The 57,671-nt window shown below is 39.7% G+C and carries 55 protein-coding genes and 4 pseudogenes (2 of these 59 running past the window's edge); 23 read left to right on the top strand and 36 right to left on the bottom strand.

Going from position 1 to position 57,671, the window contains the following annotated elements; all coding sequences use genetic code 11:
- Together B0X70_RS24760 and fic are read left to right on the top strand one after the other, a co-directional pair.
- Positions 1-1,116: the 3' portion of an MFS transporter gene (locus tag B0X70_RS24760; RefSeq protein WP_036811157.1), read on the top strand. The gene continues 102 nt to the left of window position 1, outside the view; the window shows 1,116 of its 1,218 coding nt (coding positions 103-1,218); its start codon lies beyond the left edge, outside the window; its stop codon occupies positions 1,114-1,116.
- Positions 1,117-1,299: 183 nt separating this feature from the next.
- On the top strand, positions 1,300-2,409 hold the full coding sequence (fic, locus tag B0X70_RS24755; RefSeq protein ID WP_217470605.1) for a protein adenylyltransferase Fic: 1,110 nt from the start codon (positions 1,300-1,302) through the stop codon (positions 2,407-2,409).
- Here the strand turns inward: fic and B0X70_RS26050 are convergent.
- Positions 2,406-2,560: pseudogene (locus B0X70_RS26050) on the bottom strand (IS982 family transposase); the annotation flags it as partial. The gene fic and the pseudogene B0X70_RS26050 overlap by 4 nt on opposite strands.
- Before the next feature lie 526 nt (positions 2,561-3,086).
- Here B0X70_RS26050 and B0X70_RS25500 point away from each other — a divergent pair.
- A complete protein-coding gene (locus tag B0X70_RS25500; RefSeq protein WP_246593386.1) occupies positions 3,087-3,284 on the top strand; it encodes a hypothetical protein in 198 nt (65 codons plus the stop codon).
- Positions 3,285-3,383: 99 nt separating this feature from the next.
- On the opposite strand, the gene B0X70_RS24745 is transcribed toward B0X70_RS25500, so the two are convergent.
- The 5 genes and pseudogenes from B0X70_RS24745 to B0X70_RS24725 form a co-directional block, all read right to left on the bottom strand.
- Entirely contained in the window at positions 3,384-4,430 is a 1,047-nt protein-coding gene (locus B0X70_RS24745; RefSeq protein WP_472853266.1) for a hypothetical protein, read from the bottom strand.
- A gap of 97 nt (positions 4,431-4,527) precedes the next feature.
- On the bottom strand, positions 4,528-5,472 hold the full coding sequence (gene gapS4a, locus B0X70_RS24740) for a GapS4a family protein (RefSeq protein ID WP_217470603.1): 945 nt from the start codon (positions 5,470-5,472) through the stop codon (positions 4,528-4,530).
- Positions 5,473-5,866: 394 nt separating this feature from the next.
- Positions 5,867-6,490, bottom strand: a complete 624-nt coding sequence (locus B0X70_RS24735) for a nucleoid-associated protein (RefSeq protein WP_217470602.1) — start codon at positions 6,488-6,490, stop codon at positions 5,867-5,869.
- Positions 6,491-6,662: 172 nt separating this feature from the next.
- A pseudogene (locus tag B0X70_RS24730) lies at positions 6,663-7,472 on the bottom strand (tyrosine-type recombinase/integrase); the annotation flags it as partial.
- A 190-nt stretch (positions 7,473-7,662) separates the two neighbouring features.
- The gene (locus tag B0X70_RS24725; RefSeq protein ID WP_217470601.1) at positions 7,663-8,526 is read right to left on the bottom strand and encodes a YicC/YloC family endoribonuclease; all 864 of its coding nucleotides are present in this window, start codon (positions 8,524-8,526) and stop codon (positions 7,663-7,665) included.
- Between the two features lie 126 nt (positions 8,527-8,652).
- Between B0X70_RS24725 and rph the strand changes: the two genes are divergently transcribed.
- Positions 8,653-9,366, top strand: a complete 714-nt coding sequence (gene rph, locus B0X70_RS24720) for a ribonuclease PH (RefSeq protein WP_036811175.1) — start codon at positions 8,653-8,655, stop codon at positions 9,364-9,366.
- 86 nt (positions 9,367-9,452) lie between these two features.
- Positions 9,453-10,094 (top strand): orotate phosphoribosyltransferase, encoded by a 642-nt coding sequence (gene pyrE, locus B0X70_RS24715; RefSeq protein WP_217470600.1) that lies wholly within the window; start codon positions 9,453-9,455, stop codon positions 10,092-10,094.
- 59 nt (positions 10,095-10,153) lie between these two features.
- Here pyrE and slmA read toward each other — a convergent pair whose 3' ends face one another.
- The 3 genes from slmA to coaBC form a co-directional block, all read right to left on the bottom strand.
- Positions 10,154-10,753, bottom strand: a complete 600-nt coding sequence (slmA, locus tag B0X70_RS24710) for a nucleoid occlusion factor SlmA (protein WP_036778585.1) — start codon at positions 10,751-10,753, stop codon at positions 10,154-10,156.
- A 117-nt stretch (positions 10,754-10,870) separates the two neighbouring features.
- Positions 10,871-11,329: a dUTP diphosphatase gene (gene dut, locus B0X70_RS24705; RefSeq protein WP_036811181.1), complete on the bottom strand. Its 459-nt coding sequence runs from the start codon at positions 11,327-11,329 to the stop codon at positions 10,871-10,873.
- Complete coding sequence (gene coaBC / locus B0X70_RS24700; RefSeq protein WP_217470599.1) at positions 11,307-12,524, bottom strand: bifunctional phosphopantothenoylcysteine decarboxylase/phosphopantothenate--cysteine ligase CoaBC; 1,218 nt, start codon at positions 12,522-12,524, stop codon at positions 11,307-11,309. Before coaBC ends, dut begins: the two co-directional genes overlap by 23 nt.
- A 197-nt stretch (positions 12,525-12,721) precedes the next feature.
- Here coaBC and radC point away from each other — a divergent pair, with 197 nt between their 5' ends.
- From radC to B0X70_RS24665, 7 genes are all read left to right on the top strand, one after another.
- On the top strand, positions 12,722-13,414 hold the full coding sequence (gene radC, locus B0X70_RS24695; protein WP_046394896.1) for a RadC family protein: 693 nt from the start codon (positions 12,722-12,724) through the stop codon (positions 13,412-13,414).
- A 240-nt stretch (positions 13,415-13,654) separates the two neighbouring features.
- Positions 13,655-13,891: a 50S ribosomal protein L28 gene (gene rpmB, locus B0X70_RS24690; protein WP_011148921.1), complete on the top strand. Its 237-nt coding sequence runs from the start codon at positions 13,655-13,657 to the stop codon at positions 13,889-13,891.
- A gap of 11 nt (positions 13,892-13,902) precedes the next feature.
- Positions 13,903-14,070 (top strand): 50S ribosomal protein L33, encoded by a 168-nt coding sequence (gene rpmG / locus B0X70_RS24685; RefSeq protein WP_010847629.1) that lies wholly within the window; start codon positions 13,903-13,905, stop codon positions 14,068-14,070.
- A 174-nt stretch (positions 14,071-14,244) separates the two neighbouring features.
- Entirely contained in the window at positions 14,245-15,366 is a 1,122-nt protein-coding gene (locus B0X70_RS24680) for a glycosyltransferase family 4 protein (RefSeq protein WP_217470598.1), read from the top strand.
- Between the two features lie 187 nt (positions 15,367-15,553).
- Complete coding sequence (locus B0X70_RS24675) at positions 15,554-16,576, top strand: glycosyltransferase family 9 protein (protein WP_217470597.1); 1,023 nt, start codon at positions 15,554-15,556, stop codon at positions 16,574-16,576.
- Entirely contained in the window at positions 16,557-17,675 is a 1,119-nt protein-coding gene (locus tag B0X70_RS24670) for a glycosyltransferase family 4 protein (protein ID WP_217470596.1), read from the top strand. Before B0X70_RS24675 ends, B0X70_RS24670 begins: the two co-directional genes overlap by 20 nt.
- Positions 17,656-18,831, top strand: a complete 1,176-nt coding sequence (locus tag B0X70_RS24665) for a glycosyltransferase family 4 protein (protein ID WP_217470595.1) — start codon at positions 17,656-17,658, stop codon at positions 18,829-18,831. The genes B0X70_RS24670 and B0X70_RS24665 overlap by 20 nt, the downstream gene beginning before the upstream one ends.
- Positions 18,832-18,864: 33 nt before the next feature.
- Here the strand turns inward: B0X70_RS24665 and rfaL are convergent, their stop codons facing one another.
- Positions 18,865-20,082: an O-antigen ligase RfaL gene (rfaL, locus tag B0X70_RS24660; RefSeq protein WP_246593385.1), complete on the bottom strand. Its 1,218-nt coding sequence runs from the start codon at positions 20,080-20,082 to the stop codon at positions 18,865-18,867.
- Positions 20,083-20,201: 119 nt separating this feature from the next.
- On the opposite strand from rfaL, the gene mutM reads away from it, so the two are divergent.
- Positions 20,202-21,011: a bifunctional DNA-formamidopyrimidine glycosylase/DNA-(apurinic or apyrimidinic site) lyase gene (mutM, locus tag B0X70_RS24655; protein ID WP_036778519.1), complete on the top strand. Its 810-nt coding sequence runs from the start codon at positions 20,202-20,204 to the stop codon at positions 21,009-21,011.
- Between the two features lie 64 nt (positions 21,012-21,075).
- Here the strand turns inward: mutM and coaD are convergent, their stop codons facing one another.
- From coaD to waaA, 3 genes are read right to left on the bottom strand one after another with little or no spacing between them, the layout of a single operon-like run.
- A complete protein-coding gene (gene coaD, locus B0X70_RS24650; protein ID WP_046394902.1) occupies positions 21,076-21,558 on the bottom strand; it encodes a pantetheine-phosphate adenylyltransferase in 483 nt (160 codons plus the stop codon).
- Entirely contained in the window at positions 21,558-22,331 is a 774-nt protein-coding gene (locus B0X70_RS24645; protein WP_217470593.1) for a glycosyltransferase family 2 protein, read from the bottom strand. Before B0X70_RS24645 ends, coaD begins: the two co-directional genes overlap by 1 nt.
- Positions 22,332-23,609, bottom strand: coding sequence for a lipid IV(A) 3-deoxy-D-manno-octulosonic acid transferase (gene waaA, locus B0X70_RS24640; RefSeq protein ID WP_036811212.1), 1,278 nt, complete (start codon positions 23,607-23,609; stop codon positions 22,332-22,334). It lies immediately after the preceding gene.
- 222 nt (positions 23,610-23,831) lie between these two features.
- Here waaA and rfaQ point away from each other — a divergent pair, with 222 nt between their 5' ends.
- The 4 genes from rfaQ (at position 23,832) to B0X70_RS24620 (ending at position 28,350) form a co-directional block, all read left to right on the top strand.
- Positions 23,832-24,896, top strand: a complete 1,065-nt coding sequence (gene rfaQ / locus B0X70_RS24635; RefSeq protein WP_217470592.1) for a putative lipopolysaccharide heptosyltransferase III — start codon at positions 23,832-23,834, stop codon at positions 24,894-24,896.
- Positions 24,893-26,023 (top strand): glycosyltransferase family 4 protein, encoded by a 1,131-nt coding sequence (locus B0X70_RS24630; RefSeq protein WP_217470591.1) that lies wholly within the window; start codon positions 24,893-24,895, stop codon positions 26,021-26,023. Before rfaQ ends, B0X70_RS24630 begins: the two co-directional genes overlap by 4 nt.
- The gene (locus B0X70_RS24625) at positions 26,020-27,123 is read left to right on the top strand and encodes a glycosyltransferase (RefSeq protein ID WP_217470590.1); all 1,104 of its coding nucleotides are present in this window, start codon (positions 26,020-26,022) and stop codon (positions 27,121-27,123) included. The genes B0X70_RS24630 and B0X70_RS24625 overlap by 4 nt, the downstream gene beginning before the upstream one ends.
- A 267-nt stretch (positions 27,124-27,390) precedes the next feature.
- Entirely contained in the window at positions 27,391-28,350 is a 960-nt protein-coding gene (locus B0X70_RS24620) for a polysaccharide deacetylase family protein (protein WP_217470589.1), read from the top strand.
- A 361-nt stretch (positions 28,351-28,711) separates the two neighbouring features.
- On the opposite strand, the gene rfaC is transcribed toward B0X70_RS24620, so the two are convergent.
- From rfaC to rfaD, 3 genes are read right to left on the bottom strand one after another with little or no spacing between them, the layout of a single operon-like run.
- Positions 28,712-29,677 (bottom strand): lipopolysaccharide heptosyltransferase RfaC, encoded by a 966-nt coding sequence (rfaC, locus tag B0X70_RS24615; RefSeq protein ID WP_217470588.1) that lies wholly within the window; start codon positions 29,675-29,677, stop codon positions 28,712-28,714.
- The gene (rfaF, locus tag B0X70_RS24610; protein WP_217470587.1) at positions 29,677-30,723 is read right to left on the bottom strand and encodes an ADP-heptose--LPS heptosyltransferase RfaF; all 1,047 of its coding nucleotides are present in this window, start codon (positions 30,721-30,723) and stop codon (positions 29,677-29,679) included. The genes rfaC and rfaF overlap by 1 nt, the downstream gene beginning before the upstream one ends.
- Positions 30,724-30,733: 10 nt before the next feature.
- Positions 30,734-31,672 (bottom strand): ADP-glyceromanno-heptose 6-epimerase, encoded by a 939-nt coding sequence (rfaD, locus tag B0X70_RS24605; protein ID WP_105397470.1) that lies wholly within the window; start codon positions 31,670-31,672, stop codon positions 30,734-30,736.
- Positions 31,673-31,905: 233 nt separating this feature from the next.
- On the opposite strand from rfaD, the gene kbl reads away from it, so the two are divergent.
- A complete protein-coding gene (gene kbl, locus B0X70_RS24600) occupies positions 31,906-33,102 on the top strand; it encodes a glycine C-acetyltransferase (RefSeq protein ID WP_217470586.1) in 1,197 nt (398 codons plus the stop codon).
- 9 nt (positions 33,103-33,111) lie between these two features.
- Entirely contained in the window at positions 33,112-34,137 is a 1,026-nt protein-coding gene (gene tdh, locus B0X70_RS24595; protein WP_040149772.1) for an L-threonine 3-dehydrogenase, read from the top strand.
- Positions 34,138-34,237: 100 nt separating this feature from the next.
- On the opposite strand, the gene B0X70_RS24590 is transcribed toward tdh, so the two are convergent.
- A complete protein-coding gene (locus B0X70_RS24590; protein WP_105397472.1) occupies positions 34,238-35,155 on the bottom strand; it encodes a divergent polysaccharide deacetylase family protein in 918 nt (305 codons plus the stop codon).
- Positions 35,152-36,459, bottom strand: coding sequence for a murein hydrolase activator EnvC (gene envC, locus B0X70_RS24585; RefSeq protein WP_217470585.1), 1,308 nt, complete (start codon positions 36,457-36,459; stop codon positions 35,152-35,154). Before envC ends, B0X70_RS24590 begins: the two co-directional genes overlap by 4 nt.
- A 356-nt stretch (positions 36,460-36,815) precedes the next feature.
- Between envC and B0X70_RS24580 the strand changes: the two genes are divergently transcribed.
- From B0X70_RS24580 to cysE, 4 genes are all read left to right on the top strand, one after another.
- Positions 36,816-37,253, top strand: coding sequence for a rhodanese-like domain-containing protein (locus B0X70_RS24580; protein ID WP_036811242.1), 438 nt, complete (start codon positions 36,816-36,818; stop codon positions 37,251-37,253).
- Between the two features lie 69 nt (positions 37,254-37,322).
- On the top strand, positions 37,323-37,799 hold the full coding sequence (gene secB, locus B0X70_RS24575) for a protein-export chaperone SecB (RefSeq protein WP_036811245.1): 477 nt from the start codon (positions 37,323-37,325) through the stop codon (positions 37,797-37,799).
- The gene (gpsA, locus tag B0X70_RS24570; RefSeq protein ID WP_217470584.1) at positions 37,799-38,821 is read left to right on the top strand and encodes an NAD(P)H-dependent glycerol-3-phosphate dehydrogenase; all 1,023 of its coding nucleotides are present in this window, start codon (positions 37,799-37,801) and stop codon (positions 38,819-38,821) included. Before secB ends, gpsA begins: the two co-directional genes overlap by 1 nt.
- A gap of 44 nt (positions 38,822-38,865) precedes the next feature.
- On the top strand, positions 38,866-39,687 hold the full coding sequence (gene cysE / locus B0X70_RS24565) for a serine O-acetyltransferase (protein ID WP_036811250.1): 822 nt from the start codon (positions 38,866-38,868) through the stop codon (positions 39,685-39,687).
- A gap of 99 nt (positions 39,688-39,786) precedes the next feature.
- Here cysE and B0X70_RS24560 read toward each other — a convergent pair whose 3' ends face one another.
- The 18 genes and pseudogenes from B0X70_RS24560 to rfbH form a co-directional block, all read right to left on the bottom strand.
- Positions 39,787-40,485 carry a class I SAM-dependent methyltransferase gene (locus B0X70_RS24560; protein ID WP_217470583.1) on the bottom strand — a complete coding sequence of 233 codons (699 nt, stop codon included), beginning with the start codon at positions 40,483-40,485 and terminating at the stop codon, positions 39,787-39,789.
- A gap of 553 nt (positions 40,486-41,038) precedes the next feature.
- Positions 41,039-41,527 (bottom strand): tRNA (uridine(34)/cytosine(34)/5-carboxymethylaminomethyluridine(34)-2'-O)-methyltransferase TrmL, encoded by a 489-nt coding sequence (trmL, locus tag B0X70_RS24555; RefSeq protein ID WP_065388879.1) that lies wholly within the window; start codon positions 41,525-41,527, stop codon positions 41,039-41,041.
- Positions 41,528-41,723: 196 nt separating this feature from the next.
- On the bottom strand, positions 41,724-42,422 hold the full coding sequence (locus B0X70_RS24550) for a class I SAM-dependent methyltransferase (protein ID WP_217470582.1): 699 nt from the start codon (positions 42,420-42,422) through the stop codon (positions 41,724-41,726).
- Between the two features lie 255 nt (positions 42,423-42,677).
- Positions 42,678-42,897: pseudogene (locus tag B0X70_RS24545) on the bottom strand (IS256 family transposase); the annotation flags it as partial.
- Between the two features lie 78 nt (positions 42,898-42,975).
- Positions 42,976-43,683, bottom strand: a complete 708-nt coding sequence (locus B0X70_RS24540; protein ID WP_217470581.1) for an NTP transferase domain-containing protein — start codon at positions 43,681-43,683, stop codon at positions 42,976-42,978.
- Positions 43,680-44,633 (bottom strand): DMT family transporter, encoded by a 954-nt coding sequence (locus B0X70_RS24535; protein WP_246593384.1) that lies wholly within the window; start codon positions 44,631-44,633, stop codon positions 43,680-43,682. The genes B0X70_RS24540 and B0X70_RS24535 overlap by 4 nt, the downstream gene beginning before the upstream one ends.
- Positions 44,623-45,519: a choline kinase family protein gene (locus B0X70_RS24530; protein ID WP_217470580.1), complete on the bottom strand. Its 897-nt coding sequence runs from the start codon at positions 45,517-45,519 to the stop codon at positions 44,623-44,625. The genes B0X70_RS24535 and B0X70_RS24530 overlap by 11 nt, the downstream gene beginning before the upstream one ends.
- A gap of 61 nt (positions 45,520-45,580) precedes the next feature.
- Positions 45,581-46,291 (bottom strand): LicD family protein, encoded by a 711-nt coding sequence (locus B0X70_RS24525; RefSeq protein ID WP_217470579.1) that lies wholly within the window; start codon positions 46,289-46,291, stop codon positions 45,581-45,583.
- A complete protein-coding gene (gene galE / locus B0X70_RS24520) occupies positions 46,291-47,310 on the bottom strand; it encodes a UDP-glucose 4-epimerase GalE (protein WP_217470578.1) in 1,020 nt (339 codons plus the stop codon). Before galE ends, B0X70_RS24525 begins: the two co-directional genes overlap by 1 nt.
- A 341-nt stretch (positions 47,311-47,651) precedes the next feature.
- Complete coding sequence (gene wbaP, locus B0X70_RS24515; protein WP_246593383.1) at positions 47,652-49,124, bottom strand: undecaprenyl-phosphate galactose phosphotransferase WbaP; 1,473 nt, start codon at positions 49,122-49,124, stop codon at positions 47,652-47,654.
- A 164-nt stretch (positions 49,125-49,288) separates the two neighbouring features.
- Positions 49,289-50,236: a glycosyltransferase family 2 protein gene (locus B0X70_RS24510; RefSeq protein ID WP_217470577.1), complete on the bottom strand. Its 948-nt coding sequence runs from the start codon at positions 50,234-50,236 to the stop codon at positions 49,289-49,291.
- A gap of 29 nt (positions 50,237-50,265) precedes the next feature.
- Positions 50,266-51,474: an O-antigen ligase family protein gene (locus B0X70_RS25830; protein ID WP_336246300.1), complete on the bottom strand. Its 1,209-nt coding sequence runs from the start codon at positions 51,472-51,474 to the stop codon at positions 50,266-50,268.
- Positions 51,475-51,504: 30 nt separating this feature from the next.
- Positions 51,505-52,350, bottom strand: coding sequence for a glycosyltransferase family 2 protein (locus B0X70_RS24500; RefSeq protein ID WP_217470575.1), 846 nt, complete (start codon positions 52,348-52,350; stop codon positions 51,505-51,507).
- 2 nt (positions 52,351-52,352) lie between these two features.
- Entirely contained in the window at positions 52,353-53,342 is a 990-nt protein-coding gene (locus tag B0X70_RS24495) for a glycosyltransferase family 2 protein (RefSeq protein WP_217470574.1), read from the bottom strand.
- A gap of 6 nt (positions 53,343-53,348) precedes the next feature.
- The gene (locus tag B0X70_RS24490; protein WP_217470573.1) at positions 53,349-54,704 is read right to left on the bottom strand and encodes a hypothetical protein; all 1,356 of its coding nucleotides are present in this window, start codon (positions 54,702-54,704) and stop codon (positions 53,349-53,351) included.
- Between the two features lie 439 nt (positions 54,705-55,143).
- On the bottom strand, positions 55,144-55,680 hold the full coding sequence (gene rfbC / locus B0X70_RS24485) for a dTDP-4-dehydrorhamnose 3,5-epimerase (protein ID WP_217470572.1): 537 nt from the start codon (positions 55,678-55,680) through the stop codon (positions 55,144-55,146).
- Between the two features lie 740 nt (positions 55,681-56,420).
- Positions 56,421-57,314, bottom strand: coding sequence for an SDR family oxidoreductase (locus B0X70_RS24480; RefSeq protein ID WP_217470571.1), 894 nt, complete (start codon positions 57,312-57,314; stop codon positions 56,421-56,423).
- Positions 57,315-57,342: 28 nt separating this feature from the next.
- Positions 57,343-57,671 (bottom strand): annotated as a pseudogene (rfbH, locus tag B0X70_RS24475) (lipopolysaccharide biosynthesis protein RfbH); it runs 984 nt beyond the window's last position.

Genomic DNA, 57,671 nt, shown 5'->3' with positions numbered 1-57,671 from the left:
TGGTATATCACCTTAAATACGTCATCGGGAGAAATGTTGGCTATTTCGGTACTCTGTGCATTTCTTCCTCAGGTATTAATCTCCTTATTTGCTGGTGTCTGGGCGGATACTTATAGCCGTAAGTTGCTCAGTATTGCCTCTGATGCAGCAATTGCATTAGTCACTCTTGGTTTAGCTATCTCTTTTATGCTCGGATTTAAGAGCATTGAATTGTTATTTGTCGCGTTGATTGTCCGCTCATTCGGGACGGGCATCCAGATGCCGGCTGTTAGTGCTATTATTCCGCAACTTGTGCCGAAAGAGAAATTATTGCGGGTCAATGGTATTAATACGTCTCTGACTTCACTGATGATGTTGGCATCTCCTGCTATTGGCGGCTTTTTATATTCTCAAACTTCAATTGAAAATATTTTTTTGGTGGACGTAACGACTGCCATTATCGGCATCAGTATTGTTGCGTTTATTCCTATTCCTAAAATTGCTTCTGATTCCATACCGGATAATAAATTTCAGGCGATTTTAGCGGGCTTCCGTTATCTGCAAGAGAATAAATTGATCAGAAATCTTTTGATTTTTCTGATTTGTGTCTGCTTTCTGATTAGTCCGGCTGCATTTTTGACGCCTTTATTAGTTAATCGGACATTTGGAGAAGAGCCGTGGCGTTTAGCCGTTAATGAAATGACATTTAGTGCTGGCGCGGTTTTGGGGGGATTGCTGATCTCTTTCTGGAGTGAATATAAAAATAAAATGCGTATAACGGCGGTAGCTTGCGCATTTTTTGGTATATTTATGGTCGCTCTTGGTAATGCCTATTGGTTCCCACTTTATCTCGTACTCAATGTTTTTTTAGGTGTGGTTACACCTTGTTTTAACGCACCGATAACAGCGGTTTTTCAGGAAAGAATAGAACCTGAAATGATGGGTAGGGTATTTAGTTTAGTTCAAATTGCTCTGTCCTGCTCTCTGCCATTGGGTATGGTGCTGTTTGGTCCAATTGCTGACTATATTAGTATTCAATCTCTTTTAATGATATCTGGCGGGTTGATATTACTGACTGGCGCACTGTTTTTTATGTTTAACGGAGAAGACAGCCGAGAAAGTAGCAGAGCAATTTAATTAGGCTTAATGTTGCCAGTTATGCGATAAGCGCAGCGCCGTGAATTGGTTTCCATATGTCGATTCTATCGACATATGGCTAGTACATGTCGAAATTTATCGATTTTATCGACATGAAACCTTTACGTGTCGATGCCGTCAACATATACTCGCAACGTGTCGAAAAAAACAGGAAATATAAACATGACATGGCAGCCCGATGCGCCTTTTAATGCTATTCCCTTATTGCCGCCAGTCATAAAGGTGATGGAGTCCATTGCGGTACTAAAAGCCTGTATACCTGCCAGAGCTGCACTGGCTGAGCTTAAGCAAGCGGGTGGATTGTTGCCTAATCAGGGGTTACTCATTAACTTGTTGCCACTGCTGGAAGCAAAAGACAGCTCAGAAATCGAAAATATTGTTACTACTTCAGACAAACTGTTCCAATATGCACAAGAAGACAGTCTGGCTGATCCTGCAACGAAAGAAGCACTACGCTACCGCACTGCACTTTATGAAGGGTTCATACAATTAACTCGGCGGCCACTATGCACGAGTACAGCTATTGAAGTTTGTAGCCGACTAAAAGCTGTTGATATGAATATTCGCAAAGTTCCCGGTACAACGCTTAGTAATCAGGCAACGGGTGAAATTATTTATACACCGCCAGAAGGGGAATCTCAGATACGTGATTTACTCAGCAATTGGGAACAATTTCTTCATGCAGAAGATGGAATCGATCCATTAATCAAGATGGCTATTGCTCACTACCAGTTTGAGGCTATTCATCCATTTATTGATGGCAATGGACGTACTGGCCGTATCATTAATATTCTCTATCTTATTGAACAACAGCTTTTGACGCTGCCAATTCTCTATTTAAGTCGCTACATCGTACAACATAAGAGTGATTATTATCGGTTGCTCACTCAGGTCACTACCGCCGGTAAATGGGAAGAGTGGATTATCTATATGTTAACCGCAGTGGAGCAAACCGCTAAATGGACTACGGATAAAATTGCTGCGGTAAGAGAACTGATTGAACACACCAGCGAGTATATAAAACAAAGCCTGCCTAAAATTTACAGCCATGAGCTGGTGCAGGTGATATTTGAACAACCTTATTGCCGTATTAGTAATTTGGTTGAGTGTGATATTGCTAAGCGTCAAACTGCTTCGGTCTATTTAAAACAGTTGTGTGATATTGGAGTATTACGAGAAATTCAGGCTGGGAAAGAAAAACTATTTGTTCACCCTAAACTGGTGCAGTTAATGACCAAGGATAGTAATAAATTGAGTTATTACACAGTCTAAGAAGCATGTAAATTCAGGTTCGGCTTTTTAGTTGGAAGGTGTAAGTAATTAATCCCGACACAATCTCCAACAAAAAGCTGAGTAGATTACGATGCTTTAAGTGTTTTATCTGGGAAATATTTTTAAGCTGGTCAACGACCTTTTCTATCAAAAGCAGCTAATAAACATCACTCTAGTTTTTGTAGAGAAACCGCCAAGAATGAAGTACACCCCAAACATATGCAGTAATGAAATTATATGAGACCTTATGGCATTCAAGAGCCCGTATTTATACGGGCTCAGATTATTGACAAAGTGCTGGTTTTTTATCCGGAACTTTGTTTTAATTTAGTTTGTCTTGTTTTTGGAGGTGAAGTCTTTGAAGCTGTTACGTTACGAGACACGTGTAGTCTTTCTAGTATCTTTATGAATTATGCAAACATCGCCATAAATAATAGTGGCGCTAAATCTTAACTATTTACTTAATGGTTGATGATACCATGTGTATTTCAAGTTTAAATAAAGGGGTTTGTGATGAAAAAAGTATTTGTTAGCATTTGTTTTAGCCGCCAGTTTTACTTTTGCACATGCTGGCGAATATGTTAAATGTAATGGTTCCTTGTCTTTAATCTCCGGGAAATGATTCTGCTGAATTCAGTATTAACACATCGCGTGGTGATGCTTCCGGCGTTTGTAATATGGAAGGCGTCGCAGAATCTGTTGGCGCAGGCGCAGGGCAGCGAAACCGTTGGGTCTACAGCGATTCATCAGGTGCGTGTGTGGCGGTGATTAGTGAGTTAAATGATGGTTCTGTTAGTGTTATGACCCGTAGTTGTGAAAATTATTGTGGTGTTTCCGCTGTTGGCTCTATGGATGGGAAATACAAGGGTAAATGATCACTCGGGCAAGCATCATGAATAATGATGATGCTTGCCTTGCTTATATTGGTTACTGTGGACTTAAGAGCACCTTGAGCTACTATAGGTGGTTATGTTTTAATCAGAACTTTTGTCTGGTGTCCTTTCAGCTACAATTTTCTCAAATTCAGTCTCTATGAGAGTGCGCACTTGCTTGCCAATTTCTGTGTTTAGTTCTTTTTTCGCATCAGAGTTTACTTTATGATCGTGAGTGATCTTTAAAATTTCGAAAGTAAGTTCTGCATCATCTTTTGCTGAATCGCCTCTAGAAGGTGTGCTAAAAAAGAAGCTAGCTTTAAATTCGCCAGAATTTGCTGCGGAAAAATAGCCGAAGGTAACATCCATTCTCTGTACGTGATAATAAGAATAATATTTTTCATCGGATATCAGAAAAATATCATTAAGTTTTTCACCATCGATCTTCAGTCGTTTGACAGTATGCTTCATCCATGAAATCTGAGGATCGTCTGGAAGTGAAGGGCCTGAGGTGTCGCGATTTATTTCCATATCACTTACGCTACCTTTATTAATAAATCGGCCGTGCCCACCTGTTAACCTTTTAAAGAAACAGACTCGTTCAATATTCGAAAAGCTGTCAAAGGTAATTCTTCTCTCTTTTTCATTTTGAGTAACTCCTGATTCTTTAAGGGTTTTGAATATTTGCGCTGTCATTCTCCGGTTAGCAATCTCTGTTTCTTTCGATGAATGTGTTGATAAAAAATTGAGCTTAAGATTACCTCCTTGGCGTTCAATGGCAACTTCACCATCAAATTGTAGTTCCCTATGCGTCCAATCCTTGCTAAAGTCCTTACGAACTATAGAGAATGGAATTCGGACTTTGTTTTTTCCATTAACTATGACTCCAGGAGTTTCCAGAACTTCAATATTTTCGATATTAGCGAACGGATTGAATTCACTTTCAAATAGCTGTTTGAGTGGGGTAACCCAATCAGAGCCTGAATCAACCAAGTCGAGCGAGGATCCTTTAAATTTAGGTTTTGAGTCTCTATCGACTGACGCTTCAATTAATGCTGAATAACCTGATGGGGTTAGCAATGTGGCAGACAAAAGTGGGACTGTTATTGACTTTTCAGTACTTCTAGAAAAAATCCTTTTGTCTTTAATGCTAAATGGATCTCACCATATGAGATATGTTCGCTGTTGAGTAGCACACGAAGTTCAGATCCCAATGGGATAAGATAATTAGAATCTAAAATCTGCTTCATTGAGATTCCTCTTGGAGAAGATCAAGGATGGAGCGATTAAATGAGAATGGCATAATTTCTTCAGGGCGGTTATGAAATGCGAGTCGTGCTTTTTGGGCTACTTCTTCATTGTGTGCAGGGTTGTAATCAGGCATACCAATCCTGATGTTGGTGATTAGCCCGGACGCAAAGCTTAATCCATATGCCATTAAATTTTTATATGAGGTTGAATCAAAACTTTCGTTTGCATAAATTATTAACTCTTTAGTACCACCTTTAGTCAATACGGCTGGAATTACATCTGAAGCCAAAAGTTCAAGTGGAAGTTCTTTACCTGTACGCATCTCATCAACAGTTATCGATGTGCCAATTCGAGGATAAAAGAACTGATAGTCTCCGTCAGTTGAACGTTTACGTAAATCATCAACTACTTTCAAAAGAAAAGTAGCTCTTCCATTGTCAATCACGTAAAACGGAATATCTGTATCCAAATCTAAGCGGGATGGTGCAAGGTCGGCTAAAATATTTTTCTCAATATTATCGTGATCATTATGGAACCAAATGAGAAGACCTGCATGATATCTGTTCTTCTTTGCCTTGAAGTTGGTGCCGATCTCTCGTAAGGCTTGGTTGTGTTTTGCACATTCAATCGTTTGGCTGAGTTCTTTTATGTGGCTTTTGAACTGCGACCTTAGTGTTCCTTCTTTTGGGTAGCTGCCTAAGGTGTTTTTATTTGAAACATGAACAAAATCAGTTCGATCATCATGGAAGGGATTATTGTAGAGATAGACTTGATCCTCCCCGTGGCTTTGGCGTGCATTTCCCTTATCATTCAGATGGGTAGGGGTGTTACAACTGATGGAAATATTGTGAATTAAGTGTCGCCAGCCAATACGTTCAAGGAGAGCTGTGGCTAATGCTTCTCCAATTTCCCCTGATTTTTTTGATCCTTCTCCGCCCATTGTTACGCCTCCTTCATTTGAATGTCTACCACGGCGCGAAATCCACTCTTAGTTGGCTTGACGTCAATCGAATGTATTTTCGCATCAGGATTCGAAATGAGTAAACTGACCCCCTCCGCAATACGTGATTTTGTGACAACTTCTTTTGCATATTTGGCAAGACGTTTGCTTTCAATTGGTGCACTGTCATCAAGTGAAACACCATACTTAAGACGGGCACCATTCAGTAGTTCATCAACTTCTTCATTGTTAATATAGTTATTTGAAATTTTACGAAGGTCGGATAATGATAGAGCATCGGTCTCGGTAAGTAGTTCTTCTACTTGACGGGAAAATTCCAGTGCATTACTCGGTGTTTCTACTTTATTCGATATTGCTTTGAGTAACGCTCCTGCTACTTGAGCAGATTTCTGGGGGGGGGTTGGCTTGGGGTAGCCTTGAGAAAGTTCTCAATCCAATACTTCGTCTTTTGCCCTAGGCTATCGATAGCAAGAACCTTTAGGCCGCTAGAGATAATGACTGCACCCTTTTGAACTTTATCTAGAGATATTCCAACTCTCTCAATGACCTGGATTGCGCCTTTCTCCTCTCCGACATCAAGATAATCATCTTTACCTTCAACTCTGAATAAGCCAAGAGCTTGTAGTGATTGAGCACCTGACCTAATATCCTCAAATAAAATTATAAGGAATTCGCCACTGCCAATATTCGGATGGCTTGAGCAGCCATAAAGGTGTTTTGCGATCGCTTCACTACTTTCTTTGAATGTCTTGGGATTCGAGAAAACATTACTAGCATAGCGATTAACAGTGTTCAAAGAAACGTCTGATTCATGCGTCAAGTAGTACTCTTGACCTTTTCTGACCACAGGGGCAAGGAAATCTTTTAACAGTAATTCGTCAAGCGTACTTGAACGATGACATTCAGCTTGTGATAGATGAAATCCCTCGCCCCTGAGTTTATTCCCAACGCGGTGGACAATGACTTTAGATACCTTGGCTGAACTAATATCTATCATTTATTCTTCCTGATTTAAGATGTGAAAGTTCATAACTAACTGATAATAAATAATTTTAAGTGGATTATACATTGTTGATGCAACATTGAATTATGATTCATCGGGCCAGAAAGTCTACTTAAGTGAAACTTTAGTGTGACGGCTTGTTAGTTGAACTCTTAGCCAACGCTTATCATAACGGCATACCTTTTCTCAATGGTGTTACGTTGTAGTCATCCCCTTTTTCTAATGAAACTAGCATGTTAGCCCACAAAGCTAAAGCCCGCTTTCTCTCATCAAAATACTGATACCGATTATATATCCCCTCAACGCCTTTGATTCTGTGATTCAGGCAGTGCTCTGCGACTACAGGATCAACATCCAACACCGCCAGATTTGATCGCACAGTACGTCGGAAATCATGAATAGTAAAATTAGGCACGTCAGGAAGGTTGGCCTTTACCTTGCTCAAGGCCACTGGCAATGTGCTTTCCTGAATGTGAGGGATTATCCGATGCTGCATCTTTTTGGCAGGAAGTTCCCACTCACTATTGCAGGACATGTAATGTAGTTCTTTTAACCATTCAAATGCTGGTGCTGGAATAGGAATATTGATATCGCCATTCTTAACTTGCTCTGCGGATAGGAGCCAGACAGCTACGTCAAGATCAAACTCTGTCCAACGAGCACCGCAAAGCTCCATCTTGCGACAGCAAAATACCAGCAGGAGATTCATTGTTAATTCGTTCTGATGCGAGAATTCCTTTGTCATTGGCATTGCCTGCATAAGTTCTTCACGGCTTAGCCAGCGAGCGCTCTCTACTTTGTTCTTGGCCGCCAGCATCTGCGATTTCAAAAGCGCCTGTAGGATTGATTTCAAGCATATGTCGTTTAATGCCGTAAAAATACGACGCGTCCATCTGGGAACGTCGTTAGCGACTGTAGGCGCACCATGCTGGACGATTTTTTGCAGCATGTCGTCAATGTGGTAGGGGCGGACATCTTTGATGCCATGCTCACCCTTGCTCATTGCTGTGTACATAAATGACGTGTCTTAGTAATAGCTATGTACACACAAAACACGCGTTATAGTGATACGATATGAGACTATATAAAACGAAAAAGGCCATGATTTACAATGGCCTTTTTGTCCACATGAGACTTTGTGAGACGAGAAGAGATCGCCTGAAACCTTACTCGATATTCTGAATCTGCTCCCTCATCTGCTCAATCAACACCTTCAATTCAATAGCGGAGTTAGTAATATCGGCATTGATGGATTTAGAGGCAAGCGTATTAGATTCGCGGTTGAATTCCTGCATCATAAAATCCAGACGGCGGCCGACGGCTTCTTTTTTCTTCAGGATATTACGGGTTTCTTTGACGTGGGCATCGAGGCGATCTAACTCTTCTGCCACATCAAGACGTTGGGCCAATAAAACCAACTCTTGCTCAAGGCGGTTATTTTCAAGCTGTACCTGTGCTTCTTCCAGTTTGGTTTGCAGGCGTTCCCGTTGCCATTGCATGATTTCAGGCATTTGTTGGCGAACTTTACTGACTTCTTCGGTTACTGCGTCCAAACGTTGTTCAATCATAATCTTGAGTGCATTGCCTTCGGCTTCACGGCTTTGAATAAAGGCATCCAGTGCTGTATCCAGTTCTTGCAATAATTGAGTGCTGATAGCATCCAGGTCTTGCTCTTCTGCTGCCATAACGCCAGGCCAACGTAGAATATCAACAGGGTTGATTTCACCTTCGTTGCTCTGCTGTTTGACCCAGTTCGCTGCATTGACTAGTTGTTTTGCTAAGGTTTCATTCAGAATAAGTTCGCCTTGAGCGCGTGAATCTAGTTCAAAACGCAGGTTACACTCAACTTTTCCACGAGTCAGACGGGAACGAATACGTTCACGGATCACCGGTTCCAAGCTTCTGAGTTGTTCTGGTAGGCGAATATAAGTTTCTAAATAACGCTGATTAACGGAGCGTAGTTCCCAGGCCGCATTTCCCCATTCACTTTTGATATCTCGCCGTGCAAAAGCAGTCATACTACGGATCATGATTCGTTCCCAATTTAAACAAAAGATTAAGAGATTATAACGCTCGTTGTAGATGCAGGATAGGCATTAGCCCGGTTAGGCCGTATAATGCGCCCCCAATAATGATCTAACAACGGAGATAACACTATGCGCCCAACAGGAAGAGCGGCAGAACAAGTGCGTCCTATCACTATAACCCGTCATTATACTAAGCACGCTGAAGGCTCGGTTCTAGTAGAGTTTGGCGAGACGAAAGTGTTATGTAATGCGTCCGTTGAAGAAGGGGTTCCTCGTTTCTTGAAAGGTCAGGGGCAAGGTTGGGTTACCGCTGAATATGGCATGTTACCGCGTTCTACTCATACCCGAAATGCTCGTGAAGCAGCTAAAGGCAAACAGGGCGGACGTACGATGGAAATCCAACGTTTAATTGCCCGTTCGTTGCGCGCCGCGGTTGATCTGAAAAAACTGGGCGAACACACCATTACACTGGATTGTGATGTTATTCAGGCTGATGGCGGTACTCGTACAGCTTCTATTACGGGGGCTTGTGTCGCGCTAGCTGATGCGTTGAATAAAATGGTGGAAGCAGGCAAGCTGAAAGAGAGTCCTCTGAAATCAATGGTTGCCGCGGTCTCTGTTGGCATTGTGGATGGCGAAGGCCGTTGTGATCTGGAATATGTGGAAGATTCCGCCGCTGAAACTGATATGAACGTCGTGATGATGGAAGATGGTCGGATGATTGAAGTGCAAGGTACTGCGGAAGGCGAGCCATTTAGTCATGATGAGTTGTTATCCTTATTGGCCCTTGCCAAGGGAGGATTAGAGGATATTTTTGCAGCGCAGAGAAATGCATTAAAATAATAAGTTGATCAAGGCGACGGAATAGTCGCCTTTTTTATGCCTGTTGTATGGCGGATAACCATGACCAAGAGAGAGGAGAGACACCAATGAAAGCCTATCAGCGCGAATTTATCGAGCTTGCGCTAAAAAAACAGGTACTGAAATTTGGGGAATTTACCCTGAAATCAGGACGTAAAAGCTCGTATTTTTTTAATGCCGGGCTGTTTAATACTGGGCGTGATTTGGCGTTAATCGGGCGTTTTTATGCAGCAGCATTGTTGGATAGCGGTATTCAGTGCGATTTGTTATTCGGACCCGCTTACAAGGGTATTCCAATTGCAACGACAACGGCAGTTGCACTGGCAGAGTATCATGATATTGATATGCCATATTGTTTTAACCGTAAGGAAGCTAAAGATCATGGCGAAGGCGGTACTTTGGTTGGTAGTTCGCTTAAAGGCAATGTTGTTCTGGTTGATGATGTTATTACCGCAGGCACAGCTATCCGTGAATCTATGGAGATTATCAAGCAGCATAATGCGACACTTGCCGGCGTGATGATTTGTCTTGATCGTCAGGAACGTGGGAATGGTGAAATCTCGGCAATTCAGGAAGTGGAAAGAGATTATGGTTGCAAAGTGTTTTCTATCATTACCTTAAATGATTTGATTAATTATTTGAGTAGTCAGCCAGAGATGAAAGATCATCTGGATGCAGTAAAAGCCTATCGTGCGCAGTACGGTATCTGATAGATAAGCTTTAAAAAAAGCCCTCGCCCAATAACGGGCGGGGTGAGTAGTAGAACAACTTATTGTAACTGAGCCAATAATAATGGCCAGCGCGCTTCAAATTCCTGCGTTGGACGATAGTGGAACTCAGAGCGTACAAAACGTGATAGCATCCCTTCACAAAACGCGAGTAACTGAGAAGCTAATAGCGACTCATCATAACTGAAACCTTGCCCATCACGTAATTTTTTCTCTTTTAAAACTTGACGGATCTGTACTTCAATTCGTTCAAATAACTGATTTATACGCCCTTGCAGCCGGTTTTGTTCAAACATTAGAGCATGACCGGTCATGATGCGGGTCAGACCGGGATTTTTTTCTGAAAAACCTAGAATCAGGATTAATATCAGGCGAATACGAGTCGTGGTATCTTTTTCGTCTTGCAGAATCAGGTTAATCCGTGAAATTAATGAGTCTTCAATGAACTCGATCAAACTGTCAAACATCCGGGTTTTACTAGGAAAATGCCGGTATAGGGCAGCTTCGGAAACGCCTACGTTGGCGGCCAGTTTGGCGGTAGTGATTCGATGACTACCATCACTGGATTGCAACATATGCGCCAGCGCCTGTAAGATTTCCTCGCGCCTATTTCTTTTCTTTGTATTTTCGTTTTCTGCCATGTCTGACAAGACCTTTGTTAAGAACAGCAAAACAAATAGATCAGTAATTCTCCGCTCAACGGTATGTTGAGCAAAGAATATGATAATGGGTTAAATGGTATTAGGTTTTACAGGGACTTATTGGCGACCGGAATGACCAAAACCACCACTGCCTCTTTCGCTGGCTTCAAAATCTTCTACCAGATTGAATTCAGCCTGGACGACGGGTACAAAAACCATTTGAGCGATACGTTCGCCTGGCTGGATGGTGAAAGTTTTATCACCACGATTCCAGACGGAGACCATTAGTTGACCTTGGTAATCAGAATCGATCAAACCCACCAGATTACCCAGAACGACGCCATGCTTATGTCCAAGGCCGGAGCGGGGCAGAATAACGGCTGCCAATTGTTCATCGCCAATATGAATAGCAAGCCCGGTTGGAAGCAGTTCTGTTTGGCCTGGAGCCAATTCTACCGCATTATCCAGGCAAGCCCGCAAATCTAAACCTGCGGAGCCTGGCGTGGCGTAAGTCGGCAAAGGAAATTCTTTCCCGATACGTGGGTCAAGAATTTTAACGTCGATTTTTTTCATCATAGCGTCTGACTATCTCGTCTAATAAATGGTGGCTAAGTAATAACTTATTACTATGAGGTAAGCGGATTTCTCCCTCATGCCAGAACAAATGTAATGCATTAGTATCACTGTTAAAGCCGTGGCCGATAAGGGATACATCATTTGCACAAATCAGATCCAAATGTTTTTGGTTCAGTTTTTTTCGTGCGTATTCTTCCACATTCTGGGTTTCAGCCGCAAATCCAACCACAAAAGGGCGGTTTTCTTGCATTGCGGCTACATTGGCAACAATATCCGGGTTTTTGATCAGGGTAAAAGTGATCTCATCACTCTGTTTTTTAATTTTTTCTGCGGCAATCTGTTTAGCGCGATAGTCTGCAACCGCAGCACAACCAATGAAGATATGCTGTGAATCTGCTACTGCCTGTACTTGTTCATTCATTTCCAGTGCGCTGGTAACGTCGATTCGTTTGACTCCTGGTGGTGTCGGTAAATTAACGGGGCCTGTGATAAGGGTGACTTCTGCGCCACGTGTTGCCGCAGCCTGAGCGATAGCAAACCCCATTTTGCCGGAGCTGTGATTGCTGATAAAGCGAACGGGGTCCAATGCTTCCCGGGTTGGTCCAGCGGTAATAGCAAGCTTTAGGTGAGCTAAGTCTTGGCTGGATTGAAAATGTTGTTCAGCGAGTTCAACAATCGCTGTAGGGTTTAACATTCTGCCGGGACCAACATCACCACAAGCTTGGCTGCCGTTATCCGGTCCCCACAGAAGAACCCCCCGTTCTTCAAGAAGCTTGAGATTATATTGTGTTGCCTGAGCTCGAAACATCTGTTGATTCATTGCGGGCACTGCGGCAATTGGGGCTGAGGAGGCTAGGCAGACAGTGGTTATGAGATCATTCGCCATACCGACTACCAGGCGCGCCAGTAAATCAGCAGTAGCAGGGGCGAGAATAATTAGATCGGCCCATTTGCCAAGTTCAATATGCCCCATAGCCGCTTCTGCAGCCGGATCTAACAAGTCATTAGAAACAGGATAACCAGAAACTGCCTGCAACGTCATTGATGTAATAAACGCTTCTGCTGCTGGTGTCATCACTACACGTACTTGTGCGCCGCGATCACGCAGGCGACGTACCAGCTCGGGAGTTTTGTAAGCGGCTATCCCTCCGCTGATACCGAGCACAATCTGTTTGCCGGAAAGTCCTGCCATCATGAGTGTCCGAATATTAAGTTGCAAGGGGACAAGATTTTATCACAAGAGATTACAGAGTTGAGCAGAGTCTGAACTTTGATTGTAAAAAAGGATAAATTTGCGAGCGGCTACGCAGCTCCTAAATATGATATTCGCCCTGATGTTTAAGGCATGGAATACTGTTTGTATCAGGTAAAACAGAGCAGGGAGATGAATATATGGAATTTAATGTTGCTGAAAATACAGGAGAAATATATTCAAATTTAGCTCCCAGAGAAAAGTTGTTGGCTTATGGTTCGGTTTCTCTGACAGATGCTGAGTTACTGGCTATTTTTTTACGTACCGGGACCAGAGGACTTCCTGTTTTACGAATGGCTGAATTTCTATTGAAAGAATTTGGGTCTTTGTACCATTTACTCTCTGCTGATTATGACACTTTTTGTTCTCATAAAGGAATGGGATTAGCCAAGTATGCACAATTACAGGCTATTGCAGAACTGGCAAAACGTTTTTTTTCCAGCCAGTTCATGCATGAAGATATTATGAGTAGTCCAAGTGTGACTCAAGAGTATTTGCAAAATCTATTATCGGGGCGTGATAGGGAAATATTTGTTGTGTTGTTTCTCAATAACCAAAATAGAGTCATCTGTCATGAGGAGATGTTTAAAGGCACAATCAATAAAGTTGAAGTTCATCCTCGTGAAATTATCCGATCAGCGATAAAGGTGAATGCTTCATCCGTCATTTTGGCTCATAATCATCCATCAGGTCATGCAGAGCCGAGTTTGGCAGATAAGATTGTTACAGATAAAGTGATTGATGCCTGTAATTTGGTTGGTATAAAAGTGCTGGATCATCTGGTTATTGGCCGGCAATGTTGTGTCTCATTTGCGGAGCGAGGATGGATTTAAGCTAACTTTTTCAAGATCCTTGTGGATCTTTGGTTGTGCGGGACTTGAGCGTCAGCGATTGAGGGCGTATACTACGCCACCTTTGAGGATCTTTGGTTTGGCGAGAAGAGCCTATCTCAGCACATTTTCTGAGTAAATGTGAGTCTTTTCAGTAGAATTTGCTGAGATGGGCTCCTAAGCCTGACGAGGCGGCCATACCCAATACAAAGCTCGAGCTGATTTGATTTTTGGAGAATAGACATGTCCCGAGTCTGCCAAGTTACTGGCAAACGCCCGATGAGTGGTAATAACCGCTCTCATGCATTGAATGCGACTAAGCGTCGTTTTCTGCCTAACCTGCATTCCCACCGTTTCTGGGTTGAGTCCGAGAAGCGCTTTGTGACTCTGCGTGTATCTGTTAAAGGTATGCGTGTGATTGATAAGAAGGGTATTGACGCAGTTTTGGCTGAGCTTCGTACCCGCGGTGAGAAGTACTAAGGAGCTGAAAAATGGCTAAAGGTATTCGCGATAAAATTAAGCTAGTTTCTTCGGCTGGTACTGGTCACTTCTATACCACTACGAAGAACAAGCGTACTATGCCTGAGAAACTGGAAATGAAAAAATTTGATCCAGTTGTTCGTCAGCATGTTATGTATAAAGAAGCCAAGATTAAATAAAATTTTGGTTGATTTGATAAAAACCCGGCTTAGGCCGGGTTTTTTGTTGTCTGAAGAGTTTTAACAAATACTCACTGATTCTTCTCTGCATTTCATATATATCCTGTTATTCGTAGACGTAAGATGTTGTTTCGCTATACTAACGCCTTCCGGTAGGCTAGATATGAAACCGAAATGGCTAAAGAAAAACTAAATATTTTACATACAGAATCTTCTTGTGGTTGGGGTGGTCAGGAAATCCGTATCCTGACGGAATCCCAAGGAATGATAAGACGTGGACACAAAGTGGTTATTGTCTGTTGTCCCGGTTCTAATATCTACCGTGAAGCAAAATCTTATGGTGTGCCGGTAGTAGCCCTGCCTATTGAGAAAAAGCGGTTGTCCTGCTTTCTTGCTATGCGTCGTTGGTTGAAAAAAGAAGGTCGTCAATTTGACGTTATTAATACACATAGCTCGACAGATGCATGGTTGGTTGCTGCGGCTTGCACGACGTTAAGGCATATGCCGCCAATGGTCAGAACCAGGCATGTTTCTACCCATGTTGCTAATTCAATATCAACTCGTTGGTTGTATTTGAGAGCGTGCCGACATATTGCGACTACAGGTGAAAAATTACGTCAACATCTGCATGCTAATAATCGTTATCCATTACAGCATATGACATCAGTGCCTACCGGCATCGATTTAGATCGTTTTCGACCGGAAGATAAGAAAGTTTGCCGTCAGCGGATTGGGATTCAAGATAAACCGACATTAGGCGTCGTTGCGACCATGAGAACTTGGAAAGGGCATCGCTATCTGTTAGAAAGTTGGAAAGTTCTGCACCAGAAATATCCTGATTGGCAACTTTTGTTTGTGGGTGATGGTCCACAACGTAAATCATTGGAACCACTAGTAAAGCGAGAAGGCTTGTCAAACAGTGTTATTTTTTTAGGCAACCGTCAGGATGTTCCTGATTGTTTGAATGCGATGGATTTATTTGCATTACCTTCTTTTGGTAATGAAGGCGTGCCACAAGGCATTATGCAAGCAATGGCGTGTGGAATACCTGTGGTATCAACCTCTGTTGGTGCAATTGCCGAAGCGGTAATTGATGGTGAAACGGGTTATATCGTGGAACCTAGAAATACAGAGTTATTGACGAAATGTTTAGATTTATTGATTCATAATAATGAGCTGCGCTTGCAATTCAGTCATTCTTCATTAAAGCGGGCAGCTGCTTTATTTGGCATAGATAATATGTTGGATAAAATGGAAAATATCTTTTTTCACAGCATTAAAGGTAAAAAACGTTAACATTTTTTAAGATTTATTCTGGTGCTTATTCTTTGGTTTATGATTTTGAGTAATATCAACTTATTGATATTAAATTACTTTAAGGTTGATTGTTAGTTAAATCACCCTGCTGCGATCAATTGTATACAAAATAGTTTTTTTGTATATTTTGTTGAATTTTATAGCAGATTAATTAGATAATTGTCTTATGCAGATCAAAAATATTCTGGTCATTGTTGTAGCACGTTTCGGTGATACCTTATTGGTAATGCCGGTGATTCGTGCTTTAAAGCAGAAATGGCCTAGTGTGAATATTGACGTTATGGCTCATAAAAGGACTAAACAGATCCTTGAAAATATAAATGATATCAATAAATTGACTGCTTTTTCGAAAAGTAAGGCAAAATGGTATGGTTGGTTTACCCGTAAACATTATGACCCGGCTTTAGTCTATAGTGACGATAAACCTTTATTACAGTATGCAAAACGTAAATCGTGCTTAACAGTTTCGTTTTCAGATAAGTCCACGTTGCAATCTGATTGGCTAACTGTGGAAAAGCCAAAGGTGCTGATGCCAGCTCAACAGGAACGGGCCATGCTTGCTGGTGCGGTAGATGTTGAGGTAAGTGACTGGCGGTTGAATTATTGTGTGAGTGAAAAGGAGTTACATTTTGCTGATGGTTTTATGCGGCAGTATCATTTAGAGAATAAACTCCTGATTGGTTTTCAGTTACAAAGCTTCCCGGCAAAAGCTTATCGTGATTGGCCGGTTGAACATTTTTACCAATTAGCGCAACACATTTATAGCCGTTATCCCCAGTCGCATATTATGTTATTAGGCAGTACTGACGGTAAAATTGCTGCACAGTCACTGGCAAAAAGATTAGGGGCTGAAAAGTGTACTTCATTGGTTGGTAGACTAACAATGCGACAGAATGCAGCAATAATGAGTAGACTTGATTTGTATGTTGGTGTTGATACAGGGCCGACACACTTAGCTGGTGCATTGGGTATCCCGATGGTTGCTATGTATCATAGTTTTCATCCAGGCCGTTTTTTAGCGCCTCAACAGCATTCACATTTGGCGGTTATTGAACATCCGGTTCACTATATGCAAGCCACCCGCAAAGACTCGATGTCTGCAATATCTGTTGAACAAGTCTGGCAGGCAACGCAAAAGTTACTAGAAACTACGTCGTCAGGAAGAAAAGATGAAAATAGGTTTAGTTGATGTCACTGTAACTATGTCTTACGGTGGTATTCAGACGGCAGTCTGGGAACTTGCGAAAGCGTTGACTGATGCCGGGCATGAGATCCATATTTTTGGCGGCAAGGGTGATGTCCAGCCAGAGCTCAATGGAAGAGCAATCCAAGTTCATACTTTTCCATTTATTCCCAGAGAGAAAGTAATTAATATTGGTCGACGTTTCCAACGTATTATTGAACGTTACTCGTTTGCTCGCCATGCTCGCGGTACAGTTGTTACTGAAGATTTTGACTGGATTATTCTGACGAAGCCATTTGATTTTTTCTGGCCTCGAATGATGCCAAAAGAGAGTCGCACCAAATTTTGCTATATGAGCGGTGGCACTAGTTTTTTCAAGGGCGACAGAAAGCTGAGTAAGCGAATTTCAGCTTGGGTGGCATGCAGCCATTTTAATGCCTGGCAGATTCAGCACCATTTTAAACAATTTCCGAAGGTGATTTACAATGGTGTTGATATTAATAAATTCAGGCCGATAGACTCTTCTGTCAGAACTCGTCTTGGGATCAGCGATAAAACATTTTTGCTGACCTTTGCCGGGCGGTTGGTTGGCTGGAAAGGCATACATGTGGCTATTGATGCAATGGCTCAACTACAGGATAAAGACATTAAATTGCTGATTATCGGATCAGGTGAAGATCTGAAATGCTTGGAAACGCGGGTTGCAGCACTGCGGCTGGAAGAACAGGTCATCTTCCATCCACCTGTAGGGCATGATCAGTTGCCTGAATATTATGCTGCTGGTGATGCGGGGATTTTCCCCAGTATTGGTGACGAAGCGTTTGGGATTACGATTGCGGAAGCGATGGCGTGTGGCAGGCCGGTTATTGCCAGTTATATCGGAGGCATACCGGAAGTTGTCGGTAATGAAAGTAATTCAGGTATTTTGGTTACGCCAGGAGATGTTTCAGCAATTGTCGATGCGGTTAATTTTTTATTGTCTCAACCAGACAGGGGGCAAAACATGGGCAAAGCAGCTCGTCAACGGATTGAAACAATGTATACCTGGGAGCATTCGGCAAATCGTTTACTAAAAGCGATAAATAATGAAAATTGCCTATATTGATCCCTATCCGGTTCCTGATTATCGGGTAGCATCATTGCAAATTTTGCAGAATGTTGATGCGTTTGCTCGCCAGGGAGCTAGCATATATCTGGTTACGCCTGAAGGTAAAAATACCGCAGAGGAGATCTTGGGACGTTCATTATCACCATCAGCTAAGCTGATCTCTTTACGCAATATTCGGCGTAAATGGTATTTTCCATTCAATACCCAAAAAATGTTCTATTTCCAGGTTTCCCATTGGTTGAAGAGAAATGAGGTAGATGCCGTTTTTACCCGTAATCTGAAAATGGCAAAGTATTTATTATGTGAACATCCAGAAATTCCGCTGTTTTTTGAGAGTCATGAGATTTTTGCCCAATCATTTAAAGAATCTCATGATTTAAGTAAAAATAAAAATCAGCGTAAGTATCAGAAGCTGAGAGAAATCGAGCACTTTGTTTATCGTCAGTCCAGGATTGTTTTCGCTCTGACGTCGTTACTCCGTGATGATATTATTAGTGAATACAATGTCAGCATACCAATAGTTGTTGCGCCGGATGGTGTGGATCTGCGGGCAGTCGAATCGGTGTCATTAGATAAACGTATATCAGACGACGGTGAATTACCAACCCAGATCCTTTATTTGGGCAGTTTGCATCATTGGAAAGGTGTTCCTACGGCGATCAAAGCGATGGCTTACCTTGAGAATGCAATATTGAATATTGCTGGTGGTGAACCAGAGCAAATTCAGCAATTACGACAGATTGCTCAGCAAATGGGGGTTGGCGATAAAATCAATTTTCTTGGATTTATTCAACCTAAATTACGTTTTCAGATAATTGCAGATAATGATATTTGTCTGTTGCCATTAACTAAAACTAGCATTGGCAGTCGCTATACTTCGCCACTGAAACTATTTGAATATATGGCGATGGATAAGCCGGTGGTTATCTCCGATTTTCCTTCGATTCGTGATGTGGTTGATGAAAATGCGGTCAGTTTTGCTGACAGTGAGAATGCGGAGAGTTTTGCTCAGCAGATTCAGTTAATAAGAGATAATCCAGAGAAAGTTAAGTCACAAGTCAGTTATGCGAAAATGTTGGTGACAGTGCGTTTTAATTGGGAACAGCGAGCGAAGCTTATTATGCAGACAATATCAAGGGATATTTCTGCATAATAATCGGTTTGATAGTATAGTCGAGATGTCTGGTTAATCGTTTTTCTGCTGATGTAGAGCAATCATCAGACCGAATAGAATACCTATCTCATTGATATAGGTATTTTCAAAGGCTCCTCGGACGATAAATAATCCGATAAATCCCGTCAGTAGAATAATACTGGCCTGCTTTATTACGCCATTGTTACGGCTAATAATATGGCTACCCGTGTATAGCGCTGAAAAGGTCATCAGCAAAGTGGTAATCAAACCAATGATTCCACCGGCAAACCAGAGTGCCAGAAAGATATTATGGGGGCCGATAGATGTGCGATATATCCAGTCTGGATAGTCAACAGCTCGTTCATTGTAGACCTTGTGATAGACTTTATTGCCAAAACCGTAGCCTTTAATCGGGTTTTCTTGAATCAACTCAAAAGCAGCACCCTGTGTGCCATTTTTATAACGATGGCTGCTATCAGTTTGAGTCAGCTTCCAAAATAATAATTTAGTATTTTCATTAGCTATGATCGTAGTTTGAGAAAGTAAAACTGAAAAACTAAGGATTAAACTCGCTATTATGGTCAGTTTCCATTCACGATTAATGATGATGATAAAAGCAGTGATGACGGCAACGGCGACCCAAGCGCCACGGGCTAAGGTACCTAATAGCAAAAACAGACTGATAGCGGAAGCAACAGCCAGTATTAGCCAACTCACTAAGGTATGTTTCTTCCACAATGCCCAAGTACACAGTAAGATGGGGAAATAGAAAATAAAGCCGTAAGAAAATTCTCGATGGTTGAAGTTGGTAAAAGGCATTTCACCTTTATTGTAGTTAATAATGTATTTACCAATATCAGTGAGGCATATTGCCAGCATACCAATGGCAAATGAGTACAAAATCATCTTGGCAATACTTTCTTTGTTTTCTTTGTACAGGACAACAGGAAAAGTAAAACTGAACAATAACAGCCCATTCAGGATGGGTTTATTCATATCCTTAAAACTCAATGCCGGATCGACGGAAATCGCCACTGAATAGAACATGGCTAAAACGAATAACAAAATGGACAGAAATAGTGAACTACGCATGGAACGCATCACTTGACGAAAATCTGTCACCAGATAGGTTAGTGCTGTAATGCCAATAAGGGCGATAACCAGGTTTTTATATCTCGTTATATCGGGCAGATAAACAAGGGCTATATAAATCCCAATGATGGATAGATTCCATAATGATCTTTTATCACGACTTTTAATATTAAACATATTCATCAATCTGCTTTCGTTTCTGTTGAGTTTGGTTGGAAATAATACATGAAAAGATTATCTTAATCTGCTCAGATGCAATAGAGTTGAAACAATATACATAGTTAGGAGTTATTACCATGCCAGAACTACCAGAAGTAGAAACCAGCCGGAGAGGAATAGAGCCACATCTGGTAGGGAATGTGATCCAGTATGCGGTAGTCAGGAATGGTCGGTTACGTTGGCCGGTGGCGGAAGAAATTATGAAATTGAGTGACCAGCTTGTGCTTAGCATTCAACGCCGTGCCAAATATTTGCTGATTGAACTGGCAAATGGTTGGATTATTGTCCATTTGGGAATGTCGGGCAGTTTGCGTATCTTGCCAGAGGAGCGCCCTGCGGAGAAACACGATCATGTGGATTTAGTGATGGCAGATGGTAAGGTTTTGCGTTATACCGATCCCAGACGATTTGGGGCGTGGTTATGGAGCGATGATCTTGAACGGTGCTCGGTATTGGCTCATTTGGGGCCGGAGCCACTTTCTAATGATTTTAACGGCTCTTATCTTTACACCCGGTCAAATAAGAAAAAAACCTTGATTAAGCCCTGGCTAATGGATAACAAACTGGTTGTTGGAGTCGGTAATATCTATGCAAATGAGGCGTTGTTTACTGCCCATATTCAGCCTGATCGTCCCGCGCAGACTTTAACTGAGCGTGAAGCCAACTTACTGGCGGAAACGATTAAGAAAGTTCTACAACGATCTATTGAGCAGGGTGGTACGACACTCAGAGATTTCCTGCAATCTGATGGTAAACCGGGCTATTTTGCTCAGGAATTGTTTGTTTATGGTAGAGCAGGAGAGCCATGCCGAATTTGTGGTGAAAAAATAGAGAGTATTAAGCTTGGGCAGCGCAGTACTTTCTTTTGCCGTCACTGTCAGTATTAGTTGATATCGGATAGTTAGGGGAGGCGTTGCATAGGGAGTATCCGCCTCCAGTGAATAGAGTAAATTACTTGCCCAGTTTTTTTAGCATGGCTTGGGCGACAGGCTCTGGTAGGAATGATGAGATATCGCCATCGTGGAGAGCGACATCTTTAATCAAGGATGAAGAGACAAACGAGAGATTTTGTGATGGCAGCAGAAAAACACTCTCTAATTCGGGCATAAAGTGGCGGTTCATATTAGCAAGCTGCCATTCATACTCAAAATCAGATACTGAACGAAGGCCACGGATAAGGATATTGGCTTGCTGTTTTTTGGCGAAATTAGCCATCAATTCACAAAAACCCACCACTTCCACATTATCCAGATGTGAGGTCACCTCTTTTGCCAGAGTAATGCGCTCATCCAGAGTAAACATAGGATTCTTTCTGGCACTATTGGCGATAGCAAATAGAACGTGGTCAAACATATCTGCGGCGCGGGTGACGATATCAATATGGCCGTAGGTGACAGGATCAAATGTTCCGGGATAAATAGCTTTTGTTTTCATCAATTTTTACCCTTCTGTTGTCTCTTTTCCCACAACGCGACGTATTTATTAAACGTATATTGAGCATTGACAATAGCCAGTACTAATCCTTGTTTACCATCAAGAAAGCCAGCTCGCAACAACCAGGTTTTAAAAAAAGCCCCAAAAGTGTGACTGAAAATTGAGAAATAACCGCACTGTTTACCTTGTTCATAGCGCTGTTCTGCCCAGGCTTTAGCATAATTTAGTTGTTTTCTCTGAAATTCCATCAGATCACGGCAAGTAAGATGAAGTAAATCCCCTTGCAGAGTGACAACCGGCGAGCCATTGGTTTCAAGGGATTCATGAACCTGATTGTTATTGTATTGATAACGGCCACGGGCATAGAGGCGGATGACGCGATCCGGGTACCAGCCACTGTGTTTCATGAAACGGCCAAGAAATAGATTCCGGCGGGCGCAACTGTAGACTTTACTGTTATCAGCATGTGTTAGAGCTTGTTCTATGGATGCTCTGAGTTCTGGTGTTACACGCTCATCAGTATCGATCATAAAAATATAATCGCCAGAGGCATATTGCTGAGCTAGCTGACGCTGACGACCAAACCCGTGCCATTCTGTGTTGGAAAATACTTTTGCACCCATTGCCTGTGCTATCTGGCAAGTATCGTCTGAACTACCAGAATCGAGCACGATGATTTCATCAGCCCAATGGACTGAGGTAAGACAATCTGCTATCAGATCCGCTGAATTCTTGGCGATCATGACAACGGAAAGACGTTTTTTGTCACTCATTCAGTGGCTCCGAGGTGGGAGATAGGGTTCCAGCAGTTTAAGCAGGCGTTGAAGAGCGCCTTGATTTTCATGCAGCACTTCTGCTGCGTGGCGACCATAATACAGGCGATAATCTTCGTCAGTCAGTAAGCTGTTGATCTCGGTGAACAAAGAGTGGCTGTCCGAAACGGTAATCAGACCATTAGCTTGATTCAGCTTGGCGCAGATATCTTTAAAGTTAAAGGTATGTGGACCCATTAGCACCGGAATAGCATGGGCTGCCGCTTCTAGCGGGTTGTGACCGCCACGTTCAACCAGACTGCCGCCAACAAAGGCCAGATCGGCAATACCATAAAGCAGCATCAATTCACCCATTGTATCGCCGATAACAACCTGAATATTGGCGTCAGGGATTTTATCAGAACTGCGAAGAATATAGCTGAGTCCAGCTTTCTTGGTTAACTCTTCCGCTTTAATAAAACGTTCAGGATGACGAGGAACTAGGATCAATAACAGGCTTGGACACTGTTTCAGTAACTTGCAATGAGCATCTAGAATAATACTCTCTTCCCCATCATGGGTGCTGGTGGCTATCCAGACAGGCCGACGAGCAGCCCATTGGCGCCGTAATGTCACGGCTTTAGCGGCCAATTCAGGCGTTACTGAGATATCGAATTTCAAACTGCCGGTAATAGTCAGTTGAGAGCGTTTTAAACCCAGTTCAATAAAGCGTTCACCATCTTCTGGATTCTGAGCGGCAATCAAGGTAATGCTACGCAAAATTGTTTTTACGAAATTCCCTACTTTTTGGTATCCCGCAGCGGAACGTGCGGACAAACGGGCATTAGCAATGACCAGAGGAATGTTGCGTTGGTGAAGTTGGAAAATCAGATTAGGCCAAAGTTCTGTTTCCATGATAATGACTAACTTTGGATTAACTTGATTGAGGAAGCGCTCCATAGAACCGGGAAGATCGTATGGCAAATAGACATGATTAACATCATTTCCCAGAGCAGAAAGCACCCTTTCTGAGCCTGTTGGCGTCATCGTTGTCACGGTAATGGGTAAAAAAGGGTAGTGATGGCGCAAGGCTCTGACTAAAGGGATTGCGGCCAGCGTCTCACCCACGGAAACGGAATGGAGCAGGATGCCTCCAGCGGCAACTTTACCAGCACAGAAACCATAGCGTTCACCCCAGCGTTGACGGTAAGCCGGGGCTTGGCGACTGCGGAGCAATAAACGCAACCAAATCAGAGGTTGGATAAGGTAGAGAAGTACCTGATATAAACGCAGTAACATTCTATCAAATTCATTTACATAAATTAGCGCCAATAGTATCACATTGCTTCAAAGAAAGTATGAAAATGCGTATGGCTTCTAGAATCTGAACAGAATTAGAAAGGTAAATTAGGATTTTTAGGCAAGATCGTGCTTCTATTAATATGAAAGTAGCACGGATTTTTTGCAGCTTCTGCACATGGTCGCGGCAGCTTTTTCGTTTATCTTTATACTGGGAATGCAATGAGTAAATTACACGCTCAATTTGACCGTATTCTGATAATAAAGTTACGACATCATGGTGATGTATTATTAATTACACCAGTTATTAATACCCTTAAGGATAATTATCCTGAGGTGGAAATTGATGTTTTACTCTACAAAGAAACCGAACCAATATTGGCTGATTTTTCTTCTGTAGATAATCTATTTTCTATAGATAGACAATGGAAAAAACAAGGAACCAAAGCACATCTTGGTCATGGATGGAGATTGCTTAGACGATTAAGATATCGTCAATACGACTTGGTTATTAATCTAGCTGATCAATGGTATAGTGCATTTGTGGCACGATTTACTGGCGCAAAAGTGCGTATTGGGTTTGATTTAGTAAAACGACGAGGCCTGTTTTGGAAAAAATGTTTCACAAATCTTGTTCCGACAGAGCATAGCCGGTTTTTGCATATTGTTGAGCAGAATTTGTCAGCTCTTTCGTTGTTAAATCTTCCATTGATCAACACTAAAGTGACGATGAGTTACTGTAAGGAGGATAAAGAGATTGTTTTGGCGCTTCTTGGTAAGCATGGTGTGAATCAAAAATATATTGTTGTGCAACCAACATCCCGCTGGCTTTTTAAATGCTGGGATGAAAAAAAGATGAGTGAAACGATTAGTGTATTGCAGTCTGATGGTTGGACAATTGTTGTTACCTCCGGGCCAGATCGTAAGGAGGAGGAGATGGTGGAGAAGATTTTAGCAAACTGTCCAAAAGAAAGAGTAGTTTCTTTTGCTGGCCAGTTAACTTTACCGCAACTTGCAGTGCTGATTGAGGGGGCTAATTTATTCATAGGGATGGATTCCGTTGCTATGCATATGGCTGCTGCGTTGAAAACACCGGCTATCGCTTTATTTGGGCCATCAAAGTTAGTATTCTGGCGTCCGTGGGAAGCGAAAGGTGAAGTTATTTGGGCTGGTGATTATGGTGATTTACCTGATCCTGATGATGTTGATACTAAAACGGATATACGTTATCTGAATGTCATTCCCAGTGATATGGTTATTGCAGCCGCCCGGAGAAATTTATTATGAAATTAGTACGTCTTGCGATTGTTCGGCAGAAATATCGTCCGGATGGTGGTGCAGAACGTTTTGTCTCCCGCGCCTTAGAAGCTTTGGGAAATGAAAATTTGGAGCTTAACGTTATTACACGTTCCTGGCAGGGAGATGTTAATCCTGATTGGCATGTGCATTTAGCAAATCCTCATAAATGGGGACGCATCAGCCGTGAGAGAGGATTTGCTAAAGCAGCCAAAGTAATATGGGAAAAAGAGCAGTTTGATCTTGTTCAAAGTCATGAACGTATTGCTGGTTGCGATATTTATCGTGCGGGTGATGGCGTTCATCAGCGCTGGCTACAGCAGCGTGCGCGTGTTTTATCTCCTTGGCGAAGCAAATTGCTTTTTACGAGTCGTTACCATCGTTATGTAATGGATGCTGAACAAAAGATGTATTCGGCGCCAGAATTAAAAATGGTTATCTGTAACTCGGAAATGGTAAAAAGGGAGGTCATGACAGATTTTGGGCTTTCTGAGGAAAAAATATCGGTTATTTATAATTCGATAGACAATAAACAATTTTTTCCTGCAACTGAATCTCAGAGAATACAATTAAGGAAAGAACATAACCTTCCCGTACAGGCTAAATGTTTAGTTTATGTTGGTTCGGGGTTTGAGCGAAAGGGATTAAAAGCAGCGATTCAGGCAGTGAGTGCGACTGATGCCTATTTGATAGTTGTAGGGCAAGATAAAGAAGAGAAGAAATACAAGCAGTTAGCTAACTCGCTGGGATGCAATGGGCGAATTAGATTTATGGGTATTCAAAAAAAGACGTTGCCCTTTTATCAGCTTGCAGATGGCTTGTTGTTGCCGACCTTATATGATCCGTTTCCAAATGTGATACTGGAGGCGATGGCTTGCGGGCTTCCGGTAATAACCAGTACGACATGTGGCGGCGCTGAATTTATTAACTCTGGGAGTAACGGGTTTGTATGTGATGCCTTGGCTATTTCAGATATTACGGAAGCGATTCAGAATACGCCTTCAAATCATTTGAATAATAAAATGTCAGAATTAGCGAGAACGGGAATACTCTGTTATACACCGGAACATTTATCACAACAGCTCATTGGATTATACGAAAAGGTGCTTTCATCATGAAAGGACATATATTATTTATCATTGATGGATTACCTGGTGGCGGTGCAGAAAATGTCACTATCCGGCTTTGTGATGGTCTGCAACAGAGGGGATATGATGTTACGTTGCTCTCTTTGGCGGAGAAATGTGAATATTCGATACCTGATGGTATTGAACTGATCATTGATGCTGATAGGTACAAAGGGCCTTTTAGAAGACAGACTGAGATTTGCCGTAGGGCTAAATCTATGGATAAGGTTTTAGAAAAAGTTTTTCTTCGCAAGGGCATCCCTGCATTGATTGTCTCAAACTTGCATAAAACTGATCGTATTGTCGTGCAATCAAAAGTGTTAGCGGGGTTAAATGTATGGTTTTGTATTCATGGGGTATTTTCAAATTCATATCTTGGTAATAAAACGGGATTATCTCGTTGGATCAAGAAACAAAAAATCAAGTGGACATATAATAACCGGAATTTAATTTGTGTATCTGATGCTGTAGGGAGAGATTTAAAAAATAATTTGTCACTTACTCCTAATGAAATGGTGACAATTTATAATCCTTTTAATATCCCAGATATTAAACAAAAATCACTGCAAAATAACCCTTATGCGGATGAAAACTATTTATTGCATGTTGGTAGATTTCACCGGGTTAAGCGGCATGATCGTTTATTAGAAGCGTTTGCGCAAGCAGATATTCCGTGTAAGTTATTGATTGTTGGTCACGGAGATGAGGTTATTACTCAACAGATAAAGCAGAAAATTGTGGATTTAAACTTACAGTCTAAAGTGATTTTAACGGGATTCCTCGAAAATCCATTACCTGTTATCCGTGGAGCTAAAGCGGTTGTCTTGAGTTCTGATAGCGAGGGATTAGGTAATGTACTGATTGAATCATTGATTTGTGATACGCCAATTGTTAGCACGATGTGTCCTGGTGGAATCAATGAAATTATGGTTGGTGAGCTGGAAAAATATAAATCAGAGCTGACAGTTGATTCGCTTGCAGAGAAAATGAAGTTTGTCTGCTATGAACCGCCTGTAATTACAGAGGATATGTATAAGAAGTTTGATTTAGATATTATTTTGGTAAAATATCTATTCTTAATGAATAGGTAAGAGTGGTTATATGCGTTTTTTGAGAGTGATTATTTAGATAAATTAATGAATGAAAATCTTAGAAATTAGGAGAGCTTAATAGTAAAAAAACAACTTTCTGAAAGATCTAGGATTTCATTTTATAACGTTTCTTACTGATAGGATTAAATACGAAATATAGAATTCAATGGGATATAGAGCTACTATATAGATGATAAGAGAATTGCACTATTTTATAGATCTGCGTACTATAAAGCCATCATTTTATTCTATTGTGGGCATATTCTGATGACTCGACCTGCATTTATTATCACTATTGATACTGAGGGCGATGACCTGTGGCAAAATCACGGTCAGATCTCGACAAAAAATACCTATTATTTACCAAGATTTCAGCATTTATGTGAGCATTTTGGTTTTAAGCCAGTTTGGTTGACGAACTATGAAATGGCAATGGATGATTTATACATTGAATTTGCCAAAGATATTATTGCCAGAGGACAGGGGGAGATTGGTATGCATTTACATGCCTGGAATAACCCACCACTTGTTCCTCTTACAGACGATGACATGCGTTATAAACCTTATCTGATTGAATTTCCAAAAGAACAAGTTAGAGCCAAAGTTGATCTCATGACTAAGTTATTGGAAGACAAACTACAGGTTAAAATGTTAAGCCATCGGGCAGGTCGTTGGGCATTTAATGAATATTATGCTGAATTGCTGGTGGAATATGGGTATCAAGTCGATTGTTCAGTAACACCACGGGTTAATTGGCGTTTCACCAAAGGCGATCCTAATGGCAACGGTGGAACTGATTATCGTTACTTTCCATCTTATGCCTATTTTATGGACTTGCAGAATATTGCTAAAGAGGGGGATTCTTCTTTGCTGGAAGTCCCTATGAGTATTCAATATAAACATCCTCCGTTGATGAATTTCCTTAAACAGAAATATGACAGCTTACGTGGGAAACAGCGTTCTCCATCTGTTAACTGGCTAAGACCAAAGGGAGGCAATCTGGAACAAATGAAAAGGGTGGTCCAGCAGACATTAGCAGAAGGCTGTGATTATGTTGAATTTATGCTGCATTCATCTGAATTTATGCCTGGTGGTAGCCCGACATTTAAAAATGAAGAGCAGATTGAATTACTTTATCAGGATCTAGAGGCACTATTTAACTACTTACAGCCACAGGTTAAAGGAATGACATTGGCTGAATATTATCAATTTAAAAAGTCATCGTGATTAATAAAATAAAATTAACATAAAGATATTAATAGAGATTCACTTAATTTTGGGCAGATAATACTGCCTAAATTAGGTTAAGTGTTAAATGTATTGTTTTTTTAAATTAGATTTCATTTTATTAATAAGATTAAATTGAAAGCAATTTTGTATAATATAATTTACGATAAAAACAGTTTTAATAATATATTTATATTATTAAACTAATTTGGAATTATTTAAATCTATTATAAATCGCTTATTTTAGCGTTTGAATAGGAAAATAGATAATATGGGGTAGGGTTTATAGCGAATTATCTGTTTTCAGTTAACAACTAAAAAATTAGGCGTCTACCAGAAACGCCTCATATTTAATCATTAATCAGCCAATATTTTTTTGAAGATGAGTTAATACCTTCGATGGGGTAATACTTTTGATATTCCCATCCCCCGCTTTTAACGATATTTGTTCTTTGCCATAGCCACCAATTAGTCCTGGATCTGTCGGACCAAACAACGTGATATTAGGGCGATCCAATGCGGCAGTGAGGTGGCTCAGGCCAGTATCAACAGAAACAACCGCTTTTGCACCGGCCAACTCTTGGGCCACTTGTGCCAAAGTCAGCTTTGGTAGTACTTCCACATGAGGGAAGTTTTTTGCCAGTCTCAGCGCACGTTGGTATTCATGTTCTGCGCCCCAAGGGAGCTTAATTCGTACACCTGTCGGCTGAATTTCGGTAATAAGTTGTCGCCAATGGCTTTCCGGCCAATGTTTTTCATCGCGAGTTGTAGCATGAAGAAAAACCAGATAATTGCTCTGGTTTTCTGGGGGCTGATTCAGAAAATGACGGGCAATCCCATAATCGCCCTGTGCTGCCGGTTTGGTATAACCCAGGCTGACAGCAAACAGTTCCCGGATACGTTCTACGGCGTGCTGTTGCTTGCTGACTGCATGACAATAATCATAAAAGAAACTTGCTAATGGCTCACGGATACTTTTGCGGTCGTAACCATGTTTAGGGCCATAAGCTAATCGAGTGACTAAAAATGCGCTTTTCAATAACCCTTGAGCATCGATGATGGCATCATATTGATGTAATTTTAATTTTTCTCTGAATAAACGGCGTTCTGTACGAATTTCTGGACTAAACCAGTTTTTACGCCAGCGGCGAATAGCAACAGGAATAATGTGATCAACAGTGCTGTGCCAGCCAGGGATTTGGGCAAAACCTTCCTCTACTACCCAATCAAAACGGACGTCAGGTAAGCTTTTTTCTGCATCCGTCAGTGCAGGGAGCGAGTGGAGGACGTCGCCCATAGAAGAAGTTTTAACCAGTAAAACCCGCATTAACTCTGGTTCTCCGCTTGTAATAATTTTTCCAGGGAAGCTATCACCTGCTCTGGTTGGATATCAATCAGACTCTGATGATAGCCATGTGCGCTGTCGCCTTTTCTGACTTTATGATAGCCAGTAATGAGACGGATAATTTCCGCTTTATCGGATAATGGTGGGGTAAAATCTGGGCTACTTGGGCCGTAAAGTGCAACCAGAGGGCGATTAAGCGCTGCGGCAACATGCATTAAACCAGAATCGTTGGTCACAATAGCATCACAGGCGGCGATAATATTGACTGCCTGTTCAAGAGAGGTTTGTCCGGCAAGATTAATACAGTGTTCACGAGCTTCTTCCGTCAGTGACTTGCGGATATCCTCTCCACCTTCGTGATCTTTGGCTGAGCCAAATAGCAGAATTTGATAGCCCTTTTGAGTAATAAGCTGTTGAGCCAACGCGGCATAGTGATAATGCGGCCAGCGTTTCGCCGGGCCAAATTCTGCGCCGGGGCAGAAACCGATGATAGGCCGATGATCAGAAATATTGAATGCCGCGGTGGATTCAGCAATATCTTCATCACTGACATCTAGTTGAGGCCAAAGTGGTTGAGGCAGGTCTGCCGCACTACTGGGTTTTGCATCGTAAGCCAATGCGGCATAGCGTTGAACCATTAATGGGAAGGCTTCTTTATTCAATGTGCGAATATCATTGAGCAATCCATATCTCATTTCACCGCGCCACCCAGTGCGCAGAGGAATATTGGCGAAAAAAGGCACCAAGGCAGATTTGAAAGAATTTGGTAGCACATAAGCGCGATTATATTTACGTTCACGCAGGGCGACCCCCAAACGACGGCGTTCGCCTAGTGCTAATGCGCCATGACCTAACGGCATAGCCAATGCTTGATTGACCTCCGGCATTTTGTCCAGCAGTGGGCGGCACCAGGCTGGGGCCATCACATCAATTTCTGCATTAGGATGCAAAGCCTTTAATGTCCGGTAAAGGCTCTGCGACATCATCATGTCACCCACCCACGAAGGGCCGATCACCAATATTTTCATAGCGAGTAGATTATTTATCCTGATTAAGCCAATGCATATATTCCGTTACTCCTTCGGCAACGGTTTTGAATGGTTTATCATAACCCGCCGCCCGAAGTTTAGTCAGATCTGCTTGCGTGAAACGCTGATAACGGCCTTTCAAATGTTCTGGGAAATCAATACGCTCAACAGGTAGTGATTTATCTTTATGGAATTCAACAACCGCATCTGCAACCGCCTGGAAAGACTCAGCACGACCCGTTCCACAGTTATAAATCCCGGAAACGCCGTTTTTCCAGAACCAAAGATTAACCGCCGCGGCATCACCAACATAGATAAAATCACGTTGAAAGCCTTCACTGCCAGCGAAGAGTTTTGGGCTTTGTCCCTGATTGATTTGATTGTTCAGATGAAAGGCGACACTCGCCATACTCCCTTTGTGCCCTTCACGTGGTCCATATACATTGAAATAACGGAAACCACAAATTTGTGAATCAGCTTGAGGCAGGATTTCCCGGACGTATTGGTCGAATAGAAACTTAGAGTAACCATAAACGTTGAGTGGTTTCTCATACTGACGCTCTTCGATAAAATTATCAGTGCGGCCGCCATAGGTTGCTGCTGAGGAGGCGTACAGGAAAGGAGTGCCGCGTTCAAGGCAATAGTGCAGCAATTCTTTGGAATATTGATAGTTATTATCCATCATATATTTGCCGTCCCACTCGGTTGTGGATGAACAAGCGCCTTCATGGAAAATAGCGTCAATATCACCGAAATCATCACCGGCCAGAATACTGGCAATAAACTCTTCCTTGTCCATGTAATCAGCAATATCCAAGTCAACCAGATTGGTGAACTTAGTACCATCTTTTAGATTATCCACGACCAGAATATCTTTATATCCTTCGTCATTTAGTGCTTTGACAATATTGCTGCCAATAAATCCAGCACCGCCAGTGACAATAATCATCCGACTCACCTCTACAATCGGGTTAATGAAGCAAATTGCGTCTATAATAACATCTAACATCCATGACGACAGCAGCTTAAGCAGGGGAATATACTGAAATATCATGGTAATTCAGGTCGCATGACGTGACGGATACAGCAAAGTTAATATTATCTGCCTGATAGTGTCGTCAGTAGCCTGATCAATGAGTAAAATATCTAACGACCCTTCATTTATAAATCAGGAGAAAATAAATGTCAGCATCATTTTATCAGCAAATTAATGAACAATTAGAACAAGCCCATTCGGAAGGGTTGTTCAAAAATGAACGTATCATCACTTCTGCACAAAATGCTGACATTGCTGTAGCCGATGGCAGCCACGTTATTAACTTCTGTGCAAATAACTATTTAGGTTTGGCTAATCACCCTGAGCTGATTGCCACTGCTAAAGCTGGGATGGATAGCCACGGTTTTGGTATGGCCTCTGTTCGTTTTATTTGTGGAACTCAGGATACTCATAAAGAGCTGGAGAAAAAGCTGGCAGAATTTTTGGGTATGGAAGATGCCATTCTTTATTCTTCTTGTTTTGATGCTAATGGTGGTTTATTTGAAACGTTGTTTGGGCCGGAAGATGCCATTATCTCTGATGCGTTGAACCACGCTTCTATTATTGATGGTGTCCGTTTATGTAAAGCGAAGCGTTATCGCTATGCTAATAATGATATGCAGGAACTGAGAGCACAGTTAAAACAAGCCAAAGCAGATAATGCACGTCATATTGTGATTGCAACCGATGGTGTGTTCTCGATGGATGGTGTGATTGCTGATTTGAAATCTATCTGTGATCTGGCTGATGAATTTGATGCCCTGGTCATGGTGGATGACTCCCATGCTGTGGGTTTTGTTGGTGCTCATGGCCGTGGTACCCATGAATATTGTGACGTTATGGATCGTATTGACATCATTACCGGCACTTTAGGTAAAGCATTAGGTGGTGCTTCCGGTGGCTATACCGCGGCACGTAAAGAAGTTGTTGAGTGGCTGCGCCAACGTTCACGCCCATATCTGTTCTCTAACTCACTGGCTCCGGCGATTGTAGCGGCATCCATTAAGGTGCTGGATATGCTGAAAGAGGGGGATGCATTGCGTGATCGTCTGTGGAAGAACGCTAATCTGTTCCGTGAAAAAATGACCGCAGCAGGTTTCACGTTAGCAGGGGCTGACCACGCTATTATTCCTGTCATGTTAGGCGATGCAAAATTGGCACAGGAGTTTGCCGCAGAATTATTGAAAGAAGGCATTTATGTTACCGGTTTCTTCTATCCGGTAGTCCCTAAAAATCAGGCCCGTATCCGCACGCAAATGTCAGCCGCGCATACGGAAGAGCAAATTGAACGTGCAGTTGCGGCGTTCACGCGAATTGGTAAGCAATTGAGCGTAATTGCATAAGGCATCTCTATGAAAGCATTGTCAAAGTTAAAACCAGAAGAAGGCATCTGGATGACCGATGTGCCCGAGCCGGAGTTGGGGCACAATGATGTGATGATCAAAATCCGTAAAACAGCGATTTGTGGTACGGATGTGCACATCTATAACTGGGATGATTGGTCACAAAAAACAATTCCTGTACCAATGGTTGTTGGTCATGAATATGTTGGTGAAGTTGTCGCTATTGGTCAGGAAGTAAAGGGTTTTAAAATTGGTGATCGGGTGTCTGGCGAAGGGCATATTACTTGTGGTTACTGCCGTAACTGTCGTGGTGGCCGTACTCACTTATGCCGTAATACCATTGGCGTAGGGGTAAACCGCCCTGGTTGTTTTGCTCAATACTTGGTTATTCCTGCATTTAATGCGTTCAAAATCCCAGATAACATCTCTGATGAGCTGGCTTCTATTTTTGACCCATTTGGCAATGCTGTTCATACCGCGCTTTCGTTTGATCTGGTTGGAGAAGATGTGCTGGTTTCTGGTGCAGGCCCAATTGGTATTATGGCTGCGGCAGTGTGTAAACATGTTGGCGCGCGTCATGTTGTTATCACAGACGTTAACGAATATCGCCTTGAGCTGGCACGTAAAATGGGTGTCACCCGTGCGGTGAACGTCAGTCAGGAAAATCTGACCGATGTCATGGCGGAATTGGGCATGACGGAAGGTTTTGATGTTGGTTTGGAAATGTCCGGCGCTCCGGCAGCATTTCGTACCTTATTAAATACCATGAATCACGGCGGCCGTGTTGCACTGTTGGGCATTCCGCCATCAGATATGGCAATTGATTGGAATCAGGTAATTTTCAAGGGCTTGTTTATCAAAGGTATTTATGGCCGTGAAATGTTTGAGACCTGGTATAAAATGGCTACATTAATTCAGTCTGGTTTAGATCTGACACCCATTATCACTCACCGGTTCTCTATTGATGATTTCCAGAAAGGCTTTGACATCATGCGTTCAGGGCAGTCTGGTAAAGTTATTCTGAATTGGGATTAACCGATCGAATCAGTTATCACTAAAATTAATAGGCGCTTTTAGTTCTTGAGCGCCTATTTGAAGTATTAGAAGATAATTGGCTATTTCTTAATATGAATTTCTATTCTGTTTTATCCTGAGACTTATCTCCGGCTAGTTTCTGGATATATCGGCTCACCGTGTTCACAATAGGATTATCAACCAGAGTATCGCCAATAACGGCCAGATAATCTTGGCTGGTAACTGTAATGGGTGCCTCTTTTATTTCACACAGCTTGCCCCATTTATGCTGATTATCACTAACAGGTTTGCCACTTAACAACCTACTTGGGCTAACTAACTCAATATCAGCGGGAAGCGTTGGCAGCATCTGCTGTAATGCACGAATGGTTGTTGAATGAGGATGACCGATAGCAATAGCGGAACCATTCTTACGGGCAATGGAAATCGCACGATTTAGCTGATGGCGAGTTTCCGCTTCTGATTGCACATCATCAAGGAAAATATTACGGCGGATAACGCGGACAGGCGTGCCTTGCGCTGCCTTTGTTGCCTGAGTATTGCCAATCGTCACACTGTCGAGAAAATAGAGGTTATAACGAGACAATGAGCGCATCACTTTCTGCATTCCTGGCAAGCTCGAAGTCATAGCGCTACCCATATGGTTATTGATTCCTACAGCATAAGGGACTTTTTGTATTGCACGCTGGATGATGCGGTCAATTTCTTCACTGCTCATGGTTGGCTGGAGAGTATCCGGCTCTAGCAATTGCTTACTTAAAGGCGCCATTGGCAGATGGATTAAGATCTCCCGCCCTTGTTTATAGGCTTTTTCAGCCATTTCCCTGCCATGCGGTGAATCCGGCAGAATGGCGATAGAAACCGCAACAGGCATCTGCAATATTTTGTTTTCGTTATGAGGACGGTAACCAAAATCATCAATAACAATTGCCAGACGGGCTGCACTGGCTTGTAGGCTCAAGAGAAGCAGAGCGGTAATACCAATTTTTGTGAACCTGTGTTGTCTCAACTGATTCATCTCCCAAGCCACGGTTGTGGGTTTACCGCTCTTCCTTGGCGGCGGATTTCGAAATAGAGTGCGGATTGTTGCTGACCGCCACTGTTACCGACCAACGCAATAGGTTGTCCGGCTCGAACTTGCTGGCCGACCTTGACCAGAGCGCTCTGATTATAGCCATAGAGACTCATATCACCTTTACCGTGCTCTATCACGACAACTAGCCCATAGCCTTGTAACCAGTCAGCCAGCAGTACCCGGCCATCGGATATTGCTTTAACTTCAGTACCTTCTTGCGCAGAAATCACCATGCCTTTCCAGCGCAATTCGCCTTGCAACGCTTCACCAAACTCATGTATCACTTTACCGCGGACCGGCCAAATTGCCTGACCCGCTGGACGGCCAAGACCACCTGTACGCGCCATCAATGCGCGTTCATCTTCAGTGGGTTTATAGCTGGAACCTTTTTGCTGCGCTTGCTTCTGTTTCGCTGCAATCTGGGCACGAACACGGGCAGCTTCTCTGGCTTCTCGTTCAGCACGTGCTTTCGCTTCCCGTTCTGCTTTAGCAATTTTATCTCGCAGACGGGTTTCATTTTGTTTTAGTTCAGCGAGATTTTTTTGGTCTTTCTTTAAGGAAGATTCCAGCTCAGTTAGGGTTTTCTGCCGAGCGTTGCGGGCTACTTCCATTTGTTGCTTTTGCTGTTGTTGTTCAGTTAGAACTTGTTTTTGCTCTTCCTGTTTCTGTTGCTCAAGTTTTTTTTGTTCAGTTAAATCAACGGTTGTTTGTTCAAGTTTAACAATGGTGTCCTGACGGGCTTGATTAAGGTAGCTATAGTAAGCGAGTATGCGCTCACCTCTCTTTCCCTCTTCTCCTCTGAACATGAGTTCAAGCCCTTGATGTTGCCCTTGACGAAATGCAGCATCCAATTGGCGCGCCAGCATATCTCGTTGCGCGTTTTGTTGTTTTTCCAGTTTTTTGATGTTGGAGACGAGAGCAGCAATCTCTTTATTCAGCTTACTGAGTTGAGTTTGAGTGTTGTGTAGGGATTGACCAATTGTGGAAATGGTATTTTCCTGATCTTTTAATTGATTTAGCAAAGAACTACGTTTTTGCTGTTGTTGTTGTACACTTTTCTCTTTCTCCGCGATGTCTTGTTGGAGATCTTTCAGCTGATTTTTATTGGCGATAATTTGATTTGCAAAGGTATTGAAGCTGAAAATAACAAATAGGAAAGCATAGAACAACGAGGCACAGATATTATTCCGCCGTGAGTTCTGATGGCGCCGATAATTACGGCTATGTATTTCCTTGTTGTCAGCCATTTCTGTAAATATACCTTGCTACTGTATGCGCTAGATTATTTCATGATGAACAAAGAGTTACCAGATGCTACGCTGATTTTTTACACTTTCAGATAATGCTGTCTTAACATCGAAATCGAATAGTAATAAACATACTAGCCTATTTATTGCTGAAATTCCTGTATGCATTGAGTGTGACAGGGCAGATGCAGGTAAGGTACTTAAAATGCTTCATTTTCAGGATATTTTTATTTTTTCTCGAAACTCTCCGCAAAATTTGCATTGAGCTTATGCTATTTGGCTGTAATTGACGCAACACAAAGGTATACTCTGGAACCTTAGAAATTTGTTATTAACCAACGGGAGTTTTTGTCCCCATGCTGCAAGAAATCATGCAATTTATTAACCAGCATATGACCTTAAGCCTCATCTGGATTGCGCTGCTGGTTGCCGTTATTGTGACTACATCGAGAGGTTTCTTCTCTAAAACCAAAGAGATAACTCGTGCTCAAGCTATTAATCTGATCAACAAAGAAGAAGCCATCGTCGTGGATTTACGTTCCCGTGAAGATTTCCGCAAAGGGCATATTATTGGTTCAGTAAACCTGACTCCCTCTGAAATTAAAGACAACAATTTTGCTGAGTTGGAAAAACATAAAAAGCAGCCTGTAATTGTTGTTTCTGCGAATGGCATTGAATCTCGTACTCCGGCGGAGAATCTTATTCGTGCCGGTTTTGAGCGCGTATGTTCCTTGAAAGAAGGTTTGGCGGGTTGGACAGGCGAAAACTTGCCATTGGCGCGTGGTAAAAAGTAATCATTTTGGGCGTGAATGGAGACATTCACATAAAAAATTTAATAAGGACATCTAAAGGTAACAATTATTATGTCAGAACAAAGCAATACAGAAATGGCTTTCCAGATCCAACGCATCTACACCAAAGATATCTCTTTTGAAGCACCAAACGCACCGCAAGTGTTTCAACAGGAATGGCAGCCGGAAGTAAAACTGGATCTGGATACCGCTTCCAGTGAGTTGGCTCAAGGGGTTTATGAAGTTGTTCTGCGTGTAACTGTAACGGCCACTTTGGGAGAAGAGACAGCATTCCTATGTGAAGTACAGCAAGGGGGTATTTTCTCTATTGAAGGTATCGAAGGAACGCAGTTAGCTCACTGCTTGGGTGCATATTGTCCGAATATCTTGTTCCCATATGCTCGTGAATGCATCACTAACTTGGTTAGTCGTGGTACCTTCCCACAACTGAATCTGGCTCCAGTAAACTTTGATGCCCTGTTCATGAACTACCTGCAACAGCAGGCAGAACAGTCTCAGGGCGGTGAACAAACTGAACAGGAAGCTTAATGAATAGTACTGTTTCTATGACAGTGATCGGTGCCGGCTCATACGGCACCTCATTAGCCATTACGCTGGCTCGTAATGGCCATAATGTTGTACTTTGGGGGCACAACCCAGAACATATCCGGGCATTGCAACAGGCGCGTTGTAATCAGGCATTTCTGCCGGATGTTTCCTTTCCTGATAGTTTATTGCTTGAAACAGACCTGATAAAAGCATTAACAGCAAGCCGTAACATTCTTATTGTGATACCGAGCCATGTGTTTGGTGAAGTATTAAAGCAGGTGAAACCTCATCTACGGTCTGATTCACGTATCGTCTGGGCAACTAAAGGCTTGGAAGCGGATACCGGTCGGTTATTACAAGATGTGGCCCGTGAGATATTGGGCAATGAAATACCGCTAGCGGTGCTCTCTGGCCCAACATTTGCTAAAGAATTAGCGGCTGGTTTACCCACTGCGATTGCTATTTCCGCGACGGAATCTGCTTTTAGCGACGAACTCCAGCAATTATTCCACTGTGGCAAAAGTTTTCGGGTTTATAAGAATACTGATTTTATTGGCGTTCAACTCGGTGGCGCCGTAAAAAACGTGATTGCCATTGGCGCGGGGATATCTGATGGTATGGGTTTTGGTGCTAATGCTCGTACTGCCTTGATTACGCGTGGATTGGCGGAAATGAGTCGCCTTGGTGCCGCGCTTGGCGCTGATCCTTCTACCTTTATGGGCATGGCGGGATTGGGCGATTTGGTCTTAACTTGTACTGATAACCAATCACGTAACCGTCGTTTTGGCATGATGCTGGGGCAGGGAATTAGCGTCGAAGAAGCCCAGGATCAGATTGGACAGGTTGTTGAAGGTTATCGCAATACTAAAGAAGTACGTGCGTTGGCTAATCGTGCCAATGTAGAAATGCCGATTGCGGAACAAATTTATCAGATACTCTATTGCAATAAAAATGTGAAAGAAGCTGCTCAGGCATTATTAGGAAGAGCCAGAAAGGATGAGAGCGATAATGTACGCTCTTAAATAAAAATCTAATGAAATAGGTTCTAAATGTGAGAGTAAAAAATATGTCGCTAGAAGAATTGGACGAAGTTTGGAAGAACATAAAAACAGAAGCGAGAGCACTGGCTGAATGTGAACCGATGTTGGCCAGTTTCTTTCATGCAACATTACTCAAGCATGAAAATCTTGGTAGTGCCTTAAGCTATATGTTGGCTAATAAGCTGGCTACGCCGATTATGCCGGCTATTGCGGTTAGAGAGATTGTAGAAGAGGCTTATCGTTCAGATCAGAAGATGATTGTCTCTGCTGCCCGCGACATCATAGCAGTGCGTCTACGTGATCCCGCCGTAGATAAATACTCAACTCCTCTGCTGTACCTCAAAGGATTTCATGCTCTACAAGCCTATCGCATTGCCCACTGGATTTGGGGAGAAGGGCGTAAGGCATTGGCTATTTATCTGCAAAACCAAATCTCGATGTCTTTTGGCGTTGATATTCACCCGGCGGCAAAGATTGGTTGTGGCATTATGCTTGACCATGCTACAGGCATAGTGATTGGTGAAACGGCAGTAGTGGAAAATGACGTTTCTATCCTGCAATCCGTCACTCTTGGTGGTACTGGTAAAACAGGGGGTGATCGTCATCCGAAAGTCAGGGAAGGGGTGATGATTGGCGCAGGTTCGAAAATATTGGGTAATATCGAAATTGGCCGTGGGGCGAAAATTGGCGCAGGTTCAGTTGTACTGCGCTCTGTTCCACCACACACAACAGCCGCTGGGGTGCCTGCCCGTATCGTCGGTAAACCTGAAAGTGAAAAGCCATCATTGGATATGAACCAACACTTTAATGGTATTAACAATGGCTTTGAGTATGGTGATGGAATTTGATTTTTCGAAATATAGATATTAGTAATCATTATCATATTTTCACATATTAAATGTGGAAATATGATTTTGCATGCTTAACTTATTTAGAGCTTTTATAAATTATTTTCTTGCTACGCCTATTATAATATAGTGCCAATGTTTAGGGACGACTTTATTTATAACTTTATTATCTAACATCCCTAAAAATCTTCTTTGAAATTCACTCCTGCCAAACGTAGCAAGGAAGCCTAATGTTGTATAATCAACATTTGAAAATGCTGATAGATAATCTGTCATTTCCCTGGCGGTAACATAGCCCCAGGTATTTCCCCAATTAACATAATTTTTCCTGAGGAATTTATGCAATGGTGATGCAACCAAATTTTCTGCAAACCAAAGCTCACCTCCTTCTTTTAATGAATGAAAGATCTGATTAATAGCTTCTTTTTGTGCTGTTTTATTGAAATTATAACCGACAGCACCTAATACTGATTTAAACATAACAATATCGAAATGGTTCTTATATTTGATATCCGATGCGTTTAATTTATCATATTGAATGCTCTTTTCTATATGATAACGTTCATGTTTCTCCAGTGCTTTTGGCGTGGGGCCATCTAAATCAGTACATAAGACATTTGCTCCATTTAATGCTGCCCATAATGATAGCCCACCATCTCTACTACCTAACTCTAGAATATTAGCTGATTTTAAGTCTAATCCAGAATGATCTTGCCAATATTTTAAGGAATAACTCCAGTTATATATGTCCCATTCTATGACATCATGGAGAAATTCTTTTGAACTTTTTGCTTTCATAGCGTAACCAATATATATCAATGAAAATGAGTTACCTTAATGCTAACTTTATTAAATTATTATGATCTAAATAGTCGATCACTTGAGGGAAGCAACCCCGATTAAGTTATATGAATCGATTTTCAAAGAGAAAAAATTCCTCAATAGGGTTAAGTTATACTAATCATAGCACCTACGTCCTGTGATAAATGATGATTTAGCGCAAAAACTTGTTCAGAAAACCCAGGATAAAAACTATGTCCTTGATGTCTTACTGCTTTCCTAACGATACATCATGGTCATTCTGCCACTTACATCGTCAAAGCCTGTTGTACTCTGTCCATCTTCTGTCGGATGTGATATTGGAATATTGAGCTGATAACTATCATGGTCGTACCATGCTTTATCTATCTGAGGAACATGACGAAAAGGGTTGTTTGGTTCTCACCGTGGGTCTGGTGCAGAGCGGTTCCTATACTGAATTTCTGTGACCCACGCAAAGAGGAAAAAATTGCCGTGATATAGTCAATAACACGTTGAACCATTACAGAAGTGTGTAGCGATTATTGGCACACTATTTTCTAATGATAGCGCCCTGATAATCTAATTGCCGCCAAGCTTCAAAAACAACAATGGCAACTGAATTGGAAAGATTCATACTGCGACTGTTTGCTAGCATTGGGATACGAATTTTTTGTTGTGGTGGCATATTATCCAATACATAAGGTGGTAACCCTCGGGTTTCCGGCCCAAACATTAAATAATCCCCGGCTTGATAACTTACAGCACTATGTGCCGGAGTTCCTTTTGTTGTGAGAGCAAACAAACGAGCAGAAGACACTCCTGTTAATCCTTCATTCTCTAAAAAAGTAAAATAATCATGATGTTGTTTAACATTGGCGAACTCATGATAATCCAGCCCGGCTCGACGTAGCCTTTTATCATCCCAGGTAAACCCCAGAGGCTGAATCAGATGCAATTGAAATCCGGTGTTAGCACAAAGACGAATAATATTACCGGTATTAGGTGGGATTTCAGGTTCAAATAAGACGATATTTAGCATAATGCCCCCTAGAAACAAGGAGCACAGGTTAGCAGAAATCAGGAAGGGATGCAGGGGGATCTTCATCGATATTCCTATTTATCTGTTGGAAGATCTTTCCTTGTTGGGGGGATCGATTGATTGTCAGTAAACTTAAAAGTGAAAAAACATCACTAGATATAATCTAACATACTAAATTCTTTAGAGATTCTCTGGATTATTTTTTTGCCACTCCGATTATAATATAGTGCCAATGTTTAGGAACGACCTTATTTAGAACTTTATTATCTAAAATCCCTAAAAATTTTCTTTGAGATTCATTCCTGCCAAACGTAGCAAGGAAACCTAAAGTTGTATAATTAACATTTGAAAATGCTGATAGATACTCGGTCATTTCGTTGACAGTAACATAGCCCCAAGCATTGCCCCAATTAACATAATTTTTTCTGAGAAACTTATGCAATGGTGATGCGATTAAATTTTCTGCAAACCAAAATTCACCCCCCTCTTTTAATGAATGGAAAATCTGATTAATCGCCTTTTTTTGTGCTGACTTATTTGAATTATAACCAATACCACCTAATACTGATTTAAACATAACAATATCAAAGTGGTTCCTATATTTAATATCTAATGCACTTAATTTACCATATCGAATTCTATTTTCTATATTATAACGCTTATGTTTCTCCTGTGCTTTTGAAGTAGGGCCATTTAAATCCGTACATAAAACATTACCTCCATTTAATGCTGCCCACAGTGATAATCCACCATTTCGGCTTCCTAGTTCTAGAATATTAGCTGACTTTAATTCTAGGTTAGAATGGTCCTGCCAATATTTTAAAGCGTGACTCCAATTACATATATCCCACTCTATTACATCATTGAGTAGCTCTCTTGAGTTTTCTGTTTTCATAAAAAAATGACCAATAAACTAATTATTTTAATAATACTTTTATAGTGAATTATTAAGATCTAGTGATAGATTATTTTTTAATGATGGTATTTTAGGAAAAGATTACGGGAGGGCTTGCTTGGCAGGAATTTCAGATAGATAGGCTGTGCTCGTCGATGCTTTTGTTTCAATCTTCTCCTTAAATATTTTAGTGTTGTTCAGTACATTCACTGCAATATGTTTTATCCGAGATGACAATTCTACTGAGTCGCTGCGCTGGTTCTTATCACTGAGTAACGTTTTAGATGAGTAACTGTTACGGGTATTATAGCCTGATTTTGGTGCATTTTCTTATATCTAAGATAGTCAGTTCCGCGTTCAGCGCAGTTTTGACGATCAGCTTAGTGAGCATGTAGGAAAACTAATTGAGATCTGCTTCGGTTTTGACGCCTTTAGCCAGTTCGGTTGCGAGCACTTTAAACTTTTTGTCCATAATTTGCCTGTCCTATGGTGTTGGAAGAAACATATTAAAAACAGGCAATTACACAATCTAAATTATAGTCTCAGGTTCAAGTTAAGATGATGTATAGCATGCTTTGATCATTGTATCGCAAATGTAATGATAGTTTTCTATAGTATCCATTTCTGCTGCTTGATTTTTTCCTACTAAATGCATACCAACCTTAATTTTATCAAGTAGCATGATTGGAATATTATCCCAATATAACTTGCTGTTTTCCAAATTTTCTTTATTTAAGAACTTTGGTATTTCTTTCTTAATAATTTCACATGATACCTCATCCCAATACGAGATACCTAAAAGAGAAGGTTTATTAGCATTACTAACTTGGATGTCTTTGATTAAATTTTGTTTAGATAATACGGGTATCCATTCAGCATCTTCACTTTTAGGTCGTTTGATAACGTAATAGGTACTTTGTTCTAAAGAGGTAAAGATATTATCTAGTAGAACAACATCGGCATCTATAACAAGTGAATTCTTGAAGAAATCAGATGCTAAATAGAAAGAATATATACTATTATAATTGGCATAGTTAGGATTATAAATTAAGTTACAATCATATCTGGCTACAAGATAATCGAATAAGTGAGCCATATGTCCAGTAACTATGTGTATTTCTTGTATACCAAACTCATGTAAATATTGAATAGTACGTTCAATATTAGGTATATCATTGATGGGTAGCAAGGCTTTATGGTTTTCTTTGGTTAGGTTATTAAAACGAGAACCTAAACCTGCTGCTAATATAATTGCATTCATTTTAGTGTCAAAATTAACTTTTTGATATTACGTGGATTTGCAGCGGTGAGGAATGAACCTGTAGAGACACCTATGCATAGGAGCAATAGCTTTACTGAAATGGGTTCGTCTATAAGAAAATAAGCAAAAATCACTGCCCAGATAGTATAAGTGATATTTAAACCCATAGCACGGATGGGTTGGAGCATACTGATCGCTTTGTAATAAAAAAAGTATGACATCGTTGCTGCCAGAGAAGTTGCAAATAATAAGGAGTATAATGCCATATTTGAGAAAATATGTACAACACTAGGAAAAAATTGAACTAATAGTATGATAATTACTAGATAGCCTACAGAGGATGATAATTGCCTGATAAAATAAGCAATATCGGCAGGTATATCTTTATTCATCCCATACGAGCTGATAACAACTTCGGCACTCCAACCTAATGCACATATAAAAGCGAAAAGAAAGCCGAGCCAGCTAGATGTTGTCTGAGTTGATGCTGAGTAACCTAGTATCATGGTACACATAACGGCTAATATTAATCCCAATATACCGATAAGATGAATACGATCTTTAAGTAGAAAAAAAGAAATTAAAGCACCAATAGCAGGGTAAATGGCTGAAATGGTTGCTGTATAGCTAACACCAATGTATTGAATAGCTAAAATATAACAAGACATGCCCATTGGGCCACCAAATATAGCTGCCAGTATAATGATCCCATTTTTCTTATTTTTGGGGATAGAGCGTATTGCTTTGTATTTTCCTTGAAGTACAAGATACATAAACATGTATCCGCATGAAATCATATCATTCAGGAAGGCAAGTACAATGGGGATGAGAAAATAAGAGGAAAGGACGCTATCTTTTAACAATAATGCTAGAAGCACGCCGCTTAACCCCCAAAAAACACCAGAAAACAGCCCATAGGCATTTGCAGCTGCTTTAAAGTTAGTGAACATAGCTATTTTTGTACTGTTCCATTAGCTTATAAGCCCGTTTTAAGCGGTTAATGCCATAATTTCCAAATTTTTCACCATTTTCCTCTTTTACTATTGTCCATATTGTCCAGAGAACATCTTGGGAAAATTGAAACAATAATATCTTTTCTAATGCATTTGGCATTATATTTTCCCCAAAATATTCAGCTAGAAATAGTTTCTGTTCTTCTTGTGTATAACCACATTCCAGAAATAGTGCAGCTATATCAAACATAGGATCATTGATACCTGAATATTCCCAGTCTATAAAATAGACATTTTCATTTAATTTTAGAATATTTTCAGCGACTAAATCGTTGTGGCAAGGTCGATGCTCTAAGCCAAGATTGTTTAAAATAGCTTCAATCTGATGGAAAAAATCCAATACTTCTGCTGTATGTTCAAAAGGATAAGGAATAATTTTATTATGGAGTAATGACCAATAACGATGGAATTCAGTAAAGACATTAAATGAATTATTAAAAGCTAGATCTGATTGATGTAAATATTTTAACTGCTTACTAATCAATGGAATATTAGCTGAGTTTCTTGCGTTAATTGGTGATAAGGTTTCAGAGCCGCTTAAGAACTTTGTTGCTTTTAAGCCAGTATTGTGATCAAAATAGAATACTGGCACATTAATTCCTAAGGACGAAGTTAATTCGCTATTGACTTTTTCGTGATACCTATTAATGAAACATTCTGTTTTTCTGCCTGGCACACGCAAAACTATCTCTTGGTTATTTAATTTAACCAAATAATTACTGTTGGTCATACCTCCGATCACGGAGATTTCAAATTTATCATTTACTTCTAGCTTAAATAGCTTTGCAACAAACTGTTTGATTTCATTAATATTTTTTTTCATTTCGTCAAAAGAGAAAGTCATTCATGATTATAAAATAGCTAATTTTATTCTAAATAAGAAATTAATAGAAATAATATTTTCCTACCCCAATTGGCTTAGTGTATGAGTATCGATCAGGAATGTACTCCGTTTCTATGACAGGTATCATATAATCTTTACCATAGTAGTTAGTTAGATACTCAGTAGTATTTTTAGGTATAAGAAAGTTTCTACCTTTAAACTCGGTATTAGTTAACTCGAATGAAGGACAATAATTCTCGAAAGTAGTGCATTCTCCTTCTTTAATACTGCCTTTAATTTTCGGTTCTCCAAAGTCACCAAAGTGATGACAAATCATGTGCTCTTCTTTTTTAGAATAGAAGAAGATATCTACTTGTACACCTCTTAAGGAATAAGTATATTCGAGTGCTGTTTCCCCTTTATCTTTCTCAAACTTTTTGAGTTTCTTAAAACCTTTGGAGATTAAGGATATTTCAATTTCATCTGAAAAATCAGATAAGTACATGCCAAAATCCAGATCATTATCATGTACGATAAAGTCTTTTTCTCTTATTGCACCAAGCAAAGTTCCCCAGTCTAGCCAGAATGTTTTGTTAATACTTTCCATCGCTTCCTGGAATGCATACAAAGCAGCTAGATTATATTTGTGATATCTCTTATTTCTCTTAATCTCCTCTTTTGAAGAAAGAATTGAAGGAAGTAGGATAAATCGGACATATCTGAAAAGAGGGTTCTTATCTATATTTCCTTTTAGTTTTTTAAATATCACCATTATTGATTGCCATATCCATAGGGGTTGTTTATTTGCCAATTCCAACTATCACGCATCATATCGTCAATATTACGCGTTGCTTGCCAGCCAAGGATATCGAGAGCTCTAGACGGATCAGACCAACACTCGGCAATATCCCCAGGACGTCTATCTGTAATTTTATATGGAATATCTTTACCTAATGCCTTTTCAAAAGCATGAAGTAGTTCAAGTACAGAATAACCAGCACCTGTTCCTAAATTAAAAACTTCATAGGATTGCTGTTTATCCAGATAGTCAATGGCGGCAATATGGCCTTCAGCCAAATCCATTACGTGAATATAATCACGAACACCGGTACCGTCTTTGGTTGGATAATCGTTGCCATACACTGATAAACATTCCAGACGACCAATAGCAACCTGAGTGATATAAGGTAATAGATTATTGGGAATACCGTTAGGGTCTTCGCCAATCATACCTGATGGATGAGCACCAACAGGATTGAAATATCTTAAACTGGTGATTTTGAAACTTGGCTTGGCTGCGGCAAAATCTTTCAGAATCTGCTCGACCATCAGCTTAGAGGTGCCATAAGGGTTAGTTGTACCACCAACCTTAGCATTTTCCGTGAGTGGTACAGATTCTGGATCACCATAAACCGTTGCGGACGAACTGAAAATTAATTTATGTACGCCATTGGTACGCATAGCCTGCAACAGAACTAAAGTGCCAGTAACATTGTTCTGATAATATTCAAGTGGTTTTCTGGTGGATTCACCAACCGCTTTTAAACCGGCAAAATGAATTACAGATTCGATGTTGTTTTCCTGGAAGATTTGATTCAGTAAATCTAAATCAAGGATATCACCTTGATAAAACTTCACTGATTTGCCAGTAAGCTTTTCAACTCTATGAAGAGATTCGGGTGATGAGTTACACAGATTATCAATAACAACAACATCAGCTCCTCTTTCTAGAAGCGCCAATACTGTATGTGAGCCGATGTAGCCGGCTCCGCCGGTGATTAGGGTTGGCATTTAAATATTCCTGTGTACTTTGTTAGTTATTTCTAAGCTCATGATAACTTAGCCAATACAATTCTTTATTATCTCAGGTAAAAATAAAAGGATGTTTAGCATATAGGTTTTATATTAACGGTTATTTAAATCCTATTCATAAAAGTTACCAGTGTCTCCCTTTGTCTAAAGAAACTGGAGGAATAAAGCCTGTTTCAGTCATAGTATTTAATTAAGATGCATGTGGACTTAAACGTTCATTTTTCGAATATTCTTATTAAAGAACCTATAAACAAACTATTTATTTTTCAAGGATACAATGCAATTATAAAGATATTATGGCACACATCTCTATCTTATGCTTAATAAGCACCATCTCGTTTAATCACTACATTGACTGTTTTAAACAAAATCGCAATATCATTCCAGAGCGCCCAATTTTTTACATACCAGCTATCAAGATATACGCGCGTCGCATAGTCAACATCGTTACGTCCACTTACCTGCCATAGCCCTGTCATACCAGGTTTCGCCATGAGATAATATGACTTGTCATCTCCGTAGCGTTCAAGTTCCTCCTGAACAATGGGTCTTGGGCCAACGAGACTCATCTCTCCTCTCAGTACATTGATCAACTGTGGAAGCTCATCAAGGCTGGTCTTACGTAGGAAGTGGCCGATAGGAGTGATTCTTGGGTCATTCTTGAGCTTGAAATCCTTCTTCCATTCTTCCAAGGCGTTCTGATCTGTCTTGAGCAGATTTTCCAACACTTCTTTAGAGTTGATAATCATAGAGCGAAATTTCAAACACTTAAATCGGCGCCCTCCTTGCCCTATACGCTCATGACCATAGAAAGGAGATGCTCCATCACGGGAAACCTTCCAGCCGATAAAGAGAAATAGAGGGGAAAGGAGTACTAACAGAAGGGAAGAAACGACAATATCAAAACCACGCTTTAGGATACTTGATGACTGCCTAGCTAGGTTATTCTTAACCCTCAGCATCAAAAGTTCATGGCTAAAAGAGTAAGAGACATCTGTGCCATAGAGTGGCACTCCACGTAAGGTTGGGATCACTGAGATATTACGCACACCATGAGCAGAGAGATAACGCAACCACTCGTCTTGTAGCTCGTTCTGTTCATACTCAAGGGCGATGAAGATCTTATATTGATGGTGCTTTTCAAGCAATTGTTCAGGTGTGAGATGGAAGAGTGGAAGCGTTTCCACCGGGCTAGCAGCACAATTATTGTCTGGAGCAACAAAGCCTATGACCTCAAAGCCAAGTAAACGCTCGCTGAATATAGCTAGATAAGTTTCGCGAGCGTTATTTCCATTGCCGATGATGATAGTTGGCATGTTCCAGTATCTAAGCTTAATTAATAACAGTTTAGTCAGCCATCGACAAAATGGCAGAGCAAACATGACAATCAACCAGAACATTGCCCACTGGTAACGAGAGAAATTCCATTTAGAGATAGCTACTATCGCTAAATCGGCTACAGCTAGTCCGATGATCATCAGCAACGTTTCCTTTAGCTCATTCCAGAATGGTTTGTGATAAGTGTAATGTCGCAGATGCCCCCAGGACCAGAGAAGCGTAGCTAAACTAATTGCCAGAAAGCTCCATGCCCTGGCCACATCCGATCCACTTTTAAAAACGAGAGAGAATGAAATATCGGTATGAATACTTTCAAACCACCATGAAAGCACAAAAGCACCAGCCATAGCGAGAAGGTCACTTGCCATCAGAGAAAAACGGTTAACAGATGCTGAATAGTTTCCATATTCGAGATGTCCGTCCTTGGAGTGCCGGATCATTTCTTTTGAATCCATAATAATATTTACCTAAATTCGAAAGAGTATTCGGCAAAGTGACAAATAAGTACTCTGCCGTAAGTTGCAATTATTTTCTTATTCAAAACTTGAGGACTAGCTAGGTAACCGTAATATTGTATATCAGCAAAATAGTTCACTGGCATTTCTCACCAAGTATGGCTTTAAATATTTTTCTGTAAGCCTCTCTCAGCTAATGATTGTTGTATCCAGTAGCTCTTATACATGCTAAATCTTTGGCACCAACTTTTGGGAATCCTACGATAGTTTTTACCAAGTTTGTAACCTATCAATTTAAGCGCAGTTGTGAGTAAAGCCCTAGGAATCCATAATGGTGCATTCTTCAATAGATAGTTCAACTCAGATTTCACAAATTTTATCCCTTCATCAGAAGCGTCGCCAAACTCTTGTTGAATCCAAGACTGACAAGTATGAAAAACTCCTATATCAAAATATCGGCGGAATTCTTCCCAAGGTGAGTAGTTGTGTGAGTGATATACAACAGCTTCTGAGCAGTACACCACTTTATAGCCAGATAATATCATTTTAGCGGTTAAGAACATATCCTCGGCTAAAATTGTGTGTTCTGGGAATCCACCTAATTCATGGAATACTGATGTTCTATATGCAGCAAAAGAGTTTGACATGAAAGCTGATTTGATACCAAACTTTCTTATATCAGTCTTACTTCTTATATAACTTTTATCACTATAGTTAAATAACCTAGCATGCTTTGCTAAAGGATTAGCATTTGCATGAGGAATCTGTCTACCATATACAGCAGCAACCTCTTTATCGATAAAACATTTTAGTAACTTCGTGATTTCATCTTCGGTAGCTAATTGAGCATCTTGGGTTAAGAATACGACAACATCAATGTCACTAAGCGCTTTTAATGCGTTATTTCTTGTCCCTCCATGGTTAAACTCCGATTTTGGAATTGAAATAGTTTTTACGCCATATTGCAATGCAGTATCCACAGTACTGTCAGATGAAGATGAATCGATCACAACAATATTTTTTTTATTGTTAATCTTAGTGGTTATACTTAACCAATGCTTCCAATCAACACCAGCATTATATGTAGGAACAATAATTCCATATCTAACCATTTTATTCTATATCTCATTACAGGCCAATTTTAACGAACAAAAGAGTGACGTTTTTTACCATCAATCGAAAGCACAATCAATGAAAGGGCAATATACGATATTACATCAAAGTCATACCCTGTGTATTGTACCAGCATACAAAAAAGTAAAGGAAAAAAGAGAGAAATTTTTAACCTTAAATTGTTAGAGAATTTATCTCGTAATGGTAAGAAAAAATACAATGAAATAAGGGAAAGTGTGTACAGAACGAGACCGATAACACCAATATCTACAAACATATTTAGAAAAACATTATGCATATTCGATTCGGCAAACACCCATCCATTAAGTCTAGATGCAAATAAAATTCCATGTCCCGTCATTATATTTAAAAATGAAAAATCATATATTGCATTGAATAATGTCATCCATAGTATAATTCTAGCCTTAAATCCATCACCGTTATGGCCTGATGATAAATTAGAAAAATCTAAATGAGAGTATCTATGCTCCTGAGAAAGATATGCATAAAAAAAAGCGGCCGTAATTATAAAAAAAATAATAAATTTATTTTTCTTAGAAAAGAAATTACTCATTGTAACATTAACCATCAAAGACAATGAAAAAATAAATTGTGCTGTTCTTGAGCATGAATAAAATATAAAAAAGGTACAAAATGCAGAACTAAGTATAAATCTGAATTTGCTCCTTTCAAACCTAAAAGAAAATAATGAAACATGAATAGCATAAATTAACACTACTTTGCTTGCCCATATGTTTTTATTCTGTTCTCCTATGAGTCTTGGGATTTCATTTAAAATATCAGAACTTGCAGATGTTTCTAAATTAAATGGGAGAAGCCAAATGTTATGAGAGTATATATCAAAAAAAAGCTGGGTAGAATTAATTAACACGACAAAAAAACAAAATGTCGATATGTAATTTGGAGTCCTCGAAGATAAATTACTATTACATAATATAATAAATAAAATTATTAGTGCAATATTATTAATTGTTAGTTTAATGGAGAAATCTATATTAGAAACATCAATTGTCGATAATAATACTGCACTCCCCCATATTAAATAAGAAACTAAAAATAATAGAGTAACAGATCTAATTAAAACACATTTTTTTTTATATATAAAGTATGTGAAACAATAAAATATAAAAACTATAATAAAATAAGGATATACTTTATATGGTATAAAAAATGAAGATATGATTGATAGTAATAATAGCTTAATTATAGTATTCATACTTTCCGTTCCAGCCAATATTCCTATTTTTTATTTGACACTCATAAAACCATATAGCCTTTTCTTAAAAGAAATAAATCGATAAATAAGACTGTCTCTATCAATCTTAACAAATGAAATTAGCATGTTGATTATTTGAAATAGTAGCGATAAGAAGAATATATAAAGAATAGGCACTGATAAGTAACATCTAGAAAATTTACCAAAACCATAGGAATAAGATGCTACTTTATTCATAGGCAACTTATTTATTGGTTGATCCTCATGATATATAACAACATCTTTATTGTAATTTCCTGAATATGAGTTACACAATAATGTATAGATAAAAGCAGTATCCTCGTTAGAGCCATATTTTGCACCTACACCAAACCGTTCATCGAAATATATATCATGAACTTTGGTAAAAAGAGTTATAGATGACGTAAGGCGATAAAAATTCCACTTTGTGATACGCTTATTTTTAGAAGGCCATGAGCGGAAGGCATCCTTATTTATTTTATTATCCCATATTTTGCCAAGAATAAAGGAAAGTTTTTTTTCTGACATATATTTGGCAACTTTTCTAAGCGTATCCGCAGGATACAAACAGTCATCATCAGGGAAAGATATAATATCACCAGAACAGTGCCTAATTCCAATGTTTCTATTTACTGATAGCCCAGTAACGCTAGATCTTATATGTGTGATCGAAATATGGTCATTATATTTGCGAATAACATCATCTAAAACAGGTTCAATATTTTGGTCTACCACAACTACTTCAATTAATTCAATAGGATAGTCTTGAACGCAGATTGACTGAAGAAAGTCATCAACAGGGTTAATTCTTCCTAAGGTTGCAAGTACTAAACTAAATTTAGTATTATATTTCATTTTTAAATAGCCTTCAGTTTCTTAACTATAACCTTAAATTTCTTAGCCGTGCGATACATTATGTACAAAATAGGATCGTAAATTTCTTTTTTATACATTCCACTTCCAATCTCCAGATACTTTAGAATCGGAATTAAAGTGTTCCATTCTTCTTTGCTTGCAGCACTGCGTGATAATAATATATTAAATGAGTTATATTGACGACTAATCAGCCCAGATATTGCACTTTTTATTTCTGAATTATCCTCAAATATTGAATGGCTAATTAGAAATAATGTTTCATTGTCTAGCGAAAAATGATTAAATATCCTTTTGTTCCATTCATTCATTTCATTCCCTGTTATAACAATTGGATATCCTAAGGTTTTTATTTTTGTCTCTCCAGCTTTTATTATAGAAACCAATCTAAGCAAATGTGTATAAGTATGGTTTATCCACTCTAAAGGAAATTCACATTTATTCCAAAATGATTTTTTCACAACAATGGTACTGATAAAAGCGAAAAAGGAAGATAACTCTGTACAGTTATCTATAAATCTAGCTATCTCTTGCGGAGAATCCACCGAATAATTATATTTTTTTTCTCTAAAAAATATACGTTCACTGTTGTTTGTGATTGGATTACCAATCAGAATATCAGAATCACTTTCTAATTCACTTATTATCTTTGCTAGCGAGCCTGGATATAACTTTTCATCACTTCCCATCAACCAGCAGAACCTTCCTTTCGCTGTATTTATGGCATTATTGATATTGTAACCAAGACCACGATTTTCCGGCAGTTTCACGTAGTTAACAATATCTAGTCTCTTAGAAAAATGTTCGACAAGTCTGGCCGTATCATCAGTTGAAGCATTATCAGATATAACAATTTCTATCTGATAGTATTGCAAGCTATTTATTTCACTTTCAATAGATGATAATAAAGAGCGTAATGTGTGTGCTCTATTAAAAGTCGGAATGCAAATGGATATATCGATATTGGAGATCATGAAAAACTACCTATTCCTTTTAATAAATCTAAGAAATGTAATAAGAGTCCAAGGAAAACTTATTGCAATAATAACAAATGCATAACTTGCAATTACAGCAGTACTGCTGATCTTTGCAAATAAAAACATTAATAGCACATTAATAATACTAGTTATCAATGAATTCCACACCATTGGCTCTTGTTTATGAGCTCTCATATATGTAGCAGCGCAGAATATAAAGTGATTGAAAATAGAAATAATAAAAAGCATTAATAATATTTCAAAATTGGCAATACGATGAATAAATGGAGTATTATATGCCTTTAATATAAGTATTATACATAAAAATAGTAATATTATAAGTAGATTTGCTACACCTGATTTAATAGAAGCATTTTTGAATAGTTTATTCAATTTACCACGGTGTCCTTCTGCGATAAGGCGTGCCATTTCTGGTGTTTTAGTTGTAACCCAACTTATGGATAAAGACAGCATGGTTGTAAAAATAGTGAGGGTCAAACCTATTCGCCCTGCTTCAATTTCACCTTGGCTTACAAAGATAACGGGATTAAATAATTGGAATATGAAATATCCGCTAAGCCAACTTAACGCGATGCGCCATTGGAATGGGAAAATTTCTTTTTTCCATGAAATCTTAGCATGTTTTTGAGAAAATGAATTTGTAAAAAAGATATGACGATGCCGGTAGATGAGCCAGCAAGAGATCACTGCCATACTCCCGCTCAGTATAGGAATAGCAATGAGCCCATAACCATTCCAGAGCAGGAAAAAAAGCCCGGAATGACCAATAACAGATTGCACTAATCTAATAGCTGCAACCTGCCCAACTAGGCCCATTCCTTCAAGAACAGATAAAAAAGGGCTGATAAAAAGATTTAAAGACGAACAGCTGACTAAGATAAACCACGCAGTAGCCCAATCTCTGGATGATAATTTGCCATGAGTATCAAAGAAATAATATCCACTTGATGATATGATGAAAAAAAATAGCACTGAAATGACTGCATACCATTTTTTTAATAGCTTAATTAAACTAACTATTCTTTCAATACTACGCACATCCCCTTTTAATCCAGAATGAATATTATAACTAAGCCCAGCCATTTCATGGCCAACCATTTGAACTACAACATAGTTAAAACCAAGTTCGAAAAATACCTGGGTTGCGATGATACTAGAAAAAGTGAAATAATAGCCCTGTTCATCAGAACTTAAATATATTGGGGTAAGAATTAATAATAACCCACCAGCGGTAATAGACCATAATCTAAGGGTAAGTGTTACTCCTACATGAAAGTCAATTCCAGAAAAACTGGATATTTTGTATAAGAATCTTTTTAAAAATATAAATATTAGCACTAATTTAATTTTCTCTTGCTATAGCAATAAGTTACTCAATAAGAGCATCTGATGATGAATATTGAGGTTAGTATACAGTTTTTTTGCAATATTCATTCTTATGACCACTGGTATTGAGAATATAAGTAAGGAAAGATTATGAAACACCTTGTGCTGTAAGGCTACTAGGAGGATAGCATATACTCATTTAACTTTCTTTTGCTTCCTTTTTAATCCTGCCTTAAACTTCTTGGTATTATTCAGGAAATTCACTGCAATATGATGAAGAGGAAAACACGTCCGAAGCATCTCTTCGTCGGATACGACTTGCTCCTTTGATTTCCCATATCATTTACAATATAGTTTTATACTCGATATACTAATATTATTATTTACAGTCTTTGTAAGAAATTGACCAGTAGATCTAGGTGATTCGAATATTGCTATTTTTATAGGTCTATCAGAAGTATTCTAATTTTAATGAAAATAGTGGAAATTGCTCATCTCTAGCAGATAATATTGGCCCTGAAATAGGCCAACTGAATCCAAAAGAATTCCATTTTATACCCTTATCAAATTCCGGTGAATATACAGTTGATGTTTTGTACACCATGATTGAATTGTCTTCTAATGATAAAAAACCATGTGCGATACCTTTTGAAAGATATAGTTGGAATGTATTTTCTTCGTTAAGTTCAATAGCCATAAATTGACCAAAAGTAGGAGATTCAGATCTAATGTCTAGGAAAACATCTAATACTCTACCTTTTGGGCAATAAACTATTTTTTCATGATCTTCTGGCGGAACCTGAAAATGCATTCCACGAATAACATTCTTTGCTGATATCGAATAGAATTCCTCTTTAAACGAAAAGTTTAGGTTATTCTCTTCAAAAATCCTTTTATGGTATGTTTTTACAAAAGCACCTCTGTCATCAGTGAACCTTTTTGGTTCTATCAAATAACAACCGTTTAATTTTAACTCAGTAATCTTCATATAATATCTGTGAAGAGCTATGCTCTTTCCTTCTAATCAAATTTAGTAATAGCATAATCACGGTGTTGCTTGGTTAAGCCCGGTTAGATATTAATCGAGAAAGTTTGATTAATATACGATTTGTATTAGAGAAAGCCATACAGTAATTGTAGTTAGCAAAATAGAATTCATGTTTAGATTATTGACAAACAGCAAACACGTACTAATTTTGGCTTCGTCCAAAAGTTTGAATAGTTCAATACAATTTATACCACTGGTTTTTTCAAATTAATTTGAAAATAAAATCAGACAGGCTCAGTGTTTTCGGTTTTTTCTGGTGATTCTAGGAATCCGGGTAATTTGTTAAACCTACTTTCACGTAAGTGAAAGTAATTGAATTGTCAATTCATAACTGGTTTTTTTTAATCCTAAGAAAGCATCTTTAATAAGCAGGCTTCTTTTATTAGTATTTTCTACCATTTAGAAAAATTTGGTCATTTATAGAGATAAGGCCATTTCCCAAATCCATCACACATTTTAATACCATTTTGGTTGATATGTTTTAACCTTTATTATTAAGTATGATTTATTTTTCTATGGTATTTAATATTGTCTATCAATTAGATAATAGTAAGGCAGAATTAGCCGAGTCTCTTTAGTAAAATTATATCTGTATAATATAAGAATGATTTCATTATCACGCATACATAATATCAAGTATATCTATGTACTTTTACTTATGGGTTAATAGTACTGAGTTATTAGTCATATTTTATTAATTCCCGTATACCCTTTATATAATCAAATTTCGGACACCATCCTAATTCAGATAATGAAGATATATCGGCGAAAGAATCCATTATTTCATTATTACGATGAGCAATTGCCCCGTATTCAATTTTTGTCTTTGTATGAGGAATGCACGCTTTTATATGGTCTAAAAAATCTTTCATAGAAATTGAATACCCAAGTCCGACTTGATATTCAGAATAAATAGGCAAACATTTTGTTTTTAATATCGTCATAAAAGCATCAATAACATCTGATATATAAATAAAATCTCGACGTTGCAATCCATCTGTACATTTGACGTCATCACAGTTATTTTTCATCATATCTAAAATAAATGGAATAAATTTCTTTTTATTATCACCAGGCCCATAAACATGCTCTAGTCTCATGTTTAGGAATGAAAATCCATATTCATGAGATAAAAATTTACCCCATTCATTCAGATGTTGTTTAGTTATTAAATAAGGACGCATATACTGATAATTAAAATGGGGTTTTGAAAAGTAACTATCAGTATTAATGAATATTGGTATATTATATTTAACTGTGAGTTCAAGTAAGTGCAGGGGTTTTGTTACATTTCCACTCTCAAACTCGATAAAATTATCAAGTTCACGTTTATATACAGTAGCCAGATGGATTACTGATAAAATATCAGAATCTTTTTTTTGATGATTAATACAACTTTCAACCTCCTGCCATTCACACCAGATTAAGCGTGAGTTCTCGCATAACGATCTGACAGTTTTATTACGGGTGATTGCAATGACTAATATATTTTTGTCCAATAAGGCTTTTATTATATGAGAGCCAATGAACCCGCTGGCACCACTTACGATAACTGTTTTTGGTTTCTCTGTCATTGCAATTCCCTTCTAATTTAGTTGTTAATTAAAAACTAACCCCAAAGAACTCTTCAAACTTAGTAATGACATAATCTAGGTGATCTTTAGTCAAGCCAGGATAAATACCAATCCAGAAAGTTTGATTCATAATGCGGTCGGTATTGGTCAATTTGCCAACCACGCGATAATTACGGTTAGCAAAATAGGGCTGACGGGTCAGGTTACCGGCAAACAGCAGACGCGTACCAATTCTGGCTTCATCCAAGAATTTAACCAGTTCAACACGGTTAATACCGCTGGCCTCTTTTAGGGTAATCGGAAAACCAAACCAGGAAGGTTCAGAATTCTCGGTTGCTTCTGGCAACTCAAGGAACT

The sequence above is a fragment of the Photorhabdus akhurstii genome (genome assembly GCF_019090985.1).
Lineage (GTDB): Bacteria > Pseudomonadota > Gammaproteobacteria > Enterobacterales > Enterobacteriaceae > Photorhabdus > Photorhabdus akhurstii.
The sequence above is the reverse complement of the archived record's forward strand: the minus strand, read 5'-3'. Positions and strand labels throughout refer to the sequence as shown.

Bases quoted from the DNA above. Each gene is read 5' to 3' on its own strand.
- fic (WP_217470605.1), top strand. From the start codon at position 1,300: ATGACATGGCAGCCCGATGCGCCTTTTAATGCTATTCCCTTATTGCCG.
- B0X70_RS25500 (WP_246593386.1), top strand. From the start codon at position 3,087: ATGGAAGGCGTCGCAGAATCTGTTGGCGCAGGCGCAGGGCAGCGAAAC.
- gapS4a (WP_217470603.1), bottom strand. From the start codon at position 5,472: ATGGGCGGAGAAGGATCAAAAAAATCAGGGGAAATTGGAGAAGCATTA.
- B0X70_RS24735 (WP_217470602.1), bottom strand. From the start codon at position 6,490: ATGATAGATATTAGTTCAGCCAAGGTATCTAAAGTCATTGTCCACCGC.
- B0X70_RS24725 (WP_217470601.1), bottom strand. From the start codon at position 8,526: ATGATCCGTAGTATGACTGCTTTTGCACGGCGAGATATCAAAAGTGAA.
- rph (WP_036811175.1), top strand. From the start codon at position 8,653: ATGCGCCCAACAGGAAGAGCGGCAGAACAAGTGCGTCCTATCACTATA.
- pyrE (WP_217470600.1), top strand. From the start codon at position 9,453: ATGAAAGCCTATCAGCGCGAATTTATCGAGCTTGCGCTAAAAAAACAG.
- slmA (WP_036778585.1), bottom strand. From the start codon at position 10,753: ATGGCAGAAAACGAAAATACAAAGAAAAGAAATAGGCGCGAGGAAATC.
- dut (WP_036811181.1), bottom strand. From the start codon at position 11,329: ATGATGAAAAAAATCGACGTTAAAATTCTTGACCCACGTATCGGGAAA.
- coaBC (WP_217470599.1), bottom strand. From the start codon at position 12,524: ATGATGGCAGGACTTTCCGGCAAACAGATTGTGCTCGGTATCAGCGGA.
- radC (WP_046394896.1), top strand. From the start codon at position 12,722: ATGGAATTTAATGTTGCTGAAAATACAGGAGAAATATATTCAAATTTA.
- rpmB (WP_011148921.1), top strand. From the start codon at position 13,655: ATGTCCCGAGTCTGCCAAGTTACTGGCAAACGCCCGATGAGTGGTAAT.
- rpmG (WP_010847629.1), top strand. From the start codon at position 13,903: ATGGCTAAAGGTATTCGCGATAAAATTAAGCTAGTTTCTTCGGCTGGT.
- B0X70_RS24680 (WP_217470598.1), top strand. From the start codon at position 14,245: ATGGCTAAAGAAAAACTAAATATTTTACATACAGAATCTTCTTGTGGT.
- B0X70_RS24675 (WP_217470597.1), top strand. From the start codon at position 15,554: ATGCAGATCAAAAATATTCTGGTCATTGTTGTAGCACGTTTCGGTGAT.
- B0X70_RS24670 (WP_217470596.1), top strand. From the start codon at position 16,557: ATGAAAATAGGTTTAGTTGATGTCACTGTAACTATGTCTTACGGTGGT.
- B0X70_RS24665 (WP_217470595.1), top strand. From the start codon at position 17,656: ATGAAAATTGCCTATATTGATCCCTATCCGGTTCCTGATTATCGGGTA.
- rfaL (WP_246593385.1), bottom strand. From the start codon at position 20,082: ATGTTTAATATTAAAAGTCGTGATAAAAGATCATTATGGAATCTATCC.
- mutM (WP_036778519.1), top strand. From the start codon at position 20,202: ATGCCAGAACTACCAGAAGTAGAAACCAGCCGGAGAGGAATAGAGCCA.
- coaD (WP_046394902.1), bottom strand. From the start codon at position 21,558: ATGAAAACAAAAGCTATTTATCCCGGAACATTTGATCCTGTCACCTAC.
- B0X70_RS24645 (WP_217470593.1), bottom strand. From the start codon at position 22,331: ATGAGTGACAAAAAACGTCTTTCCGTTGTCATGATCGCCAAGAATTCA.
- waaA (WP_036811212.1), bottom strand. From the start codon at position 23,609: ATGTTACTGCGTTTATATCAGGTACTTCTCTACCTTATCCAACCTCTG.
- rfaQ (WP_217470592.1), top strand. From the start codon at position 23,832: ATGAGTAAATTACACGCTCAATTTGACCGTATTCTGATAATAAAGTTA.
- B0X70_RS24630 (WP_217470591.1), top strand. From the start codon at position 24,893: ATGAAATTAGTACGTCTTGCGATTGTTCGGCAGAAATATCGTCCGGAT.
- B0X70_RS24625 (WP_217470590.1), top strand. From the start codon at position 26,020: ATGAAAGGACATATATTATTTATCATTGATGGATTACCTGGTGGCGGT.
- B0X70_RS24620 (WP_217470589.1), top strand. From the start codon at position 27,391: ATGACTCGACCTGCATTTATTATCACTATTGATACTGAGGGCGATGAC.
- rfaC (WP_217470588.1), bottom strand. From the start codon at position 29,677: ATGCGGGTTTTACTGGTTAAAACTTCTTCTATGGGCGACGTCCTCCAC.
- rfaF (WP_217470587.1), bottom strand. From the start codon at position 30,723: ATGAAAATATTGGTGATCGGCCCTTCGTGGGTGGGTGACATGATGATG.
- rfaD (WP_105397470.1), bottom strand. From the start codon at position 31,672: ATGATTATTGTCACTGGCGGTGCTGGATTTATTGGCAGCAATATTGTC.
- kbl (WP_217470586.1), top strand. From the start codon at position 31,906: ATGTCAGCATCATTTTATCAGCAAATTAATGAACAATTAGAACAAGCC.
- tdh (WP_040149772.1), top strand. From the start codon at position 33,112: ATGAAAGCATTGTCAAAGTTAAAACCAGAAGAAGGCATCTGGATGACC.
- B0X70_RS24590 (WP_105397472.1), bottom strand. From the start codon at position 35,155: ATGAATCAGTTGAGACAACACAGGTTCACAAAAATTGGTATTACCGCT.
- envC (WP_217470585.1), bottom strand. From the start codon at position 36,459: ATGGCTGACAACAAGGAAATACATAGCCGTAATTATCGGCGCCATCAG.
- B0X70_RS24580 (WP_036811242.1), top strand. From the start codon at position 36,816: ATGCTGCAAGAAATCATGCAATTTATTAACCAGCATATGACCTTAAGC.
- secB (WP_036811245.1), top strand. From the start codon at position 37,323: ATGTCAGAACAAAGCAATACAGAAATGGCTTTCCAGATCCAACGCATC.
- gpsA (WP_217470584.1), top strand. From the start codon at position 37,799: ATGAATAGTACTGTTTCTATGACAGTGATCGGTGCCGGCTCATACGGC.
- cysE (WP_036811250.1), top strand. From the start codon at position 38,866: ATGTCGCTAGAAGAATTGGACGAAGTTTGGAAGAACATAAAAACAGAA.
- B0X70_RS24560 (WP_217470583.1), bottom strand. From the start codon at position 40,485: ATGAAAGCAAAAAGTTCAAAAGAATTTCTCCATGATGTCATAGAATGG.
- trmL (WP_065388879.1), bottom strand. From the start codon at position 41,527: ATGCTAAATATCGTCTTATTTGAACCTGAAATCCCACCTAATACCGGT.
- B0X70_RS24550 (WP_217470582.1), bottom strand. From the start codon at position 42,422: ATGAAAACAGAAAACTCAAGAGAGCTACTCAATGATGTAATAGAGTGG.
- B0X70_RS24540 (WP_217470581.1), bottom strand. From the start codon at position 43,683: ATGAATGCAATTATATTAGCAGCAGGTTTAGGTTCTCGTTTTAATAAC.
- B0X70_RS24535 (WP_246593384.1), bottom strand. From the start codon at position 44,633: ATGTTCACTAACTTTAAAGCAGCTGCAAATGCCTATGGGCTGTTTTCT.
- B0X70_RS24530 (WP_217470580.1), bottom strand. From the start codon at position 45,519: ATGAAAAAAAATATTAATGAAATCAAACAGTTTGTTGCAAAGCTATTT.
- B0X70_RS24525 (WP_217470579.1), bottom strand. From the start codon at position 46,291: ATGGTGATATTTAAAAAACTAAAAGGAAATATAGATAAGAACCCTCTT.
- galE (WP_217470578.1), bottom strand. From the start codon at position 47,310: ATGCCAACCCTAATCACCGGCGGAGCCGGCTACATCGGCTCACATACA.
- wbaP (WP_246593383.1), bottom strand. From the start codon at position 49,124: ATGGATTCAAAAGAAATGATCCGGCACTCCAAGGACGGACATCTCGAA.
- B0X70_RS24510 (WP_217470577.1), bottom strand. From the start codon at position 50,236: ATGGTTAGATATGGAATTATTGTTCCTACATATAATGCTGGTGTTGAT.
- B0X70_RS25830 (WP_336246300.1), bottom strand. From the start codon at position 51,474: ATGAATACTATAATTAAGCTATTATTACTATCAATCATATCTTCATTT.
- B0X70_RS24500 (WP_217470575.1), bottom strand. From the start codon at position 52,350: ATGAAATATAATACTAAATTTAGTTTAGTACTTGCAACCTTAGGAAGA.
- B0X70_RS24495 (WP_217470574.1), bottom strand. From the start codon at position 53,342: ATGATCTCCAATATCGATATATCCATTTGCATTCCGACTTTTAATAGA.
- rfbC (WP_217470572.1), bottom strand. From the start codon at position 55,680: ATGAAGATTACTGAGTTAAAATTAAACGGTTGTTATTTGATAGAACCA.
- B0X70_RS24480 (WP_217470571.1), bottom strand. From the start codon at position 57,314: ATGACAGAGAAACCAAAAACAGTTATCGTAAGTGGTGCCAGCGGGTTC.